We start from the raw sequence: 43,461 nt of genomic DNA on the forward strand, positions 1-43,461 counted from the left end.
AAAGGGGCAAGAGCGCTTGGTTACTTGGCGCTTTTCCAAGTAACTCGCCGTAAGGGCGAAACCAATAGCAGCCGTTACCGCAGAAACGGATATGTACACAGCATCCTCTTCTAAGCGGCGCCCTTTGCAAGGAAGCCCTCGGGTATACTCCCGCGCTTTGTGATGCCCTGCTGGCGTCGCGGCTGAAATGTGAAGCGTCATGCAATGCGCACTTACGATTTGTCAGTGCAACCTGCGTGGTTCTGAACCAGCCTTGCAGGGATGTTTCGGTGATTTTTGGAGTTTTTATGCTCGAACAGGCTCAACGCGTCCTCAAGGACATCTTCGGCTACGACAGTTTCCGTGGCCGTCAGGGTGCAATCATTGAGCGCGTGGCCAGTGGCGGCGACGCCCTGGTGCTGATGCCTACCGGTGGCGGTAAATCCCTGTGCTTCCAGGTGCCGGCGCTGCTGCGCGAAGGGCTGGCGGTGGTGGTGTCGCCGCTGATCGCGCTGATGGACGACCAGGTCGCGACCCTCGAAGAATTGGGCGTCGCTGCCGCTGCGTTGAACTCCACGCTAAGCGCCGAGCAGCAGCGGGATCTCGCCGCGCGAATCAAGCGCGGCGAAGTGAAGATGCTCTACCTCGCGCCGGAACGTCTGGTCCAGCCACGCATGCTGGCCTTCCTGCAAAGCCTTGAAATTGCCCTGTTCGCCATCGACGAAGCCCACTGCGTGTCCCAATGGGGCCACGACTTCCGCCGCGAGTATCTGCAACTGGGCCAGTTGGCGGAACTGTTTCCCAATGTTCCACGCATCGCCCTGACCGCGACGGCGGACAAGCGTACTCGTGAAGAAATCGTCGATCGTTTGCACTTGCAGGATGCCGAGCGCTTCCTTTCCAGTTTCGACCGCCCGAACATTTTTTACCGCATCGTGCCCAAGGAGCAGCCGCGCAAACAGTTGTTGGCGTTCCTCGCCGAGCGGCGCAGCGATGCCGGCATTGTCTATTGCCTGTCACGCAAGAAAGTCGACGAAGTGGCGGTGTTCCTCAGCGAGCAGGGTTTCCCGGCGCTGCCGTACCACGCCGGCCTGCCCAACGAAACACGAGCGCTGCACCAGAAGCGCTTCCTCAACGAGGAAGGCCTGATCATGGTTGCCACCGTGGCGTTCGGCATGGGCATCGACAAACCCAACGTACGTTTTGTTGCTCACCTCGATTTGCCGAAATCCCTTGAGGCTTATTATCAGGAAACCGGTCGCGGCGGCCGTGACGGTCTGCCGGCGGATGCCTGGATGGCTTACGGCCTGCAAGACGTGGTGATGCTCAAGCAGATGTTGCAGAACTCCGAAGGTGACGAGCGCCACAAGCGTCTGGAGCATCACAAGCTCGACGCCATGCTCTCGCTCTGCGAAGAAACCCGCTGCCGTCGTCAAACCTTGCTGGCCTACTTCGACGAAGACATGCCCGAGCCGTGCGGTCACTGCGACAACTGCGTTGACGGCGTGCAGACCTGGGACGCTACCGAACCGGCCCGTCAGGCGCTCTCGGCGATTTATCGAACCGGCCAGCGTTACGGCGTCGGGCATCTGGTGGATGTGTTGCTGGGCAAGGACAACGAAAAGGTCCGCAGCTTCGGCCATCAACACCTGTCGGTATACGGTGTCGGCAAGTCGATGGGCGAGAGTGAGTGGCGCTCGCTGTTTCGCCAATTGGTGGCTCGCGGTCTGGCCGACATCGATCTCGAAGGCTATGGCGGCCTGCGCCTGAGTGACACCTGCCGACCGCTGCTCAAGGGCGAAGTGACCCTGGAACTGCGTCGCGACCTCAAGCCGCAAACCACGGCGAAAAGCAGCAAGAGCCAGGCAAGCCAACTGGTTCGCGGCGAAGAGCGCGAACAGTGGGAAGCCTTGCGCGCCTTGCGCCGCAAGCTCGCCGAGGAACATGGGGTGCCGCCGTACGTCATCTTCCCCGACTCGACCTTGCTGGAAATGCTCCGCAGCCAGCCGACCTCGCTGTCGGAAATGGCCACGGTCAGCGGTGTCGGTGCGCGCAAACTGGAGCGTTACGGCGAGGCCTTCCTCGAAGTTCTCGGCGGTCAGGTCGAGGCACCAAAAGTGGTGGCCGACGTACGCCACGAATTGATAACGCTCGCGCGGGCCGGCATGACGCCGCTGCAAATCGCCGGTCAGCTGCAATGTTCGGAAAAGAATGTCTACACCATGCTCGCCGAGGCCATTGGCAAGCAGCAGTTGTCGCTGGAACAGGCGCTTGATCTGCCCGAAGACTTGATGGGGGAAGTGCAGGACGCGTTCCTCGACGGTGAGGGCGAGTTGCCGCCGGTGGCGGAGATTGCTGCGCTGTTCGCCGGTCGTGTGCCGGAAGGTGTTTTGTACTGCGTACGTGCCGCCCTGCAATCGGAATTCGAGATCTGACGCTCAAATCCTGAAACGGTTGTATTGATGTAACGATTCAGTACAGAGCAAACCTTGCCTCAAGCCAAGGGTCATGCTTAGCTGACTAATAATTAGTTTTTCTCTATTTCAGTCTAACCATGAGTGTTTTATGCCGTTAACCGATCAACACCGCTTTGGCATGCAACTGGCCCAGATGTCGCGCGGCTGGCGTGCCGAACTGGACCGCCGTCTGGCCGGCCTGGGTTTGTCTCAGGCGCGCTGGCTGGTGCTGCTGCACCTCGCGCGTTTTGACGACGCCCCGACCCAGCGTGAATTGGCGCAAAGCGTCGGCGTCGAAGGACCCACCCTGGCACGACTGCTCGACAGCCTGGAAAGCCAGGGCCTGGTTCAGCGCCAGGCAGTGCTCGAAGATCGCCGGGCGAAAAAAATCGTCCTCTGTGCACCGGCCCTTCCCCTGATCGAACAAATTGAAACCATTGCCACTCAACTGCGCCACGAGTTGTTCGACGGCGTCGATGAGGCGGATTTGAAGGTCTGCATGCGAGTCCACGGGCACATTCTGGCCAACCTGGAAAAATCTTGAGGCATAAGCAAGCGCCGACTTTTTGAGATACCCCGTTGGGCAGACTATAAAGAACTACCAGGCAATATCGTGTTCGTAACGGATGTGCGAACACGCACTGGTTGGTTCTGGTTATCTAAGGGATGCTCATGCTCGAGAGTTGGCACGTTGTATTGCGGTGTTGCGCCAGGCTGCTGCTGGCCGGTGGGGTTGTCAGCTACTCGACATTGGCGCCTGCACTGGGCCTGGGTGAGATCACCCTGCATTCGGCGCTCAATCAACCGTTGCGTGCCGACATCGCCCTGGTGGACGCCGCCGGTCTGGAGGAGGGCGAGCTGTCGGTCAGCCTGGCGACGGCAGACGAGTTCAGCCGTGCCGGTGTCGAACGGCTTTTCTTTCTCAATGACCTGAAGTTCACGCCGATCCTGCGGGGCAATCGCAGCCTGATCCGGGTGAGCTCCAACAAAGCGGTCAACGAACCCTTCCTGAATTTTCTCGTGCAACTGAACCAGCCGAACGGCCGTGTGCTGCGCGAGTACACCGTGCTGATCGATCCTCCGGGAACGCCGGGGATTACTCCGGTCACTGACGAACCCGCCGCCAGTTCACCGAACTCTCCATTTCCGAGCGTTACACCTGCCGTTGCGCCCCCACCCGTGGCGAAGAAAACCGCCCAGGCGAAGGTTGAGCCGCCGGCCGCTGTACCGGTGATTGATCCCGCCGCAGAACAACAGCTGGCTGCCAGCGTGCTGCAAAATCAGCAGCTGCAGAAAACCGTCGATGAGTTGAATGCGAAGCTGCAGGCTCAGGACGAACAGATCGCCGGCCAAAAAAAACAGATCACCGAATTGCAAACCCGCCTGGCGGAGGTCCAGCAAGCACCGCCAGTCACGCCGCAAGCCGTGGTGCCCGCCCCGGTCGTGGCACAAGAGCCCGAGGCGTTCAACTGGCCGCTGATTATCGGGTTGCTGGTGCTGCTGGGGCTGGTGCTGGGGCTGATTGTTCGTCGGCAACGACAGCAGATTCAGGCGTTGCCCGAAGATCTCCCGGTTTTACCGTCGCGGCATGAACCGGTGCTTGATCGAACCGTAGCGCCGGTTGTGAAGGCCGCCCCTGTCCATCACGAAGAGACGCCGTCTGGCGATGTGCTGGAGGGTGTGGGCATCTATCTGACGTATGGGCGTTTTTCCGAAGCGGCGGCATTGTTGCGAGAAGCCCTGGTCAAGGAACCACAGCGCACGGATCTGGCGGTGCAACTGCTGGAAGTCCTCGGTAAACAAGGGGATGTGCCAGCCTATGATGCGCAGGAGAGCAGCTTGCGAGAGTCCGGGTTCGATTCCCGACAACTTCAGGAAATCCGTGCCCGCTACCCGAAACTGAACAGTGCGGTGCCCGAGGCGGTGACCACCGTTATCACGACCCCGGTAAAATCCGAAGCAGCGCCGGGCGATGAGTTCCAGTTGAACCTGGAGGACCTGTCGATGGATTCGAGTTGGGACCTGGTCAGTCCATTCGAAAACCCTAAACCCTCGGACGAATCGCCCAAACCCGAAGAACCGACCCTGGGCGAGCCCGAGCTGGAATGGATCGCCGAGCCGGACTCACAGTCTCTGGACGACGATTTTCTCAACGAATTCGCCGATGCAGGTCAGTCGCTTGAGCTTGTACCGCTGAGACCGGAGCCCGGGGAGCCGACCAACACAGGCAAACTGGAACAGGCTCAGACCTGCATCGATGACGGCGATCTGGACAGCGCCATCGAACTGCTGAACGAGTTGCTCAAGGACGGTGATGAGCCACTCAAACAGACTGCGCGGACGTTGTTGGCCGGTATCCGCTGACGCTCTATCATGGCGGTGCCCCTTGGCTCAGGAGTTTCGCCCATCATGACCGCGCATAAACCGGAAATCGTCATCACTTACTGCACGCAATGCCAATGGCTGTTGCGTGCGGCGTGGTTGGCGCAAGAACTGCTCAGTACCTTTGGCGACGATTTGGGCAAGGTGTCGCTGGTGCCGGGCACCGGTGGCGTGTTTCACATTTTCTGTAACGATGTGCAGATCTGGGAGCGCAAGGCTGACGGCGGTTTTCCGGAGGCCAAGGTACTCAAGCAGCGAGTCCGCGATCAGATTGATCCGGACCGCGACCTGGGCCACAACGACCGCACTCAGTGAGACGCGGCTTCGGCAGCGACCGCTTTCTTGCTTGAACCGCCGGAGAGCCTGCTGGACACGACAATCGCGACGATGATCAACGCGCCGCCGATCAGCATGCGCAGCGTCGGGTTTTCATCGAACAGCAACCACGCCATGGTGATGCCGTACACCGGCTCCAGCGCAAATACCACGGCGGCGGTTCGTGCCTTGATCACCGCGAGACTGGCGACGAACAGACTGTGAGCGACGCCGGTACAGAATATTCCCAGCAGGCCGATCCACAGCCAGTCAATAGTGCGCACTTCGCTCAGTTGCGGTGCCGCCACTGGCAGCAAACACAACGCGACCACTACGTTCTGACACAGCGCAGCCTGTACCGGCGGAATTCTCCCGGAACTGGCGCGGTTGGTCAGCGACAGCAACGCGAACAGCAGGCCAGAACCTACCGCCCATAACAGGCCGGTGGTGGCGCCGCTGGCCAGATCGAAGTCTGGCGTGACCAGCACCAGCCCGACACTCACCAGCACCACCAGCAGGATCTCGTTGGCGCGAATCCGCTCGCGGAAGATCAACCCTTCCAGGATCACGGTGAACGCCGGGAAACTGGCGAAACCGAGGGTCGCGATCGCCACGCCCGCCACCTTTACCGCAATGAAGAAACTCACCCAGTGTCCGGCCAGCAACAAACCGCTGAGCAGCAATCGGCGCCAGTCCACGGCGTCGAGTTTTTGCCAGCGAGTATTGCTGGCGAACCGTGCGAAAAGGGCCAGGGCGAGTACGGCAAAGGCCGCACGACCGAAGACGATAACGGCGGGGGAGGCGGCGGCGAGTTTGCCGAACACGCCGGTCAGGCCAAACATCAATGCGCCGATATGCAGTGCGCCCAGGGCGGTACGGGGAGTCATTGCGATCCTTGATAAACACAACCAACAGAGGTGCAGTCTAGAGGGCTGTCGGTATGCCTGTCTGTCGTCAGGCTCGCATCATTTGTCGCCAGCCTCGCGCCGCAATTTGCCGGGAGAGACACCAAACTCCCGCAGCACCGCCGCTGAAAATGCACTTTGAGAGCTGTAGCCGACCCGACTCGCAATCTCGCCAACGGGCAATGCTGAATCGCGCAACATACTCACGGCCATGTGCAAACGACGGCTGCGGATGTAGTCCATCGGCGTCTGCCCGCATTCAGCGACAAATCGCGCATGCAGCCGAGCGCTGGACAGCCCGGCAATGCGCGCCAGATCGGCCACTTGCAGCGGATAGGCCGCGTATTGATCGATGTGCGCATTCAATGCGGCGTACGGCAGGCGCCGACCGCCCACCCCTTCGCTTTTGGCGTTGTTGAGGCTGGCCAGCAACAGCACCGCGCCTTGTTGCGCGATTAGCGGGTCGCTGACCTGACTGCCCGCCAACCAACTGACCAATTGGCTTTGCCCGGCATCCAGCGGCAGGCGCCCGGCGTTGTCGAGCAAGCGGCGGCTGGCATCGGCGTGCTCGCCAAGGGACTGAACCACCCATTGATCGCTCGGCACATCCAGCACCAGGCAGCGGCTGCCATTGGCGCTGCCGCACGCATGATGGAAGCCGGACGGGACGACCACGAAACTCTGCTGAACCACCTGGCTGCCATGCCCGTCGACCTCGAAATCCAGCGCACCCGACAACCCGAACACCAGTTGCGCGTGGTCGTGGCTGTGGACGATCAGGTCGTGAGTGTATTGGCGCAGCGTGAGGATCGGTCTCATCGCAGGTCTCCCGATTAAGGCTGCCAGTCTACACCGAGGGCGTTCATGTGCGTTGTCACAGGACTGACTTGTCCCTGTCATGGGCAATTAACCCGACCGGCGCAAGCTTGCGCAAACAATCGCAGAGGGTTGCCCATGACCAGCGCCGAGCTCGCCAAACCCAGTCGTAAGCAACGTGTGCGGACCTTGTGGATTTCCGATGTGCATCTGGGCACCCGGGATTGCCAGGCCGAGCACTTGTCGCAGTTTCTCAAGGGCTACCACGCGGACAAGATCTACCTGGTCGGCGACATCATCGATGGCTGGAAGCTGCGCGGCGGCATGTACTGGCCTCAGGCGCACACCAACGTGATCCGTCGTTTGTTGACCATGAGCAAGCGCGGCACCGAGGTGATTTATGTCACCGGCAACCATGACGAATTCCTGCGCCGTTACTCGAAGCTGATTCTGGGCAACATCCAGTTGGTGGATGAGGCCGTGCACGTGACCGCCGACGGCCGTCATTTGCTGGTGATCCACGGCGACCAGTTTGACGTGATCACCCGCTATCACCGCTGGCTGGCGTTCCTCGGCGACTCGGCTTACGAATTCACCCTGACCCTCAACCGTTGGCTCAACCATTGGCGTGCCCGGTATGGCTACGGTTACTGGTCACTGTCGGCGTACCTCAAGCACAAAGTGAAAACCGCGGTCAGCTTCATCAGCGACTTCGAAGAAGCCATCGCCCACGAATGCGTCAAACGCGAGTTGCATGGCGTGGTGTGCGGGCACATTCACCATGCCGAGATTCGCAAGGTCGGCGAGGTGGATTACCTCAATTGCGGGGATTGGGTGGAGTCGTGTACGGCGCTGATCGAGCATTGGGATGGCTCGATCGAGTTGTACCGGCTGGCGGATGCCCAGGCGCGGGAGGCGGAGTTGAAGGCCATCAAAGTCGCCGAACCCGCGTAGGCAGGTCAGACGCCTTCGCGGGCAAGCCTCGCTCCTACAGGGCCAGCGCAAGCCTGTAGGAGCGAGGCTTGCCCGCGATGAGGCCAGTCCTGACACCGCAAATCTGTCAGGCCGGCGCGTGTTCTTGCATCGCCGCCCTGTAAATCGAGTTCTTCGGATGAGCAAACAACCGCTCCATCATCGGCTCGAAGAAGCTCAGCGGTAACGTTTCATACTCGGGATCAAACGCCGCCGCATCATACTTCGCGCAAAACTCGATGGTCGCCTGATACTGCGGATGCCCGCTGAATTGCTCGCGTAAATGCCGGTCCATCCCCAAGTGATGGAAAAAGTAGTACCCCTGGAAAATCCCGTGTTTCTCCACCATCCACACATTCTCGGCGCTGACAAATGGCTTGAGGATCGCCGCCGCGATGTCCGGGTGGTTGTAGGAGCCCAACGTGTCACCGATGTCGTGAAGCAGGGCGCACACCACGTACTCCTCGTCGCGGCCATCGCGCCAGGCGCGGCTGGCGGTTTGCAGGGAGTGGGTCAGACGATCCACCGGGAACCCGCCAAAATCACCCTCCAGCAGTTTCAGGTGCGCCATGATCCGTTGTGGTAATTGCCTCGCGTAGGCACTGAAGTCGGCGGCGATGATCGCCCAGTCTTCCTGCGTGCCGTCCTGCATGTGGGTGAAGCGGGCATTGGCATTCATCGGCTAGTCTCTCTTTGCTTTTCTATAGCGGCTGCGCCTAGAACGGTACGCGGCCCAGAATCATGTCGCGAAACATCACAAAATCGCCGAGCAGGCTGTAAAACGGATGTTGAAAGGTTGCAGGACGATTCTTTTCAAAGAAGAAATGCCCGACCCAGGCGAAGCTGTAGCCCGCCAGCGGAATGGCCAGCAGCATCGACCAGGCACCTTTGCCGATGGTCAGCGCCAGAATGCAAATAACCAGCGTCGTGCCAATAAAGTGCAATCGTCGGCAGGTACTGTTGCTGTGTTCGCTGAGGTAATACGGGTAAAACTCAGCGAAGCTGTTGAAACGTCTGATGTTTTCCACGACTGCGATCTCTGTGGTTATTGTTCTGACTGCAAGTTGTTCTGCGGGTAGCTTATTTGAGTCTAGAGTGATCATTGGCATCAGCCAGTGACAATGGGCGCCACTTTAGTATCCTTCGGAAATTGGCCGTAGCATGCGGCTCACCATGTAAGTAAACGCCATGAGTGAACGAACGACTTCTGCAAGCTGGGCGATGGGGATTGTCAAAGCACTGGAGATGGACGGCCTGGATTGCCGGGTTCTGTTCAAGCAGCTGGGGCTCGACTACGCGTCACTGGACGATCCGGATGCGCGCTTCCCGCAAGATTCCATGACACGCCTGTGGCAGCGCGCGGTCGAGCTGTCCGGTAACCCGGCGATTGGCCTGAACATGGGCAAGGTCGTGCGACCGGCGTCATTCCATGTGGCTGGGTACGCCTTGATGTCCAGTCAGACCCTGGCCGAAGGCTTTCAGCGCCTGGTGCGTTATCAGCGGATCATCGCCGAAAGTGCCGACCTGAGTTTCCGTCTGCTGGATGAGGGGTATGCCCTGATTCTGACGGTCCACGGCGACCATCTGCCGCCGACCCGACAAAGTGCCGAAGCCTCGCTGGCCTGCGCGCTGGCGCTGTGCGGCTGGCTGACCGGGCGCACCCTGCAACCGCGCAAGGTGTTGGTGCAGGGCGAACAGCCCGTCGATCTCGAACCGTATAAACAAGCCTTCCATGCGCCGCTGGTGTTCAACGCACCTTATGACGCGCTGATTTTCGAGCGCGCCGACATGGAAGCACCGCTGCCAACCGCCAATGAGGCCATGGCGCTGCTGCATGACCGATTTGCCGGGGAATACCTGGCGCGGTTTTCCGAGAGCCGCGTGACCCACAAGGCGCGTCAGGTGTTGTGCCGTTTACTGCCCCAGGGCGAACCCAAGCGCGATACCGTGGCGCAGACGCTGCACTTGTCGCAACGCACGTTGCAGCGACGCTTGCAGGAAGAGGGCACGAGTTTTCAGACGCTGCTCGATGACACCCGGCGCGAACTGGCCGAGCAGTATCTGGCGCAACCGAGCATGACCCTGCTGGAAATTGCCTACCTGTTGGGGTTCGCCGATCCGAGCAATTTCTTCCGCGCCTTCCGACGCTGGTTCGATGCCACCCCCGGCGAGTACCGGGTGCGGCTGATGGATGCGCCGAACCAGGTCAGTGACGCCAGAACGCCGGAATACACAGAACAAACACCGTAATGATCTCCAGTCGGCCGAGCAGCATGCCGAACGACAGAATCCACTTGGCGGCATCCGGAAGGGTGGCGAAGTTGCCCGCCGGGCCAATGGTTTCGCCCAGTCCCGGGCCGACCCCGGAAACGGTGCTGGCGGCGCCGGTCAGCGCGGTCATCCAGTCGACGCCGAGCAGCGACAACAGCAGGGCGATCACACAGATGGTAATGGTGAAGAAGAACGAAAAGGTCAGGATCGAACGCACGATCTCTTCGTCAAGGCGATGGCCGTTGTACTTCTGCTTGATCACCGCGCGCGGGTGAATCAACTGGTTAAGGTTGGCCTTGAGCAGAATGTAGGCGACCTGGAAACGGAAAATCTTGATCCCGCCTGCAGTCGATCCCGAGCAACCGCCGACAAAGCCCAGATAAAAGAACAGCATCAGCGAGAAATTACCCCACAGGCTGTAGTCCCCGAGTGCGAAACCGGTGGTGGTCACCACCGACGTCACGTTCAGCGCCACATGCCGTAGCGCGTCCAGCCAATGCAACTGAGTGGTCCACCAGTACCAGGTGGTGAGCACCAGCCACGTCACCAGCAACATGCCGAGCAAACCTTGAACCTGTTCATCCTTGATCAGCGCCTTGCGGTTGCCACGCAACGTCGCCACGTACAGGGTGAACGGCAAGCTGCCGAGAATCATGATGACAATCGCCACCCAGTGCACCGCCGGTTGCGTCCACTTGGCCAGTGACTGGTCGGACGTGGAGAAACCGCCGGTGGAAATCGCCGACATCGCGTGATTGATCGCATCGAACGGACTCATCCCGGCCCACCAGAACGCCAGGCTGCCGAAAATGGTGATGCCGACGTAGGCTGCTACGATCAAACGCGCCACCATGTGCGAACGGGGCATGACTTTTTCGGAACGGTCCGACGACTCGGTCTGAAACAGCCGCATGCCACCGATACGCAGCAACGGCAGAATCGCGACGGCCATGCCGATAAAGCCGATGCCACCGATCCAGTGCAGCAACGAGCGCCACATCAGGATGCCGGGGGACATGTCGTCGAGGTGATTGAGCACCGTTGAGCCGGTGGCCGTAATCCCGGACATGCTTTCGAAGAATGAGTCGGTGTAGCTGATGTGCTGGGTCAACAGGAATGGCAGCGCCGCGAAGATGCACACCACCAGCCAACTGCTGACGGTCAGCAGGTACATGTCCCGCGGGCGCAAGTGCACGTGCTCGGGGCGGCCGGGGATCACCAGCGCCAGGCCGGCGACAAAGGTGATCATGCTGGCCCAGAGGAACGACGGCAGATCGCCGGTGCGATCGAAAATCAACAGGGTGGCCATGGGCACGACCATGGCGATCGCCAGCGTGATCAGGAAGAGGCCGATGATGAAACCAATGAGACGTAAGGTCGGCAACGCCATGAAGTCCGCTCGGGCTGAAAGTAGGAAGGGCGCCATTCTACCCGTGGGGCAGGGCATGTAAACCGGCATCCCCGTGGCACTTGCAGCTAGAATAGCCGTACATTTTTTTCAGGAGGTGGCCGATGCAGGCTCTCGACGCTTTGCTCAACCGTGTTTCCGTTCCACGACTGGTCGACCCGGCCCCTACCGCCGAGCAGCGCGAAGTGCTGTTTAACGCCGCGATGCGTGCGCCGGATCACGGCCACTTGCAGCCTTGGCGCTTCCTGACAGTCGAAGGCACAGCGCGCGAGCAAATGGGCGAGTTGCTGGCCGAAGCCGCGAAACTTCAGGACAGCGAAGCGTCCGAAGCGGTGCTGGACAAGGCCCGCAATGGTCCGCTGCGCGCACCGTTGGTGGTCGTGGTGATCGCGCGGTTGCAGGATCACGTCAAGTATCCGAAGTCCGAGCAGTTGCTGGCGGCCGGCTGTGCGGCGCACGGGATTCTGCTGGCAGCCTATGCGCAAGGGATCGGCGCGGTCTGGCGCACCGGTGAGCTGGCGTATTCGGCGCATGTGGCCAAGGGCTTGGGGTTGGCTGAAGGGGAAGAGGTGATTGCTTTCCTGTACCTGGGAACGCCGCTGAAAGAACCGCGCGTTGCAGATAAAGTCGATCTGGCTGAATTCGTCAGCGCCTGGCCTTCCAAACCCTAAGATCAAATGCTTCGCGGGCAAGCCTCGCTCCTACAGGGTTAGGTGTCGTGCCACAGCATTGTGACTGACATAAACCTGTAGGAGCGAGGCTTGCCCGCGAAGCTTTTAGGGTTGGACGACAGCCCCGGGTACTAAAGGTAATTCCAGACTGGCAATGAACCCGCCATCCGGATGATTGGCCAACACCAGACTCCCGCCATGCCGTTCCGCCGCCCGGCGTGCAATCGCCAATCCCAAACCATGCCCCGCTGCCGTCTGCCCCGGCGCCCGATAAAACGGCTCACCCAACTGGCTCAGATGCTCGGCGTCGACACCCGGCCCATGGTCACGCACGCTCACCACAATCCGCTCACCCTGACGCACTGCCTGCATTTCAATCGATTGCCCCACCGGGTTGAAGCGCTGGGCGTTGCGCAGCAGGTTGTCCACGGCGCGCTCGATCATTGTCGGCCAGCCTTTGAGATTCAGTTGCGGTTCTGCGTCGAGACGAACGTTCTGCTCCGGCGAACCCAGTTGCGCATCCTTTTGCAGCGAGTTGAGCAGCGCATTCAGATCAACGTCTTCTGCGCTGGCGTTGTCGGCATCGACCCGTGCCAGTACCAAGATCTCGCTGATCAGCGCTTCGAGGCGGTCGCACTCGCGGGTCAGGCGTGGCCAGAGTTTTTCCCGTTCCTCAGGGTTGGCCCGTTCGGCCAGTGCCAGCGCAATGCGCAACCGGGCAAGCGGTGAGCGCAACTCGTGGGACACATCGCGCAGCAATTGGCGCTGACTGCCGATCAGGCTTTGCAGGCGTGAGCCCATGCGGTTGAAATCGTTGGCGAGCACGCCGAACTCATCGCGGCGGTTGGCCAGTTTCACCAGGCTGTTCTGCTGATAGGTGGTTTGCCCCAGATCATGCACCGCGCCGCGCAAGCGGCTTAGCGGTCGGGTGATGGACAGGGTCACGAACAGGCTGAACAGGGTCAGCACCACGAGCGCGATGCCCAGCGCACTCAGGGGCCAGAGCAGGCTTTCGCGGTGCCATGAGTCCAGCTCCGGGTGCGGAATACGATAAATCAGCAGGTAGGTGTCGCCGGTTTTTTCACTGGTGTACTCGGCGGTCAGACGCCGCCATGGCAGGCGTCGGTCATCGTTGTTCTGCCGTGCTTCGAAGGCGGCGGCGCGGCGCGGAAAGGTACCGCGAACGAGCGGGTCGCCGCTTTCGTTGAGCACCTGAACGTCGATGTGATACTGGCGTTTGCGCTGTTCGAGAATGTCCTGGGCGGCTTCTTCGCCCTGGGCTTCGTAGGTTTGCGTCCATTCTTCGGGCAAGGTGTTGAGGCCCGGGTGGCGACTGAGAATCCACGCGTCCTGGTTGAGCATGTGCCCGAGCAGAATGGACAGCCCTGCCACCAGAGCGATGGCCAGCCAGAAGCTGGCCAGGATACGCCAGAACAATGAGCGCACAGAAAATCCTCAAAAAACACAAATCCAAATGTAGGAGCGAGCCTGCTCGCGAAAAACGCATGGACGACGCGGGGTGCCTGATGCCCAGCATTATCGTTGACGTCAATCGCGAGCAGGCTCGCTCCTACATTAGATTGAATGGAGTCAGACCCAACGGGGTTAGCCGTTGGGTCCGGGGTCAGCGCATTATTGCGCTTTTTGCGGTTGTTGCGCTTTCCAGGCCTTGAACTCGGCCCATTCGGCGCGGCGCTCAGCCTGTTTTTTCTGGATCTCGTCGAATTGCTTCTGTTGATCCGGTTTCAGCAGGGCGCGCACATCGGCCTCGGCTTTCTTGTGGTTGGCGGCCATTTCATCTTTCATGGCTTTCTGGTCCGCCGGCGAGAGTTTTTCCAGGTACTTGTCGACCACTTGCTTACGCTCGTGCATCTGCTCGCCCATGATCTTGCGGATCTGCTCGCGCTGTTCGCGGCTCAGGTCCAGTTGGCTGTACGGGCCTTTGCCGTGCATGCCGTGCATCTGACCGCCGTGGCGCGAGCCGTCCATCGAACCACCCATCGGGCCGGCGCCTTCAGGCATGGCCATGGCAACGGTTGGCAGGGCGGCAGCGAACATCAGAGCTATAAGAGTCTTGCGCATGGTGAATCTCCTTGTCTCGTTCCCGGTACGTTCCGGATGAGTACAGATTACGCAGATCAAGGTCAGCGGCGGTCAGCGGAGCGTAAAGCTTGGGTAAAGACGATTTGGCATCCACCTGACAAACCCCGGCGCCGTGTTGACCTGACACCACACCGACCCTGTAGGAGCCGGCTTGCTGGCGATGGCGGTGGATCAGGCGGAGACTATGCTGACTGACACTCCGCTATCGCCAGCAAGCCGGCTCCTACAGGGGAATGCGAGGTTTCAGAGGCTGTAGTAATAGCCACGGCTGCGCAGGGCGACGATGCGCGGGCGGCCGTCGGGGTGGGGGCCGATCTTTTTGCGCAGGTTGCTGACGTGCATGTCCAGGCTGCGGTCGTACAGGGTGAGCTTGCGACCGAGGGCGATCTGCGCCAGTTCCTGTTTGTCCAGCGGTTCGCCCGGCTGCTTGAGCAAGGCTTCGAGCAAGCGACTTTCGGAGACGGTGAGGGTGAATTCCTGTTCATCGATGCTGACCACGCCGCGCACCGGGCTGAAACACAGGTCGCCCAGTTCAAGCTGGCTGGACACCGCCGCCGGATGACTGCGGCGCAAGACGGCACGCAGGCGGGCGGTCAGTTCCCGTGGATCGCACGGTTTGGCCAGGTAATCGTCGGCGCCGAGTTCCAGGCCCAGGATGCGGTCCAGAGGCTCGCCGCGGGCCGAGAGCATCAGCACCGGCAATTCCGGATGGTCGCTGCGCAATTGCTTGAGCAGTTCCAGGCCGCTGCCGTCCGGCAGCATCACATCCAGCACCACCGCCGCCGGGGACGTTTCGGCCAGCGCACGACGAGCACTCTGACCGTCGTGGCAAGCCCGGACATGAAAGCCTTCCTGGCTCAGCCAACTGACCAGAAGCTCACACAGCTCCTGATCGTCATCAATTAATAACAGCTCGCTCATGACTCACTCAATTTAGCCATTGTCGACGTTTTCGACTTGCACCACTGGCGAAGATACCGCAGAGCAGGGCCAATAGCGCAACTCCTGCGCCGATCACGAACCATTGCTGCTGGTCTGTCAAAAAGCGCGGAAGCGGACTGCTGGCCTGGGCTTCCTTGAGTTGCAGCTTCAGACGCTGATTCTCCTGGCGCAACCGGCTCAGCTGAGCGCTTTCGCGTTCGGCATCTGCACTTTGCAGTTGTTTGCTCAATTCTTCTCGTTGCTGTTCGCTCACCTTCAAGCGTTGCTGCAACTCGCTGATCTGGCTCCCGGCGCTCAAGGACAGAGGCGTCGAACTACCACCGGCGGCACTTTCTTCACCGTGGGCGGGCGCCACGATCGACAACGTGACCAACATCAGACACAACGGACCTTTGCGCATCGGAGCTCCTGAATCCAATCGATTATTGGGCAGGTTATCGGCAGGCAAACGAGAATAATGAGCGATTGAGAGCGCGATGAACCGGGAAGGTTCATCGCACGGGGGGATTTTACGGCAGGACTTGCTTGAACGGCTTGACCAAAACGTTGGCGTAGACGCTTGCAGCGATGTACGGGTCGGCGTCGGCCCAGGCCTGGGCGGCGCTCAGGGAATCGAATTCGGCGACGATCAGGCTGCCGGTGAAACCCGCAGCGCCCGGGTCATTGCTGTCGACTGCCGGGTGCGGACCGGCCAATACGATACGACCTTCACCTTTGAGCACTTGCAGGCGCTCAAGGTGTGCAGGCCGTGCGGCCAGGCGGGCTTCCAGGGAGTTGGCGACGTCTGTGGCAATGATTGCGTAAAGCATGTCAGTCCTCGGTTTTTGGCGTAGTGGTATCGGCGTCGTGCAGGTGGCGGGACAGGTAAATACCCTGAGCGACCAGGAACAACAGCGTCATGCCCAGGCTGCCGAAGACTTTGAAGTCGACCCAGTATTCCTGAAACGTGAACGCGACAAACAGGTTGGCGGCACCGCAGAACAGGAAAAATGCGATCCAGGCGATGTTCAGGCGAGTCCAGACCAGGTCCGGCAGGGTCAGTGCGTGGCCTATGATGCGCTTGATCAGCAACTGGTCACCGATGAAGTGGCTGCCGATGAACGCCAGGGCAAACAGCCAGTTGACCACCGGGGCTTTCCATTTCAGGAAGGTCTCGCTGTGGAACGCCAGTGTCAGGCTACCGAAGACCAGGCACGCGATGAGCGTCAGCCATTGGCTTTTTTCCAGCTTGCGCTGCTTGATGAAGAGCGTGCCGTACACCACCAGGGAACTGATGATCAGCATTGCCGTGGCGCTGTAAATACCGCCTACAGTCACTGGATGACCGGCGATGTCGACGACCCGTGGATCGATTTTGAATACGATGAAAAACAGCAGGAGCGGGATGAAATCGATGAATTGTTTCACAGTGGCAGCCAGAAGCAGGATGTGGCGGCATAATAACAAACATATGGGCGCGCGATAGCGCCGGCTGATTTGAGGTTACACATCCCTGTGAATGTTGATTTGCACTGCCATAGCACGGCCTCCGATGGCGCCCTGGCGCCTGCGGTTCTGGTTGCGCGTGCGTTCGAGAAAGGCGTGCGAGTCCTGGCCTTGACCGATCACGACACCCTTGAAGGCCTCGATGAGGCCCGTAGCGCCGCAACGGCGTTGGGGATGCAGCTGGTCAACGGCGTCGAGTTGTCCTGCACCTGGGGCGGCGCAACCATTCATGTGCTGGGCTACGGATTTGATGTCAATGCAGCGCCGTTGGTCGATGCCATCGCCAAGTTGCACGATGGCCGTTGGCTACGTTCCGAAGAAATAAGCCGCAAACTGGCGTTGAAGGGTATGCCGGGTGCGCTGGAGGGCGCCCGGGCGATTCAACAGGAACTGGGCGACAGCGGCAACGCGCCGGCTCGCCCGCACTTCGCTGACTGGATGGTGCGTGAAGGTTTCGTCAAGGATCGCGCCGAAGCGTTCCGCAAATGGCTGGGCGCCGGCAAACTGGGGGACGTCAAGCAACACTGGCCGACCCTGGAAGAAACCGTCGAAACCCTGCGCGCCGCAAAAGCCTGGGTGAGCCTGGCGCATCCCTGGCACTACGATTTCACTCGCAGCAAGCGTCGCCGCCTGATTTCTGACTATATTCAAGCTGGGGGCCACGCTATCGAAGTGGTCAATGGCCATCAGCCCGCCGAGCAAGTGGGCAGCCTGGCGATTCTCGCCCGTGAGTTCGGTCTGCTGGTCAGCGCTGGCAGTGATTTTCATGGCCCTGGAGGCTGGTCCGAGATCGGTGAATACCGCCCGCTCCCGGAGGATCTGCCACCACTGTGGTGTCGATTCAAACATGACCCAATTATTGCCGCCGTCTGAACAGGTAGAGAATGTGAGTCAATTTTTCCAGATACATCCGGAAAACCCGCAAGCGCGCCTGATCAAACAGGCTGTCGAGATCATCCGCAACGGCGGGGTGGTGATTTATCCCACAGACTCTTCCTACGCCATTGGTTGCCAGATCGGCGACAAGAATGCTGTGGAACGCGTGCGCCGGTTGCGTCAACTGGACGAGAAGCACAACTTCGCGCTGATTTGCAGCGACCTGTCGCAACTCGGGCTGTTCGCCAAGATCGACACCGGCACCTTCCGCGTGCTCAAGGCGCACCTGCCGGGGCCTTACACCTTCATTCTCAACGCCACCCGTGAAGTCCCGCGGCTGTTGTTGCACCCGAAAAAGCGCACCATCGGCCTGCGTGTGCCAAGCCATCCGATTGCCCTGGCGCTGCTGGAAGAACTGGGCGAGCCGCTGATGAGCGTGACGCTGATCATGCCGGGCGACACCGACCCGATGAGCGATCCTTACGAAATGCGCCAATTGCTCGAGCATCAAGTGGACCTGATCATCGACGGCGGTTTCGGCGGGATCAAGGCGTCCACGGTGATCAACCTCGCCGATGGCGAGCCGGAAGTGATCCGCGTCGGTTGCGGCGACCCGACGCCGTTCATGGCCGAGGCGTAAATGTCTGCAGTAGAACCCGTTATCGACAGTCAGGCCGGCGCCCAGCAAGAACTGCCTTTCGCTATGGTCTATGGCCAGGCGGTGCTGGAAATGCCGCTGGACCTGTACATTCCGCCGGATGCGCTCGAGGTTTTTCTCGAAGCCTTCGAAGGCCCCCTCGACCTGCTGCTGTACCTGATCCGCAAACAGAACATCAACATCCTCGACATCCCGGTGGCGGAAATCACCCGCCAGTACATGGGTTACGTCGAGTTGATGCAGTCGGTGCGCCTGGAGCTGGCCGCCGAGTACCTGGTGATGGCCGCGATGCTGGCCGAAATCAAATCGCGGATGCTGTTGCCGCGCGCCGAAACCATCGAAGACGAAGAAGACGACCCGCGCGCCGAACTGATCCGTCGCTTGCAGGAATACGAGCGCTTCAAGGCAGCCGCCGAAGGCATCGATGGCCTGAGTCGCGTCGGTCGTGATGTGGTGGTGCCCAAGCTGGATGCCCCGGAAGCACGGGCGCGCAAGCTGTTGCCGGATGTGAGTCTGTCGGAGTTGTTGATGTCCATGGCCGAGGTGCTGCGCCGTGGCGACATGTTCGAAAGCCACCAGGTCAGCCGCGAGGCGCTGTCCACGCGCGAACGCATGAGCGACGTGCTGGAGCGGCTCAAGGGGGGAGGTTTCGTGCCCTTTGTCGAGCTGTTCACCGCTGAAGAAGGACGCCTGGGGGTGGTGGTGACCTTTATGGCGATCCTCGAACTGGTCAAGGAATCCTTGGTCGAGCTGGTGCAGAATGAGCCGTTCGCGGCGATCCACGTGCGAGCCCGAGCCGAATAACGAGTTGAATCATGAACCTGACTGAACCCCGCGAGCTGGCGCCACTGCTTGAAGCCTTTCTGTTGGCCTCGGGAAAACCGCAATCGCTTGAACGCCTGTTCGAACTCTTTGAGGAGGGCGAGCGGCCGGAACCGCCGGTCTTCAAGAAAGCCCTGGCGATCCTGGCCAAGTCCTGCGACGGCCGTGCGTTCGAGCTGAAGGAAGTCGCCTCCGGCTATCGCCTGCAGATCCGCGAAAAATTCTCGCCGTGGGTCGGGCGTTTGTGGGAAGAGCGCCCGCAGCGTTATTCCCGCGCCATGCTCGAAACCATGGCCCTGATTGCCTATCGCCAGCCGATCACCCGGGGCGAGATCGAAGACGTGCGGGGCGTGGCGGTCAACAGTCACATCGTCAAGACGTTGCTGGAACGGGAGTGGATTCGCATCGTCGGTTATCGCGACGTGCCCGGCAAACCGGCGATGTTTGCGACGACGAAGGCGTTTCTCGATCATTTCAACCTGAAGAATCTTGACGATCTGCCGCCGCTCGCAGAACTGCGCGAGCTGGAGCCTGACCCGGTGCTCGACTTCGACGATGCGCCCGTGCCAGCCGGTTTGCAGGAACTGGCGGACGCCAGCGCCGAGCCGGAAGAGCCGAAGGAAGAAACCAGTTTCCATACGTTGTTGCTGGAGCTGGACACCATGGAGGAGGGGCTCAAGACCGACTTCGATGACATTTTGCGCGATGGCGAGATGAGCGTGACCGAAGAGGTTTTGGCGCAGCCGGAAGCGGTCATTGAGGCTGAGCTTCAAGTCGAACCAGAAGCCACCGTCGAAGAAGAACGGGAAGATGATGTGCTCGGTGTGGCCGAGGCGCGCGAAAAACTCCTGGCCGCCGTCGCCGCGCTCGAACAGCCGAAACCCGAGCCCGAACCCGAGTTGTCCGATGAAGAAGCCGAAGCCCGGGCCCTCGCCGAAGCCATCGAAGCCGAACGCCGCGAGTTCGAAGACTGACCCAAATCTCGTAGACGATGAGACCCTTGTAGGAGCCGGCTTGCTGGCGATAGCGGTGGGTCAGCCGCTAAACATGTCGACTGACCCACCGCCATCGCCAGCAAGCCGGCTCCTACAAGGTTGCGTTGGAAAGCCCCCAGCATCAGCGTCTGCCCAATCCTCACCGAAGCGGCGCTGCGTCTGATCAAACACGATACCACCGGTCGGCGGAAATCCAGGTAACTGGCCATTCATCAGCTAGTCTCTGATGCGCAAACGCCGACATGAGCGTATGATTCGCGACCCTTCGGCGATCCCTTCGCCCGAGTACAAGCTTTCAACTCTTCAGGACGCTCAATTCAGAGCCGCCTGAACAGACCACACCGGGAGGTGCCCAGATGAGTATCAACGACCAGAAAGACGACCAGGAAATCGGCCCAGCAGGCGAGAAACTGCAGAAAGTCCTCGCCCGTATCGGCGTCGGCTCGCGCCGTGACGTAGAAGCCTGGATCAGCCACGGCCGCATCAAGGTCAACGGCAAAGACGCCACCCTCGGGCAGCGCGTCGACATGCATGACGCCATCACCATCGATGGCAAGGTGATCAAGCGCGAAGAAGCCGCCGAGTCGGTACGCCGCGTGATCATGTACAACAAGCCCGATGGTGAAATCTGCACCCGCCTTGACCCGGAAGGCCGTCCGACCGTGTTCGACAAGATGCCGCGTCCGAAAGAAGGTCGCTGGATCAACATCGGCCGTCTGGACATCAACACCACCGGCCTGCTGATGTTCACCACCGACGGTGAACTGGCCAACCGCCTGATGCACCCTTCCTACGAAATGGACCGTGAATACGCGGTACGTGTGCGTGGCGAAGTCGATGACGAGATGATCGAGCGTCTGAAGGCAGGCGTCGTCCTTGAAGACGGCCCGGCCAAGTTCACCGACATCAAGCAAGCGCCAGGTGGCGAAGGTTTCAACCACTGGTACCACTGCGTGGTGATGGAAGGTCGCAACCGTGAAGTTCGTCGTCTGTGGGAATCCCAGGGCTTGGTGGTCAGCCGTCTGAAGCGCGTGCGTTTCGGTCCGGTGTTCCTCAACTCCGACCTGCCGATGGGTCGCTGGCGCGAAATGAGCCAGTACGAAGTCGACATTCTGAGTGCGGAAGTGGGTCTGACGCCTGTGGCCATGCCGCAGATGAACGCCAAGAGCAAAGACAAGCTCGACCGTATGCAGCGTAAATCGTCGCGTCCGATGGGCAAGACCGAGCGCGTGCGTTCGTTGCGTCCTGCCATCGGTAACCAGTCCGCTGCTACACCGCGCGATACCCGTGAGCCGCATATCGAAGGCGAGCGTCCAGCCCGCAAGCCAGCAGCGCCCCGCGCCGACGGCGAGCGTGGTCCACGCACGCCGCGTCCGGCCAACGGTCGCACTGAACGTGGCGAAGGCCGCGGTGCCCCCGCGGGTCGTGGAGAGTCTGGTCGCGGTACGCCAGTGGCGGATCGTCCATCGGACACCAAGCGCCCGGCCAAGCCAGCGCCAAAACGTCCGGGGATCAAGCTGGTCGAGGGTGACAAACCATCGGGCAAGCGCCGCGGCGCGCCAGCCGGTTCGGGCCAGCGTCCGGGCTTCGGTCGTCGCAAGCCTGAGTAAGGGCTGAGCGGCAGATGAAAAACGCCAACCTTCGGGTTGGCGTTTTTTTTTTGCGCTGACTTAAGTGGTGAGTTGTCTGTGAATCCGTCTTCGCGGGCAAGCCTCGCTCCTACAGGTTCGGTGCCGTTGTAGGAGCGAGGCTTGCCCGCGAAGGCGTCAGTGGGAGCACTGCCACAGTCAGGGTGGAAAATAGGTGTTACGCCTCGTAAAGAAAACCTGACGATTTCTGCCGATTGGCCTCGAGAAAGCCCCCTTCGGCGATAACCGTAAGAAATTTCTTCCGCTCTATGAGCCTTTAGACCTTTTTCAGCTCTCTGGCCCGCTTGTTTCAGCGGCTCCAGAAGGGTGTCATGCGCCCCATGCCTGTCGTGCAGGTGCATAACAAAAAGGAGGCGCAATGTACGCCGTGACTCATCTCCACCTCTCCCCGTGGGGCGGTTTTCCTATCGCTCACGCCGACGACCCGCAAAGGTCTGACTCTCTTTTTGCAGCCGCCCGAAACCCTCGGGGCGGACACAGGCAATCCCGGCAACCGACGCGCTGATCCAGCGGTGTCTGGCAGCAGGGGGTTAGCGGTGTACAATGCGCCGCGTTTTACCTGTGACCTCCTGCGCACCTGCGCAAACCTCAAGGCTATCCGCCTTGTTCACTCCGCCGCGTCACGAGCGTGTCGGGTTCGATTTCGTCACAGATAAAAACAAACAGGTGACGCATGACCGTTGTAAATACGCTGAACTCCTGGTGCCTGCGCTGGGGTTTGATCGGCGCTGCTTAAAGTCGCAACCGAGCAGCAACGTCTATTGAACATCATCAAACCTTGCGTGAGACCCTTTTCATGAGTGGACAAAACTCGCATTCAGGCGAGCTGAAACGCGGCCTGAAGAATCGTCATATTCAACTGATCGCCCTTGGTGGCGCGATTGGTACCGGCCTGTTCCTCGGCTCGGCCGGCGTACTGAAATCCGCTGGCCCGTCGATGATCCTCGGCTACGCCATCTGCGGCTTCATTGCCTTCATGATCATGCGCCAGCTCGGCGAAATGATCGTCGAAGAGCCGGTGGCCGGTTCCTTCAGCCACTTCGCGCACAAATACTGGGGCGGTTTCGCCGGTTTCCTGTCGGGCTGGAACTGCTGGATCCTGTACATTCTGGTGGGCATGTCGGAGCTGACCGCCGTCGGCAAATACATCCACTACTGGGCCCCGGACATCCCGACCTGGGTCTCGGCAGCCGGGTTTTTCGTGCTGATCAACCTCATTAACCTGGCCAACGTCAAAGTCTTCGGCGAGGCGGAGTTCTGGTTCGCGATCATCAAGGTCGTCGCGATCGTCGGCATGATTGCCCTGGGCAGCTATCTGCTGGTCAGCGGGCACGGCGGACCGGAAGCGTCGGTGGCCAACCTGTGGTCCCACGGTGGTTTCTTCCCGAACGGCGTCAGTGGTCTGGTGATGGCCATGGCGATCATCATGTTCAGCTTCGGCGGCCTGGAAATGCTCGGCTTCACCGCAGCAGAAGCGGACAAACCGAAAACCGTGATCCCGAAAGCGATCAACCAGGTGATCTACCGGATCCTGATTTTCTACATCGGCGCACTGGTCATCCTGCTGTCGCTGACGCCATGGGACAGCCTGCTGGCGACCCTGAACGCCTCCGGCGATTCCTACAGCGGCAGCCCGTTCGTGCAAGTGTTCTCGATGCTCGGCAGCAACACAGCCGCGCACATCCTCAACTTCGTGGTGCTGACCGCGGCGTTGTCGGTGTACAACAGCGGCACCTACTGCAACAGCCGCATGCTGTTGGGCATGGCCGAGCAGGGCGATGCGCCGAAAGCCCTGGCGAAGATCGACAAGCGCGGCGTGCCGGTGCGTTCGATCCTCGCTTCGGCGGCGGTGACGCTGATCGCGGTGCTGTTGAACTACCTGATCCCGCAAAACGCGCTGGAACTGTTGATGTCGCTGGTGGTGGCCACGTTGGTGATCAACTGGGCGATGATCAGCTATTCGCACTTCAAGTTCCGCCAGCACATGAACAAGACCAAGCAGTCGCCGCTGTTCAAGGCCCTGTGGTATCCGTACGGAAACTACATCTGCCTGGCGTTCGTGGTGTTCATCCTTGGCGTGATGCTGTTGATCCCGGGCATTCAGGTTTCGGTGTACGCGATTCCGGTGTGGGTCGTGTTCATGTGGATTTGCTACGGCATCAAGAACAAGCGCAGTGCTCAACAGGCGTTGCACGCGGCGAGCGCGAAGTAAGCGCAGCCTGCAGAAACAACAAACCCGGCCATGTGCCGGGTTTGTTGTTTCAAGGACTCACACAAAACCCTGTGGGAGCGGGCTTGCTCGCGAAGGCGGTGTGTCAGTCGACATCGACATCGCCTGAAACACCGCTTTCGCGAGCAAGCCCGCTCCCACATTGGATCTTCAGCATTACCGATATCTCATTCGCGGTATCCTGCGCACTCTGAATACGGACGCTTTTCCATGCTGGTGATTTCCAACAACGTGCATCTGCCGGATGCCGAGATCGAATTGACGGCCATCCGCGCCCAGGGCGCCGGTGGGCAGAACGTCAACAAGGTCTCCAGTGCCGTGCACCTGCGCTTCGACATTCCGGCCTCGTCTTTGCCCGAGTTCTACAAGGAGCGGCTGCTGGCGCTGCGTGACAGTCGCATCACCAGCGACGGTGTGTTGATCATCAAGGCCCAGCAATACCGCACGCAGGAGGCCAATCGCGCCGATGCGCTGGAGCGGCTGACCGAGTTGATCCTCAGCGCCACCAAGGTCGAAAAGAAACGCCGTCCGACCAAGCCGACCCTCGGCTCGAAGAAGCGTCGGCTCGAATCCAAGACCAAGCGCGGCAGCATCAAGGCCGGGCGCGGCAAGGTCGATTTCTAGCGGGCGTCTCGCTCTTCACGATACTTGGGCGCTTGCCTGTACAGGTAAATGCTCAGTGCCAAACCGCTCAAAGCGGCGATTGCGGCGAACAGGAAGATCGAAGCAAAACCAAATCCGGCGGCAATCGCGCCCGCCAACGGTCCGGTAATCCCCAGCGACAAATCGATGAACAGCGAATACGCGCCAACCGCAGCGCCACGGCTGGACGCTGGCACCAGATTGACCGCTTCCACGCCCAGTGCCGGGAACACCAGGGAAAAACCGAAACCGCTCAGCGCCGCGCCGGCCAAGGCCCAATGAGCATCCGGTGCCAGCCACAGCAGCAACAGCCCCAGGGTTTCCACCGACAGACAGGCAATCGCCACGCGAAAACCACCGAGACGGTTGATCAGGTTGCCGAACAACAGCCGCGCGCCGATGAAGCTTGCGCCAAACAGGCTCAGGCACAACACCGCGTTGTCCCAGTGTTGCGTGGCGTAATACAGGGTGATGAAGGTGGCGATGGTGCCGAAGCCGATCGAACCCAGCGCCAGGCCGCAACCGTGCGGCAGCACTCGACCGAGCACATGCATGAACGGCAATCGTTCCCCGGCCACGATGGGCGCAGCGGTTTTCGGCCAGGCCAGCGCCAGGCCCAGCACGGCCAGCAACACGATGCTCACGCCCATGCTCCACAAGCCCAACTGACTGACCAGCAACACGCCAAGCGGTGCGCCGACGGCCAGTGCGCCATAACTGGCGATGCCGTTCCATGAGATCACTTTGGCGGTATTCGCCGCGCCGACCCGGCCGATGCCCCAGCCGATCGAGCCCGAGCCCACCAGGCTTTCCGCGCTGCCGAGCACCAGGCGGCCGATCAGCAGGCTGATCAGGCTCAGCATCGGCAGGCTTTGGGTCAAGGCCGAAATCAGCATGAATACGCCGCTCAGGCCGCAACCGGCGAGGCCATACATGACCGCCAGTTTGCTGCCCTTGTTATCAATGATTTTCCCGGCGTATGGACGGCTGAGCAGGGTGGCCAGGTATTGCACGCTGATCACCAGGCCGGCGACTACGGCACCGAAACCCAGATCGCTGTGGACGTAGCCGGGCAATACGGCCAGGGGAATGCCGATGTTGAGGTAGCCGATAAAAGTGAACAGGACGATGGAAACGACTTGCAGCGTGACCGCCAGGGGGCGCTGGTTTTCAGACATGGGTAAAGGTCCACGGGAAAGCAGGATAGATAGGCTGCTTATGATAGCGGCGTGAGAGGCCGCGGGCGTGGAAAAGTAAAACTATTTGCCGGGTGGGGGCGAATCAGGGTTTGGCGGGGGCGACCAGTTGCGTCGTGACCAGAGCGGCCAGGGCATTTTCTTCGCTGCCGAAACGGGCGAGCAATGCGGCTTGTTTCTCGGGGGAGAGGCGATTCCAGATCTCGATCATCTTCTCGGCGGTGCCGATCAGAACGCTGGCCTGGGTCTCGCTAAAGTCATCGGTCATGGATAAGTGGCTCGGTTTCAGGCGGTGTGGAAAGCGCATGTTAGCGCTTTCCACACGGTCTGGTATTGCAGGTGTTTCAGTCTTCGCTGTCGGCCTGGCGGCGTTCAGTGGCTTCTTTCGGCTCGGGCTGTTGGGCGCCGGCTTGCTGCGTGGGTGTCTGCTCAGTTTCGTGCAGGCTTGGGAAGGGGAGATTAGGGATCTCGTGCATGTTTCGCGCTCCTCGCAAAGTCTGTTGATAGATCTGGTAGATCCGCGCTTTTACAAAGCCTGGGCAGGATACAGCAGGAGAAATGACAATCAGACTTTTATATCCAATTGTTACGACGGATGGGCTTGTCTAGACAGGTGTGTGTAGGAGCGAGCTTGCTCGCGATGGAGTATCAGTCGACACCCATGTGTCTGACACACCATCGCGAGCAGGCTCGCTTCTACAGGGGGGAATTACTTGCAGACTTTCGCGATGGCTTCGGCCAGCAGATCAAGACGCGTCGCATCAATCCCCGCCACGTTCGCCCGGCCGGTACCGACCATGTAAACGCTGTGATGATCACGCAACTGTTTAACCTGGTCAGGCGTCAATCCGGTGTAGGAAAACATCCCGCGTTGCACACCAATGTGCGCAAAGCGCTCGCGCAAACCATGGGGCTCCAGCGCCTCGACCAGGCCGCTGCGCAGTTGGGCGATATGCAAACGCATGGCCTCCACTTCGTCGGCCCAGAGGCTTTTCAGCTCCGGGTCGCCGAGGATCGTTGCCACGACGGCGGCGCCGTGATCCGGTGGCGTCGACCACAGGTTACGGGCGATATTGGCCAGTTGGCTGCGGATATCCACCAGTTTGTCAGCCGTCTTCGCGCAGACAATCAGCGCACCCGTGCGGTCGCGGTACAGGCCGAAGTTCTTCGAGCAGGAGCTGGTGATCAACACTTCCGGCAGTTCGGCAGCGAACAACCGGGTTGACCACGCATCCTGCTCCAGCCCGTCGCCGAAACCCTGATAGGCGAAGTCGATCAGCGGTACCAGATTGCGACTGCGCGCCACTTCCAGCACCCGGCGCCAGTCGTCATGGGACAGATCGAAACCGGTCGGGTTGTGGCAGCAAGCGTGCAGCAAAACCACATCGCCCTCAGGGGCTTCGTTGAGTGCTGCCAGCATCGCTTCAACATCGAGGCGGTTGTCGCTGCCGACATAAGGGTAGTGATTAACCTTGACCCCGGCCGTGGCGAAAATGGTTTCGTGAATCGGCCAGGTCGGGTTGCTCAGCAACACGCCACGGCCCGGCAGGCACTGGGCGATGAAGTCCGCGCTCAAGCGCAACGCACCGGTGCCGCCCGGCGTCTGGGTGGCACCGGCCCGTTGTTCGGCGATCAGCGCAGAATCGGCACCGAGCACCAACTCGTTGATGGCTTTGCCGAACGCCGGTTCGCCGTGACCGCCGATGTAGGTCTTGGTGGTCTGGCGATCCACCAGGCGCTGCTCCGCAATCTTCACGGCCTGGGGAATCGGCGTCAGGCCAAAGGCGTCTTTATAGACGCCCACGCCAAGGTCGAATTTGCGCGGGTTGGGGTCCTGCGCATAGGCCTCCATCAGGCCGAGAATCGGGTCGCCGGGTACTCGACCTATGGCGTCGAAATGCATTATTTGCGGCCCTCGGCGTCCTTGGCCACTTCGTCAGTGCGCGCGGCCATGATGAAATCGTTGCGGTGCAGGCCTTTGATGGAGTGGCTCCACCAGGTCACGGTGACTTTGCCCCATTCGGTCAGCAGGCCCGGGTGGTGACCTTCGGCCTCGGAGATTTCCCCGACAGCGTTGGTGAACGCCAGCGCGTGCTTGAAGTTCTTGAACAGGAAAACCTTTTCCAGCTGCATGACGCTGTCGCGGACTTCGATGTTCCAGTCCGGGATTTGCTTGATCAGTACCGGCAGCTCTTCGTCGCTGACCTGAGGGGCGTCGGCGCGGCAGGCTTCGCAATGGGCTTGGTTCAATGTGGACATGATGTGTTCCTGAATTCGAATGATTGGAAATCGGCCGTCAGTGCAACCACGCTAAACCAAAGCGTCGATTCCTGACAGGCTCACTTGATTCTAAAAGCTGCGGATCACGCGGCTTTCGGCGGAAATTTCGGTGCGTGCAAGCCCAGCTGCATGCCTTGCTTGACCATGCCCATGATGTCTTCGTGGGCGAGGTCGAACAGACGCTTGAGGTTCGGCAAGACGAAATACAACGGTTGCAGGATGTCGATGCGGTAAGGCGTGCGCATGCATTCCAGTGGGTCGAAGGCCTGATGCTCAGGTTCGCTTGACAGGCTGTAAACGGTTTCTTTCGGCGAGGAGAGAATACCGCCGCCGTAAATGCGCTGGCCTTCGGGGGTATCGACCAGGCCGAACTCGATGGTCATCCAGTACAAGCGCGCCAGGTACACGCGTTCTTCCTTGGAGGCCTTCAGGCCGAGTTTGCCGTAGGTGTGGGTGAATTCGGCGAACCAAGGGTTGGTCAGCAGCGGGCAGTGACCAAAGATCTCGTGGAAAATGTCCGGCTCTTGCAGGTAATCCAGCTCTTCGCGGGTACGAATAAACGTCGCCACCGGAAACTGCTTGTTGGCCAGTAATTCAAAGAAGGTCTGGAAAGGAATCAGTGCGGGTACTCGGGCAACCTGCCAGCCGGTGGTTTCACCGAGGACTTTGTTGATTTCGCCGAGTTGCGGAATGCGGTCGTGGGGCAGACCGAGTTTTTCGATACCGTCCAGGTATTCCTGGCACGCACGCCCTTCGATCACTTTCAGTTGGCGAGTGATCAGCGTGTTCCACACCGCGTGTTCTTCGGCGGGGTAGTCGATAAAACCTTGCGCATTGGGCTCGCGAGCCACGTACTGCGTCTGCTTCATGCTGCTCTCCTGCTAGGGGATTTCGTTCTTGTTATGTCCTGCTATGGACTTAGAAATACCTCAGGAATTGCGATGTTGCAGCACGTGTAAGCCGTCGCATGTAGGAAAATTCGTTGGTTTTCGTAAACTTTTCGTTACGGATTGGCGGCTGTGGCGCTGCGCATGAGTTTTTCGGGTTTGAAATGGCTTGCAGGTGTCACATAATCTTGACGACTATCTGAGGGCACCCAGAGAAAATTTCCCCTGTGGCCCTCGATTGATTGGTAAACCGCTGTAGGTAGGAGCCGGCTTGCCGGCGATAGCGTTCTCAAGGACGCCATCGCCGGCAAGCCGGCTCCTACAGGGAGCGATCCATCGCCTTAATTTACCTTTGGGCCTTATATGCGTATCAAAGTCCACTGCCAGAACCGCATCGGCATCCTGCGCGACATTCTCAATTTGCTGGTCGAGTACGGGATCAACGTCGCTCGCGGTGAAGTGGGTGGCGAGCATGGCAACGCGATCTACCTGCATTGCCCGAACCTGATCAATATTCAGTTCCAGGCGTTGCGTCCGAAATTCGAGTCAATTGCCGGGGTCTTTGGCGTCAAGCGTGTAGGCCTGATGCCGAGCGAGCGTCGGCACATGGAACTCAATGCTTTGCTCGGCGCCCTGGAATTTCCGGTGTTGTCGATCGACATGGGCGGCTCGATTGTCGCGGCTAACCGCGCGGCGGCGCAGTTGCTCGGCGTGCGTGTCGATGAGGTGCCGGGGATTCCCTTGTCGCGTTACGCCGAGGATTTCGATTTGCCGGAACTGGTGCGCGCCAACAAGTCGCGGATCAACGGGCTGCGAGTCAAGGTCAAGGGCGACGTGTTTCTGGCCGACATCGCGCCGCTGCAATCGGAGCATGACGACAGCGAGGCCATGGCCGGCGCGGTGCTGACGTTGCACCGTGCCGACCGGGTAGGGGAGCGCATTTACAACGTGCGCAAACAGGAACTGCGCGGGTTCGACAGCATCTTCCAAAGCTCGAAAGTGATGGCGGCGGTGGTGCGTGAAGCCCGGCGCATGGCGCCGCTGGATGCGCCGCTATTGATAGAAGGCGAAACCGGCACCGGCAAGGAACTGCTGGCACGCGCCTGCCACCTGGCGAGCCCTCGGGGGCAGTCGCCGCTGATGGCGCTCAATTGCGCCGGCCTGCCGGAGTCCATGGCCGAGACTGAACTGTTCGGCTACGGCCCCGGCGCGTTCGAAGGCGCCCGTGCCGAAGGCAAGCTCGGGCTGTTGGAGCTGACGGCGGGCGGTACGCTGTTTCTCGATGGCGTGGGGGAAATGAGCCCGCGCTTGCAGGTGAAATTACTCAGATTCCTGCAGGACGGATGCTTCCGTCGTGTAGGCAGTGATGAAGAGGTTTACCTCGATGTGCGAGTGATCTGTGCAACGCAGGTCGACCTGTCGGAATTGTGCGCTCGTGGCGAGTTTCGCCAGGATTTGTATCACCGTTTGAACGTGCTTTCGCTGCATATCCCGCCACTGCGCGAATGCCTGGATGGTTTGACGCCGCTGGTGGAGCACTTCCTTGATCAGGCCAGTCGGCAGATCGGTTGTGCGCTGCCGAAACTGGCGCCGGCGGCCATGGAGCGGCTCAGTCACTACCATTGGCCGGGCAACGTCCGGCAGTTGGAAAACGTGCTGTTCCAGGCGGTTTCGTTATGCGAGGGCGGGACGGTCAAGGCTGAACATATTCGCCTGCCGGATTATGGCGTGCGTCAGCCGCTTGGCGATTTTTCGCTTGAGGGTGGGCTGGATGAGATTGTCGGGCGTTTTGAAAAAGCCGTGCTTGAGCGTTTGTATTCGGAGCATCCGAGCAGTCGGCAACTGGGCAAGCGGTTGGGGGTTTCGCATACCACCATTGCCAATAAGTTGCGTGAGTATGAAGTCGGCAAGACTGAGTCCTAGCTGGCGTTTGCTGTGTTTGTTTTGGCCCCATCGCGAGCAGGGCTCGCTCCTACAGGGGATTGCATTCCAAATGTAGGAGCGAGCCCTGCTCGCGATAGCGGTATCCTGTTCAGCCTCAAGGTCAAGCCTTGCCACTTACCGGCATAACACCGCCGGTTTTTCGTCTTTGACACATTCCCCCATTTCCCCCTGAACGCCCCAAGTCCTTTGTTTGCCGGGCTCCGCGCCGCCAGAAAAAAGTTGGTCTGCAAATTGCTTATCGCTCAGCAGTACAGCGGTGGGCGGCAAACGTCCGGCATGCAGAGGAAAGAGTGTGGACAAGTACCTTTATGTGGCAATGACCGGCGCCAGCCAGAATGCACTGGCGCAGAAGGCTCATGCGAACAACCTGGCGAACATCTCCACCAACGGCTTCCAGAAAGACCTGGAGCAGGCGCGTTCGATGCCGGTGTTCGGTGACAGCTTTCCGGCGCGTGCGTTCGCGATGTCCGAACGTCCGGCCACCGACTTCTCCGCGGGCTCTCTGGTACAAACCGGTCGCGACCTCGACGTCGCGGTGCAGGGCAACGGCTGGATCGCGGTGCAGAACCCCGACGGCGGTGAAAGCTACGTGCGCACCGGCAGCCTGAACGTTGACGCTCTGGGCGTGTTGCGGGCCGGCAACGGCATGCCGGTGATGGGCAATGGCGGGCCGATTTCCGTGCCGCCCGAGCAGCAAATCGAAGTGGGTGAAGACGGCACCGTCAGCATTCGTGCGATGGGCGAAGGCCCTCGCGTGATGGCCGAAGTCGACCGCATCAAGCTGGTCAACCCGGACTTCAAGAACATGACCAAAGGCCTGGACGGTTCGATCCACACCAAGGATGGCAAGCCGGCGCAAGCCGATGCCAACGTCAAACTGGTGTCCGGGTTCCTGGAGTCGAGCAACGTCAATGCCGTGGAAGAGATGACTTCGGTACTGGCGCTGGCCAAGCAGTTCGAGCTGCACATCAAGATGATGAACACCGCCAAAGATGACGACCAGGCCATGGCTCGGGTCTTGCAGATCAGCTAATTATCAGAACGTCGCGCCGTAAAACAGGCGCACGAGGAGAATCGAATGCTTCCGGCTCTATGGGTTGCCAAAACAGGTCTGTCCGCCCAGGACACCAACCTGACGACCATTTCCAACAACCTGGCGAACGTGTCGACCACGGGTTTCAAACGTGACCGCGCCGAGTTCCAGGACCTGCTGTACCAGATCAAGCGCCAGCCAGGCGCCCAGTCGACCCAGGACAGCGAACTGCCGTCGGGTCTGCAATTGGGTACTGGTGTGCGCATTGTCGGCACCCAGAAAAACTTCAACGCCGGTAGCCTGCAAACTACCGAACAGCCGTTGGACATGGCCATCGACGGTCGCGGTTTCTTCCAGATCCTGCAACCGGACGGCACCACGTCCTACACCCGTGACGGTACGTTCCACCTCGACTCCAACGGTCAGATCGTCAACGCCAGCGGCTTCGCCCTGGAGCCGGCCATTGTCATTCCGAACGACGCGCAGACCTTCACGGTCGGTCGCGACGGCACCGTGTCCATCACCGTTGCCGGCAACCCGGCATCCCAGGTGATCGGCAACCTGCAAACCGCCGACTTCATCAACCCGGCCGGCCTGCAAGCGGTGGGTAACAACCTGTTCCTGGAAACCGCTGCCAGCGGTGCGCCGCAAGTCGGCACGCCAGGCCTGGCCGGTTTCGGCACCACGCTGCAGAACACCCTTGAAACTTCCAACGTCAGCACCGTTGAAGAGATGGTCAACATGATCACCACTCAGCGCGCCTACGAGATGAACTCCAAGGTGATCTCCACCGCCGACCAGATGCTCTCGTTCGTAACGCAGAATCTGTAATCAAGTCTATGAGGCGGTCATGAGGCCGCCTGCAACACCGTGAGGTAGGGTCATGAATCGCTTTGTATCTGTCCTGGCACTGAGTGGCGTCGCCGCGCTGGCGGGTTGCGTCGGTCCGACGCCCAAGCCCAATGACCCTTACTACGCCCCGGTGTTGCCGCGTACGCCATTGCCGGCTGCCGCGAACAACGGCTCGATCTACCAGGCCGGTTTCGAACAGAACCTGTACAGCGACCGCAAGGCGTTCCGGGTTGGTGACATCATCACCATCACCCTGAACGAAAAAACCCAGGCCAGTAAAAATGCCAACTCGCAAGTGGCCAAGAACAGCAAGGCCGGCATCGGCCTGACGTCGCTGTTCGGTGTGGTGCCCAACACTAACAGCCCATTCAGTGACAATGATCTGACACTGAATGCGAGTTACAGCGGCGACCGCGCGACCAAGGGCGACAGCAAGGCCGGGCAGGGCAACAGCCTGACCGGTTCGATCACCGTGACCGTCGCCGACGTCTTGCCCAACGGCATCATTGCCGTGCGCGGCGAGAAGTGGATGACGCTCAATACCGGTGATGAGCTGGTACGGATTGCCGGCCTGGTCCGGGCCGATGACATCGCGACCGACAACACGGTTTCGTCGACACGCATCGCCGATGCGCGCATCACCTATTCGGGCACCGGTTCGTTTGCCGATGCGAGTCAGCCAGGCTGGTTCGACCGTTTCTTCCTCAGCCCGCTGTTCCCTTTCTAGGTGGTCACGTTGAATTTCAAACACCTGATGGTGGCTGCGTTCCTGATGTCCGCAGCCTTTGGTGCTCAGGCCGAGCGGCTGAAGGATATCGCCAGTATTTCCGGCGTACGTTCCAACCAATTGATCGGCTACGGCCTGGTGGTCGGGCTTAACGGTACCGGCGACCAGACGACGCAGACGCCGTTCACCCTGCAAACCTTCAATAACATGCTCTCGCAGTTCGGCATCAAGGTGCCGGCGGGTTCCGGCAACGTGCAGTTGAAGAACGTCGCGGCGGTATCGATCAGTGCCGACTTGCCGGCCTTCGCCAAACCGGGTCAGCAGGTGGACATTACCGTGTCCTCCATCGGTAACTCCAAGAGCCTGCGTGGCGGCACCTTGCTGCTGACGCCGCTCAAGGGTATCGACGGCAACGTTTACGCGGTCGCCCAGGGCAACCTGGTCGTCGGCGGTTTTGATGCTGAAGGTCGCGACGGTTCGAAGATCACCGTCAACGTTCCGTCGGCTGGTCGCATCCCCGGTGGTGCGTCGGTCGAACGTTCGGTGCCGAGCGGTTTCAACCAGGGCAACAGCCTGACGTTGAATCTCAACCGTTCCGACTTCACTACCGCCAAGCGCATCGTCGACAAGATCAACGACATGCTCGGCCCTGGCGTTGCCCAGGCCATCGACGGCGGTTCGATTCGCGTCAGTGCGCCGCTGGATCCGAGCCAGCGCGTCGACTATCTGTCGATCATCGAGAACCTTGAAGTCGATCCGGGTCAGGCGGTGGCGAAAGTCATCATTAACTCCCGCACCGGCACCATCGTGATCGGCCAGAACGTCAAGGTGTCCCCGGCCGCCGTGACTCACGGCAGCCTGACCGTGACCATCACCGAAGACCCGATCGTCAGCCAGCCCGGCCCTCTGTCCAATGGTCAGACCGCTGTTGTGCCGCGCTCGCGGGTCAACGCCCAGCAGGAAGCCAAGCCGATGTTCAAGTTCGGCCCGGGCACCACCCTCGACGAGATCGTGCGTGCGGTGAACCAGGTCGGCGCGGCGCCAGGTGACTTGATGGCAATCCTTGAAGCACTGAAACAGGCCGGCGCATTGCAAGCCGACCTGATCGTGATCTGAGGCCGGCGACCATGGATATGCACAAGAGTGGTCTGGTCAGCAGCGCCGATTCGGGGTCCTATTCGGACCTCAATCGCCTGAACCAGCTCAAGGTCGGCGACAAGAACAGTGACGAAAACCTGCGCAAAGTGGCGCAGGAATTCGAGTCGCTGTTCCTCGGTGAAATGCTCAAGTCCATGCGCAAGGCGACCGACACGCTGGCTGAGGGCAATCCGCTCAACACGCCGGCGGCCAAACAGTACCAGGAAATGTACGACCAGCAGTTGGCCGTTTCCATGTCCCGCGAGGGCGGTGGTATTGGTCTGGCGGACGTGCTGATGCGCCAGATGTCGAAGAACAAACCATTGGCTCCGGGCGAAGCGGCAACGCTGTCGGCGGCCAAGCAGGAAGCGGCAAAAGCGGCGGCACAGACGCCGGTGGCGGCGGGCACGGTCGGGACTAACGGGCCGCTGTCGCGAGTCAATGGCCAGCGTCCGTTGTGGGCTTCGCGCTCGATCAGCGCTCCACAGGCGGCAGGCGAGGGCGCACATCGCAACGACATGGCGCTGATCAATCAGCGACTCCTGGCGTTGCCACCGAAACTGGCTGACCGCTTGCTGGCGGGCCTGGTGCCTTCGGCGACGACGACCGCCGCGACGCTCAATAACACTCGATTGGCAGAGCGCAACACGTCGACCGGTTCGGGGCCTTTGTTCAACGGTGACTGGCTGGCGACTGCGCAAGCGTCATCGAGCACGGGTTTGCAGATTCATGGTCGTGCCATCGCTCAGATACCGTTGGCACCGGCGAAAAAAGCCTTCAGTTCTGCCGACCAGTTCGTCAACACCATGTTGCCGATGGCCAAGGAAGCCGCCGAGCGCATCGGTGTCGATCCGCGTTACCTGGTGGCCCAAGCAGCGCTGGAAACCGGCTGGGGCAAATCGGTCATGCGCGCACAGGATGGCAGCAGCAGCCACAACCTGTTCGGCATCAAGGCCAGCAGCAGCTGGAAGGGCGATTCGGCGCGCGCGATCACCAGCGAATTCAGAAATGGCGCGATGGTCAAGGAGACGGCCGAGTTCCGTTCCTATGACTCTTACAAGGACAGCTTCCATGACCTTGTGACTTTGTTGCAAACCAACAATCGCTATCAAGATGTCGTGAAGTCGGCCGATAACCCAGAACAGTTTGTACGCGAGTTGCAAAAGGCCGGTTACGCAACCGACCCGGACTACGCGAGCAAGATTTCGCAGATAGCCAAGCAGATGACGAGTTACCAGAACTACGCTGCGGCGGGCGTTTCCACCACGCCTTTATAGGCACAAGGATTAAGGTCGAACCATGAGTTTGCTCAATATCGGGATGTCGGGTCTGGCCGCTGGCCAATCCTCGTTGATGACCACCGGCAACAACATTGCCAACGTCGACACCGCCGGGTACTCGCGCCAGCAAACAGTGCAGGGCACCAAGGCCTCGCAGCAGTTCGGCAATGTCTACATCGGCACCGGCACGACCCTGGCCGATGTGCGTCGCGTGTACAACAGCTACCTCGATGCGCAGTTGCAGACCACCACCTCGCTCAACAGCGATTCGGCCGCCTACCTGAATCAGGTCACGCCGCTGGACAAATTGCTCTCCGACACCAGTACCGGCCTGAACGGCGCACTGACCAAGTTTTTTGCCTCGGTGCAGAACGTCAACGCCAAGCCGGGTGACGACGCGTCCCGCCAGTTGCTGCTCAGCGATTCTCAGGCCTTGAGCAACCGTTTCAACTCGATCTCCGCGCAGTTGACCCAGCAGAATGCCAATATCAACGGCAACCTGACGAACATGGCAGATCAGGTCAACAAGCTGGCCGCTACTGTGGCGCAGTTGAACCAGAAGATCTCCGAGGTTTCCAGCACCGGCGGCATGCCGAACGATCTGCTCGATGCCCGTAACGAAACCGTGCGCCAACTGTCGACCTTCACCGGTGCGCAAGTGGTGGAGCGTGAAGGCAGCCTCGACATTTACCTGGGCAGCGGTCAGCCGCTGGTCATTGGCAACACGTCCAGCAAACTTGAGGCGGTGCCAAGCAAAGAAGATCCGGGCCGTCTGGCGCTGCAGCTCAATCGCGGTTCGAGCACCATCGACATCACGTCGATCATGACCGGCGGCGAAATCGGCGGCCTGCTGCGTTATCGCAGCACCGTGCTGGACCCGGCCATGAATGAGCTGGGCCGTGTGGCGCTTGTTGTTGCCGATCAGATGAACAGCCTTCAGGCCCAGGGCATCGACAAGAACGGTGCCTTCGGTTCGAACCTGTTCACCAACATCAATTCGGCCAAGCTGGTCTCGGAGCGCAGCGTCGCCAGCACGAGCAACTTGGGCGCCGGCAACTTCGATGTGAGCATCAAGGACACTGGCAAGCTGACCATCAATGATTACAAGGTCACGTTTACCACCGCTACCGATTACACCGTTCAGCGCCTGCCGGACAACACGTCCATGGGCAGCTTCAGCACTGCACCGCCGGTAACCGCTCCGGTCTTTGACGGTATTGAGCTGAAGTTCAACGCGGCTTCTGCCACGGCGGGCGACACCTTCAGGATCACCCCGACCCGCGATGCTGCGGCGAACATCAAGACCGAGATGACCGACTCCAAGCGTCTGGCCATCGCGGCACCGCTGGGCGCGGCTATTGCGGCGAGCGGCAGTGGCAGCGGCACCCTGACGATCCCGGCCAGCGGTCAACCGACCCTGACCACCAAGTTCGACATCTACGACGCGGCGACCGCCACCGCGATGCAGAACGGCTTGAAAAACTCCACGCCGACCAAGGTGGTATTTGGTGCGGTGTCCGCCGACGGCACGAGCCAGACCTACCAGTTCCTGGACGCCAATGGCGGTTTGATCAGCGGCGGCACCATCAAGCCAGGTGAGAGCAACACCCTGAACCTGAGCATTCCGCTCAAGGATGCGACGGGTGCGCCGATCCCGCCAGCGCCTGCCACTCAGTACACCGCGACCTTCAGCATGACCTTCGCCGGCGCCCCGAGCAACGGCGCGGCAATCAACGTTTCGCTCACTCAGCCGGGCAGCCTGGACAACCGTAATGGCACCGCTCTGGCTGGCTTGCAGACCGCGCAAACCGTGGACACCGGTTCGGCCAGCAAAGGCATTTCCCTGAACGACGCTTACGGCAAACTGGTCGAGGGCGTGGGTTCCAAGGCTGCACAGGGCAAGCTCGACAACGCGGCGACCGGCGCCATCCTGGCGAATGCCAAGGGTGCACGCGACTCGCTCTCGGGTGTCGACCTCGATGAGGAAACCGGCAACCTGGTCAAGTATCAGCAGTACTACACCGCGTCTTCGCAGATCATCAAGGCTGCGCAGGCTATCTTCAGCACACTGATCAACAGTCTTTAAGGAGTCGTAGCCCATGCGCATTTCTACCGCCCAGTTTTACGAGTCCTCGGCTGCCAACTATCAGAAAAACTTCGCCAACGTGGTCAAGAGCAGCGAAGAGGCGAGCAGCCTGGTTCGCGTCAACACCGCCGCGGATGATCCGGTCGGTGCCTCGCGCCTGCTGCAATTGGGTCAGCAGGCTTCGATGCTCGATCAGTTCTCGAACAACATGACGACGATCAAAGCCACGCTTGGCCAGACTGAAGCCGTCATGACCAGTATCGGCAACGTGCTGCAGCGCGCCAAGGAACTGGCCCTGGGTGCCGGCAACGCCGGTTATACCGATGCCGACCGCCAGGCCAACGCTTCGGAACTCAGCCAGATCGAAGAACAGCTGTTGAGCCTGATGAACACCAAGGACGAAAACGGCAAATACATTTTTGCCGGTTCCAAGGGCGATACCGTTCCGTTCACGCGCAATTCCGACGGCACCTACAGCTATAACGGCGATCAGGTCACGCTGGACCTGCCGATTGGCGATACCCAGTCGATGGCTACCAACAGCACCGGTTGGGCTGTGTTCCAGCAAGCCATCAATACCAGTCGCACACAGTCCACCATGACCTCGCCGACGGCAGCCGTTGATGGTGGTCGTGTGGTGCTTTCCAATGGTCAGGTAGGTTCCGATGTGACCTACAACGCCAAGTTCCGCGCTGGCGAGCCTTACACCGTGAATTTCCTCAGCCCTACGCAACTGGAAATCCGGGATTCACTGGGTAATGACGTCACGTCCGAAGCCTCTGGCAATGGCGTGTTCAGCGCCACTGGCGGTGCGGCCACGCAGACGATCAATTTCCGTGGCGTTGACCTGAAGTTGAACATCAACATGAAGTCCGGTGATGTTCCTGCGACCGTGTTTCCGGCGCCTCCGTCCCCCAATGCCTACAGCTTCACCCTGGCGGCCAAGCCGGACAGCTTCAATGCGACCCGTGCTCCGGGCAACGTGTCTAGCGAAGTGATCACCAATACGAGTATCACCAACAGTGCCGCCTACCACGCCAGCTTTCCGGAAGGCGAGGCTGTTCTCAAGTTCACCAGCCCAACGGCTTTCGACTTGTATGCCGCACCTCTGACCGCTAACAGCAAGCCGGTTTCCAGTGGCGTTCTGGCGGGCAACGTCGCCACCGCATCGGGTGTCGCTTTTACGCTGAGCGGCGCACCGGCGCCATCGATGCTTGCCGGCGATCAGTTCTCTGTCACCGTCAACACCCATCAGACGCAGAACATTCTGGATACCGTCAGCCAGCTGAAAACTGCGCTGTCGACGCCAACCAACAACGATCCGCTGGCCATTCAGAAGCTCAACGCGGCCATTGGTTCGGGCATCGGCAACCTGGCCAGTGGCATGGACCAGTTGACCTCCGGCATCAGTTCCGTGGGTGGGCGCGGTGCGTCGCTGACGACTCAGACCGATATCAACCAGAGCCTGGTGCTGGCCAACACGCAGACCCAGGGGGCGATCCGTGATTCGGACCCGGCCACGGTGATGACCCGCCTGACCTTGCAGCAAACCATGCTGCAGGCGTCGCAACTGGCGTTCAGCAAAATCGCTCAGTTGGGGCTGTTCAACAAAGTCTGAGTCAAGGCCTTCGCGCTGTTGGCGCGCAGGTTGAGGCACCGAGTGCAAACCGTCTTTTTTCAGCGGTTCAGGGCTGCTCCACTCGTTCCAGAGTGAGCGCCCGCCGCTCGCGAGTTCCCCCGCCGTGAAACCAGCTCCTCTTGTCAGTATTGCCATTCCCGCCTACAACCCGCTGTACTTTCAGGCTGCGCTGCAAAGTGCTCTGAATCAGACCTATGCGTCGCTTGAAGTGATCGTGTGTGACGACAGCGACAGCGACGAAATCCATGAGCTGGTCCAGGCCTGCACGGTGCCGCAAACAGTAACATTGCGCTATGTGCGCAATGAGCAACGCCTGGGGTTTCAGGGGAATCTGATGGCCTGCGCCGAGCTGGCAACCGGGGAGTACCTCAAGCTTCTCTGTGATGACGATCAGTTGCTGCCTGAGAGTATTGCCCGTCAGGTGCAGGGCTTCATTGACCATGACGACGTGAATCTGGTGGTTGCTCAGCGTCAGTATTGCGACGGCGATTACCTGCTGCTTCCGGAGCGTCTGGAGAACTCCAGCTTTGCCTCCGGAGATACGCTGTTCAAGGGTGAAGACTTGCTGGATGTGCTGGAAAGCACGGCCGTCAACTTTCTCAGCAATCTGAGTGGCGCACTGATGCGTACTCATCAGGTGCTGGAGTATCTGCCCGCATTGACCCAGATCGGCGAAGGGTTTGTCGCCCGTCTCGATTTCGCCTTGTTCGTCTGCCTGTTGCGTCGTGGCAATCTGGCGGTCATGGGGCAGGTGCTCAGCTTTGAACGCTTGCACCCGGCGCGCTTGAGCAATCAATTGGAGGTCCAGCAAGCCGTGGCGGTCGAGCTTGGCTGGCTGACTCAGATGCTGGCGGTGCGCAGTGGCGAGCCGGCCCCTGCGCCGGGGCATGTTCGCTATATCGATCTGGCCAGCGCCGCCCTTGGTGAGCCGTATGCCTGGGATGAAATGGCGCTGAGCCGTTCTCTGGGCTTTTCCGCGACCTTGATACGTTCGCGGGTGGGTGAAAACTGCGACAGCTTCGCTGATGTGTACCAGCAATGGCTGGCCTGTCGCACCTTGAACCCGGCCCAGCAGCGCCTGTTGCCCACGCGCCTTGCGTCGTGGGCATGGCAGCCGCGAATTGTGCCGGTGGTGATTGATGCCGACGCGGATGAAGCGGCACTCGGTGTCACACTGGAGAGCATCGAAGGGCAGGTCTATGCCGCCGAAACGGTGTTGGTGCTCTCCGGTGAAAATCGTGCCGGCGCCCTTGCTGGCAACGTGATTCGTGTGACCTTGCAAGGTGACGGGCTTGAGCAGCTCAATGGCCTGCTGATGCAGGCGGACAGTGCGGACTGGTTCTATCTTCTGCGGGCCGGTGATCGCCTGAATGAACTGGCCTTGCTGCTATTGGCCGAGCGGATGGTCGAGAGTGCCGACGCGCTGTGTATCTATACCGATGAAGGCGGTTTGCGCAATGACCTGTCGGTCGAGCCGATCTTCAAGTCCGATTTCAATCTGGACCTGTTGCGCAGTTATCCCTATATCGGTCGGTCACTGGCCATTCAGCGTCAGGGCTTTGTGGCCGCTGGCGGTTTCAACCCGGACTTCGCTGAACTCGGTCCTCATGACCTGGTCTGGCGTCTCGTCGAAAACCACGGCGCACATGTTGTGGAGCATGTCGCCCAAGTGCTGGTCGAGTCCTCGTTCGGCTTGTCGCAATGGCTCGCTCTGCCGCAGGTTATCGAACAAAACTCCCGCGTGCTGACCGCGCACCTTGATCGCATCGGCGTTGCACACGAAGTTCGCGAAGGCAGCGTGCCGCTGATCAATCGAATTGACTACCACCATGGCGTTCAGCCGCTGGTGTCCATTGTTGTGGTGATGCGGGACCGGCTCGGCCCGCTTCAGCGCTGCATCGAGAGTGTGCTGGAGCATACGGCGTATGCTCACTACGAATTGTTGATCGTGGACAACGCAAGCACCTCGAGCGAGGCGCAGGACTGGCTGGCCGCCATGTCACAAATGGGTGGCGAAAAATTGCGCGTGCTGCACTGCGATTACGCCGATAACCCGGCTGCGGCGCAGAACTTCGCTGTTGCTCAGGTTCGCGGCGAGTATGTGCTGTTGCTCAGTCCCGACAGCCTGATCGTCAACCGCGACTGGCTTGACGAACTGCTGAATCAAGGCTTGCGTCCGGAAGTGGGCGTCGTGGGTGGCCGAATGGTCAGCCCCAAGGGGCGCATTGAAGGTTCGGCCCTGGTGCTGGGGATGCGCGGCCCTGTCGGCGTGCCTTGGCGCGGGGAAGTGATGACTGCCTCGGGGTATATGCAGCGCCAGCAGGCGGTGCAGAATTTGAGCGCTGTGAGCACCGAGTGCATGCTGGTCCGCAAGCAGGTGTTCGATGAGCTTCAGGGGTTTGACGAGCAAGTCTTTTCCCACAGGCTCGGCGGCCCTGACTTCTGTCTGCGTGTCAGGCAGAAGGGGTATCTGGTTGTCTGGACGCCGTATGCCGAGTCGGTCCACGTGGCGGCCGAGACGGAGAGCGGGCCCGTGGTGTCAACGCTGGTGGCTGAGCACAAGGCGTTTTATCAGCGCTGGCTGCCGATCATCGCCAGAGATCCGGCGTACAACGTCAACCTGAGCCTCAACACCAATAATTTCAGTCTTGAGCCTGGTTTCAAGAACGATTGGAATCCGTTCGCCCGTCACATGCTGCCACGGGTTCTGGCAATCCCGATCAACGAGACCGCTGTCGGGCATTACCGTGTCACCCAGCCATTTCTCGAGCTGGAGGCTGCGGGGCAAGTGCTCGGTAATCTTTCGTTCCATACGCCTTCGGACATTGAGCTGGAACGTCAGTCGCCCGACGTCATCATTCTGCAAGGGCGCTACAGCGAAAGCGCGGTGAATGAAGTGGAGCGGGTCAGGAACAGTTCGCGAGCCTTCCGGATCTTCGAGCTTGATGACTATGTCATCGATGTGCCGAAGAAAAATGCTCACGTGCGCAAGGCCATCGTTGGCGTTGAACAGATCGTGCGGCGTGCGATCGGGTTGTGTGATCGTGTGGTGGTGTCGACTCAGCCGCTGGCCGATGCTCTCAAAGGCATGCATGACGATATTCGTGTGGTGCCGAACATGCTCGCTCCGCATCTGTGGACCGGCCTGAGCAGTCAGCGACGTACGTCACGCAAACCGAGGGTAGGCTGGGGTGGTGGGACCAGTCACGATGGGGATCTGGCGATCATTGCCGAGGTCGTTCGTCTGCTGGCGGATGAAGTGGAATGGGTGTTCTTCGGCATGTGCCCGCCGGCACTCAAGCCTTTCGTGCATGAATTCCATCCCGCCGTTGGGCTGCAGGCTTACCCCGCGAAACTCGCGAGCCTGAACCTTGATCTGGCATTGGCGCCGTTGGAATTTCACATCTTCAACGACTGCAAGAGCAACTTGCGCCTGCTGGAATATGGCGCGTGCGGGTACCCGGTGATCTGCACCGACACTGAGGCTTATCGGGGTTATCTGCCTTGTACCAAGGTGGTGAGCAACAGTACCGAGGAATGGCTTGAGGCGATTCGTATGCACCTCGATGACCCGGACGCGAGTTACCGCATGGGTGACGCGTTGCGCGAGGAAGTGCTGCGCGACTATATGCTGCGGGGCAACAACCTGAATTACTGGGCCGAGGGTTGGTTGCCGAACTGACCTTTGTGATTGGGGGCATATCCGTTATTGGGGTAATGGCGGCTATTGGTTTCGCCCTTACGGCGAGTCACTTGGAAAAGCGCCAAGTAACCAAGCGCTTTTGCCCCTTTCGTTCGGTGCCTCGCTCCGGTCCTGCTCCGT

At 60.2% G+C, this 43,461-nt stretch carries 40 protein-coding genes; 23 read left to right on the forward strand and 17 right to left on the reverse strand.

What is annotated here, in order from left to right; genetic code table 11:
• The first annotated feature begins 287 nt into the window (after window positions 1–287).
• The 4 genes from recQ to PMI32_RS12385 all read left to right on the forward strand — a co-directional run bounded on the left by recQ (window position 288) and on the right by PMI32_RS12385 (window position 5,132).
• Window positions 288–2,414, forward strand: coding sequence for a DNA helicase RecQ (recQ, locus tag PMI32_RS12400; protein WP_008030420.1), 2,127 nt, complete (start codon window positions 288–290; stop codon window positions 2,412–2,414).
• Window positions 2,415–2,544: 130 nt separating this feature from the next.
• The gene (locus PMI32_RS12395) at window positions 2,545–2,979 is read left to right on the forward strand and encodes a MarR family transcriptional regulator (protein ID WP_008030423.1); all 435 of its coding nucleotides are present in this window, start codon (window positions 2,545–2,547) and stop codon (window positions 2,977–2,979) included.
• Between the two features lie 128 nt (window positions 2,980–3,107).
• The gene (locus PMI32_RS12390) at window positions 3,108–4,799 is read left to right on the forward strand and encodes a motility hub landmark protein FimV (RefSeq protein ID WP_008030426.1); all 1,692 of its coding nucleotides are present in this window, start codon (window positions 3,108–3,110) and stop codon (window positions 4,797–4,799) included.
• 45 nt (window positions 4,800–4,844) lie between these two features.
• Window positions 4,845–5,132 carry an Rdx family protein gene (locus PMI32_RS12385; protein ID WP_008030428.1) on the forward strand — a complete coding sequence of 96 codons (288 nt, stop codon included), beginning with the start codon at window positions 4,845–4,847 and terminating at the stop codon, window positions 5,130–5,132.
• Here PMI32_RS12385 and PMI32_RS12380 read toward each other — a convergent pair.
• Both PMI32_RS12380 and PMI32_RS12375 read right to left on the reverse strand, forming a co-directional pair.
• On the reverse strand, window positions 5,126–6,019 hold the full coding sequence (locus tag PMI32_RS12380) for a DMT family transporter (RefSeq protein WP_008030430.1): 894 nt from the start codon (window positions 6,017–6,019) through the stop codon (window positions 5,126–5,128). The genes PMI32_RS12385 and PMI32_RS12380 overlap by 7 nt on opposite strands.
• 78 nt (window positions 6,020–6,097) lie before the next feature.
• Window positions 6,098–6,856, reverse strand: coding sequence for a helix-turn-helix transcriptional regulator (locus PMI32_RS12375; protein ID WP_008030432.1), 759 nt, complete (start codon window positions 6,854–6,856; stop codon window positions 6,098–6,100).
• A gap of 135 nt (window positions 6,857–6,991) precedes the next feature.
• Here PMI32_RS12375 and PMI32_RS12370 point away from each other — a divergent pair, with 135 nt between their 5' ends.
• Window positions 6,992–7,807, forward strand: coding sequence for a UDP-2,3-diacylglucosamine diphosphatase (locus PMI32_RS12370; RefSeq protein ID WP_008030433.1), 816 nt, complete (start codon window positions 6,992–6,994; stop codon window positions 7,805–7,807).
• A gap of 106 nt (window positions 7,808–7,913) precedes the next feature.
• On the opposite strand, the gene PMI32_RS12365 is transcribed toward PMI32_RS12370, so the two are convergent.
• Window positions 7,914–8,504: an HD domain-containing protein gene (locus PMI32_RS12365; RefSeq protein ID WP_008030435.1), complete on the reverse strand. Its 591-nt coding sequence runs from the start codon at window positions 8,502–8,504 to the stop codon at window positions 7,914–7,916.
• Between the two features lie 37 nt (window positions 8,505–8,541).
• The gene (locus PMI32_RS12360; protein ID WP_008030437.1) at window positions 8,542–8,853 is read right to left on the reverse strand and encodes an Mpo1-like protein; all 312 of its coding nucleotides are present in this window, start codon (window positions 8,851–8,853) and stop codon (window positions 8,542–8,544) included.
• 160 nt (window positions 8,854–9,013) lie between these two features.
• Between PMI32_RS12360 and PMI32_RS12355 the strand changes: the two genes are divergently transcribed.
• Window positions 9,014–10,075, forward strand: a complete 1,062-nt coding sequence (locus PMI32_RS12355; protein ID WP_202949139.1) for an AraC family transcriptional regulator — start codon at window positions 9,014–9,016, stop codon at window positions 10,073–10,075.
• Here the strand turns inward: PMI32_RS12355 and PMI32_RS12350 are convergent.
• Window positions 10,032–11,486: a TrkH family potassium uptake protein gene (locus PMI32_RS12350; protein WP_008030441.1), complete on the reverse strand. Its 1,455-nt coding sequence runs from the start codon at window positions 11,484–11,486 to the stop codon at window positions 10,032–10,034. The genes PMI32_RS12355 and PMI32_RS12350 overlap by 44 nt on opposite strands.
• Before the next feature lie 122 nt (window positions 11,487–11,608).
• Here PMI32_RS12350 and PMI32_RS12345 point away from each other — a divergent pair, with 122 nt between their 5' ends.
• Window positions 11,609–12,175, forward strand: coding sequence for an NAD(P)H nitroreductase (locus tag PMI32_RS12345; RefSeq protein ID WP_008030443.1), 567 nt, complete (start codon window positions 11,609–11,611; stop codon window positions 12,173–12,175).
• Window positions 12,176–12,280: 105 nt separating this feature from the next.
• Here the strand turns inward: PMI32_RS12345 and PMI32_RS12340 are convergent, their stop codons facing one another.
• From PMI32_RS12340 to PMI32_RS12315, 6 genes are all read right to left on the reverse strand, one after another.
• Window positions 12,281–13,621 (reverse strand): sensor histidine kinase, encoded by a 1,341-nt coding sequence (locus PMI32_RS12340; RefSeq protein WP_008030447.1) that lies wholly within the window; start codon window positions 13,619–13,621, stop codon window positions 12,281–12,283.
• A 186-nt stretch (window positions 13,622–13,807) separates the two neighbouring features.
• The gene (locus PMI32_RS12335; RefSeq protein ID WP_008030449.1) at window positions 13,808–14,257 is read right to left on the reverse strand and encodes a hypothetical protein; all 450 of its coding nucleotides are present in this window, start codon (window positions 14,255–14,257) and stop codon (window positions 13,808–13,810) included.
• A gap of 264 nt (window positions 14,258–14,521) precedes the next feature.
• Window positions 14,522–15,199: a response regulator transcription factor gene (locus PMI32_RS12330; protein WP_008030451.1), complete on the reverse strand. Its 678-nt coding sequence runs from the start codon at window positions 15,197–15,199 to the stop codon at window positions 14,522–14,524.
• Between the two features lie 7 nt (window positions 15,200–15,206).
• A complete protein-coding gene (locus PMI32_RS12325) occupies window positions 15,207–15,620 on the reverse strand; it encodes an SH3 domain-containing protein (protein WP_008030452.1) in 414 nt (137 codons plus the stop codon).
• A gap of 109 nt (window positions 15,621–15,729) precedes the next feature.
• Window positions 15,730–16,029: a YciI family protein gene (locus tag PMI32_RS12320; protein WP_008030454.1), complete on the reverse strand. Its 300-nt coding sequence runs from the start codon at window positions 16,027–16,029 to the stop codon at window positions 15,730–15,732.
• A gap of 1 nt (window position 16,030) precedes the next feature.
• Window positions 16,031–16,627 (reverse strand): septation protein A, encoded by a 597-nt coding sequence (locus PMI32_RS12315; RefSeq protein ID WP_008030456.1) that lies wholly within the window; start codon window positions 16,625–16,627, stop codon window positions 16,031–16,033.
• A gap of 87 nt (window positions 16,628–16,714) precedes the next feature.
• Here PMI32_RS12315 and PMI32_RS12310 point away from each other — a divergent pair, with 87 nt between their 5' ends.
• From PMI32_RS12310 to arfB, 7 genes are all read left to right on the forward strand, one after another.
• Entirely contained in the window at window positions 16,715–17,578 is an 864-nt protein-coding gene (locus tag PMI32_RS12310; protein ID WP_008030458.1) for a PHP domain-containing protein, read from the forward strand.
• A gap of 13 nt (window positions 17,579–17,591) precedes the next feature.
• A complete protein-coding gene (locus PMI32_RS12305) occupies window positions 17,592–18,221 on the forward strand; it encodes an L-threonylcarbamoyladenylate synthase (RefSeq protein WP_032828809.1) in 630 nt (209 codons plus the stop codon).
• The gene (locus tag PMI32_RS12300) at window positions 18,222–19,043 is read left to right on the forward strand and encodes a segregation and condensation protein A (RefSeq protein ID WP_008030461.1); all 822 of its coding nucleotides are present in this window, start codon (window positions 18,222–18,224) and stop codon (window positions 19,041–19,043) included.
• 11 nt (window positions 19,044–19,054) lie between these two features.
• Window positions 19,055–20,035 (forward strand): SMC-Scp complex subunit ScpB, encoded by a 981-nt coding sequence (scpB, locus tag PMI32_RS12295; RefSeq protein ID WP_008030463.1) that lies wholly within the window; start codon window positions 19,055–19,057, stop codon window positions 20,033–20,035.
• A 377-nt stretch (window positions 20,036–20,412) separates the two neighbouring features.
• Window positions 20,413–21,666 (forward strand): 23S rRNA pseudouridine(2605) synthase RluB, encoded by a 1,254-nt coding sequence (gene rluB, locus PMI32_RS12290; protein WP_008030465.1) that lies wholly within the window; start codon window positions 20,413–20,415, stop codon window positions 21,664–21,666.
• Window positions 21,667–22,501: 835 nt separating this feature from the next.
• Window positions 22,502–23,917 carry an amino acid permease gene (locus PMI32_RS12285; RefSeq protein ID WP_008030467.1) on the forward strand — a complete coding sequence of 472 codons (1,416 nt, stop codon included), beginning with the start codon at window positions 22,502–22,504 and terminating at the stop codon, window positions 23,915–23,917.
• 228 nt (window positions 23,918–24,145) lie between these two features.
• Window positions 24,146–24,559, forward strand: coding sequence for an alternative ribosome rescue aminoacyl-tRNA hydrolase ArfB (arfB, locus tag PMI32_RS12280; protein ID WP_003222786.1), 414 nt, complete (start codon window positions 24,146–24,148; stop codon window positions 24,557–24,559).
• On the opposite strand, the gene PMI32_RS12275 is transcribed toward arfB, so the two are convergent.
• The 6 genes from PMI32_RS12275 to phhA form a co-directional block, all read right to left on the reverse strand.
• Window positions 24,556–25,755, reverse strand: a complete 1,200-nt coding sequence (locus PMI32_RS12275; RefSeq protein WP_008030470.1) for an MFS transporter — start codon at window positions 25,753–25,755, stop codon at window positions 24,556–24,558. The genes arfB and PMI32_RS12275 overlap by 4 nt on opposite strands.
• 103 nt (window positions 25,756–25,858) lie before the next feature.
• Window positions 25,859–26,041 carry a hypothetical protein gene (locus PMI32_RS12270; protein ID WP_008030471.1) on the reverse strand — a complete coding sequence of 61 codons (183 nt, stop codon included), beginning with the start codon at window positions 26,039–26,041 and terminating at the stop codon, window positions 25,859–25,861.
• Between the two features lie 76 nt (window positions 26,042–26,117).
• Entirely contained in the window at window positions 26,118–26,249 is a 132-nt protein-coding gene (locus PMI32_RS30885) for a hypothetical protein (RefSeq protein ID WP_008030474.1), read from the reverse strand.
• A 233-nt stretch (window positions 26,250–26,482) separates the two neighbouring features.
• Complete coding sequence (locus PMI32_RS12265) at window positions 26,483–27,676, reverse strand: amino acid aminotransferase (RefSeq protein WP_008030476.1); 1,194 nt, start codon at window positions 27,674–27,676, stop codon at window positions 26,483–26,485.
• Entirely contained in the window at window positions 27,676–28,032 is a 357-nt protein-coding gene (locus PMI32_RS12260) for a 4a-hydroxytetrahydrobiopterin dehydratase (RefSeq protein WP_008030478.1), read from the reverse strand. Before PMI32_RS12260 ends, PMI32_RS12265 begins: the two co-directional genes overlap by 1 nt.
• A gap of 104 nt (window positions 28,033–28,136) precedes the next feature.
• The gene (gene phhA / locus PMI32_RS12255) at window positions 28,137–28,922 is read right to left on the reverse strand and encodes a phenylalanine 4-monooxygenase (protein WP_008030480.1); all 786 of its coding nucleotides are present in this window, start codon (window positions 28,920–28,922) and stop codon (window positions 28,137–28,139) included.
• A gap of 381 nt (window positions 28,923–29,303) precedes the next feature.
• On the opposite strand from phhA, the gene PMI32_RS12250 reads away from it, so the two are divergent.
• The 9 genes from PMI32_RS12250 (at window position 29,304) to PMI32_RS12210 (ending at window position 43,320) form a co-directional block, all read left to right on the forward strand.
• The gene (locus PMI32_RS12250; RefSeq protein WP_008030481.1) at window positions 29,304–30,863 is read left to right on the forward strand and encodes a sigma-54-dependent phenylalanine hydroxylase transcriptional regulator PhhR; all 1,560 of its coding nucleotides are present in this window, start codon (window positions 29,304–29,306) and stop codon (window positions 30,861–30,863) included.
• A gap of 313 nt (window positions 30,864–31,176) precedes the next feature.
• Complete coding sequence (locus PMI32_RS12245; protein WP_008030482.1) at window positions 31,177–31,917, forward strand: flagellar basal body rod protein FlgF; 741 nt, start codon at window positions 31,177–31,179, stop codon at window positions 31,915–31,917.
• 45 nt (window positions 31,918–31,962) lie between these two features.
• On the forward strand, window positions 31,963–32,748 hold the full coding sequence (gene flgG, locus PMI32_RS12240; RefSeq protein ID WP_008030483.1) for a flagellar basal-body rod protein FlgG: 786 nt from the start codon (window positions 31,963–31,965) through the stop codon (window positions 32,746–32,748).
• Between the two features lie 52 nt (window positions 32,749–32,800).
• On the forward strand, window positions 32,801–33,496 hold the full coding sequence (flgH, locus tag PMI32_RS12235) for a flagellar basal body L-ring protein FlgH (protein WP_008030484.1): 696 nt from the start codon (window positions 32,801–32,803) through the stop codon (window positions 33,494–33,496).
• Between the two features lie 27 nt (window positions 33,497–33,523).
• Window positions 33,524–34,612 carry a flagellar basal body P-ring protein FlgI gene (locus tag PMI32_RS12230; RefSeq protein WP_050550358.1) on the forward strand — a complete coding sequence of 363 codons (1,089 nt, stop codon included), beginning with the start codon at window positions 33,524–33,526 and terminating at the stop codon, window positions 34,610–34,612.
• An 11-nt stretch (window positions 34,613–34,623) separates the two neighbouring features.
• A complete protein-coding gene (gene flgJ / locus PMI32_RS12225; RefSeq protein ID WP_008030486.1) occupies window positions 34,624–35,910 on the forward strand; it encodes a flagellar assembly peptidoglycan hydrolase FlgJ in 1,287 nt (428 codons plus the stop codon).
• Between the two features lie 22 nt (window positions 35,911–35,932).
• A complete protein-coding gene (gene flgK / locus PMI32_RS12220; protein ID WP_008030487.1) occupies window positions 35,933–37,999 on the forward strand; it encodes a flagellar hook-associated protein FlgK in 2,067 nt (688 codons plus the stop codon).
• Between the two features lie 13 nt (window positions 38,000–38,012).
• Complete coding sequence (locus tag PMI32_RS12215) at window positions 38,013–39,617, forward strand: flagellar hook-associated protein 3 (RefSeq protein WP_008030488.1); 1,605 nt, start codon at window positions 38,013–38,015, stop codon at window positions 39,615–39,617.
• 124 nt (window positions 39,618–39,741) lie between these two features.
• On the forward strand, window positions 39,742–43,320 hold the full coding sequence (locus tag PMI32_RS12210; RefSeq protein WP_008030489.1) for a glycosyltransferase: 3,579 nt from the start codon (window positions 39,742–39,744) through the stop codon (window positions 43,318–43,320).
• The last annotated feature ends 141 nt before the right edge of the window (window positions 43,321–43,461 follow it).

Origin of the sequence: Pseudomonas sp. GM60 (genome assembly GCF_000282415.1) — a bacterium.
Taxonomy (GTDB): Bacteria; Pseudomonadota; Gammaproteobacteria; order Pseudomonadales; family Pseudomonadaceae; genus Aquipseudomonas; species Aquipseudomonas migulae.

Bases quoted from the DNA above. Each gene is read 5' to 3' on its own strand.
- PMI32_RS12350 (WP_008030441.1), bottom strand. From the start codon at position 11,486: ATGGCGTTGCCGACCTTACGTCTCATTGGTTTCATCATCGGCCTCTTC.
- PMI32_RS12330 (WP_008030451.1), bottom strand. From the start codon at position 15,199: ATGAGCGAGCTGTTATTAATTGATGACGATCAGGAGCTGTGTGAGCTT.
- flgH (WP_008030484.1), top strand. From the start codon at position 32,801: ATGAATCGCTTTGTATCTGTCCTGGCACTGAGTGGCGTCGCCGCGCTG.
- flgK (WP_008030487.1), top strand. From the start codon at position 35,933: ATGAGTTTGCTCAATATCGGGATGTCGGGTCTGGCCGCTGGCCAATCC.
- scpB (WP_008030463.1), top strand. From the start codon at position 19,055: ATGAACCTGACTGAACCCCGCGAGCTGGCGCCACTGCTTGAAGCCTTT.
- PMI32_RS12395 (WP_008030423.1), top strand. From the start codon at position 2,545: ATGCCGTTAACCGATCAACACCGCTTTGGCATGCAACTGGCCCAGATG.
- phhA (WP_008030480.1), bottom strand. From the start codon at position 28,922: ATGAAGCAGACGCAGTACGTGGCTCGCGAGCCCAATGCGCAAGGTTTT.
- PMI32_RS12370 (WP_008030433.1), top strand. From the start codon at position 6,992: ATGACCAGCGCCGAGCTCGCCAAACCCAGTCGTAAGCAACGTGTGCGG.
- PMI32_RS12390 (WP_008030426.1), top strand. From the start codon at position 3,108: ATGCTCGAGAGTTGGCACGTTGTATTGCGGTGTTGCGCCAGGCTGCTG.
- PMI32_RS30885 (WP_008030474.1), bottom strand. From the start codon at position 26,249: ATGCACGAGATCCCTAATCTCCCCTTCCCAAGCCTGCACGAAACTGAG.
- PMI32_RS12275 (WP_008030470.1), bottom strand. From the start codon at position 25,755: ATGTCTGAAAACCAGCGCCCCCTGGCGGTCACGCTGCAAGTCGTTTCC.
- PMI32_RS12285 (WP_008030467.1), top strand. From the start codon at position 22,502: ATGAGTGGACAAAACTCGCATTCAGGCGAGCTGAAACGCGGCCTGAAG.
- flgG (WP_008030483.1), top strand. From the start codon at position 31,963: ATGCTTCCGGCTCTATGGGTTGCCAAAACAGGTCTGTCCGCCCAGGAC.
- PMI32_RS12385 (WP_008030428.1), top strand. From the start codon at position 4,845: ATGACCGCGCATAAACCGGAAATCGTCATCACTTACTGCACGCAATGC.
- recQ (WP_008030420.1), top strand. From the start codon at position 288: ATGCTCGAACAGGCTCAACGCGTCCTCAAGGACATCTTCGGCTACGAC.
- arfB (WP_003222786.1), top strand. From the start codon at position 24,146: ATGCTGGTGATTTCCAACAACGTGCATCTGCCGGATGCCGAGATCGAA.
- PMI32_RS12230 (WP_050550358.1), top strand. From the start codon at position 33,524: ATGGTGGCTGCGTTCCTGATGTCCGCAGCCTTTGGTGCTCAGGCCGAG.
- PMI32_RS12215 (WP_008030488.1), top strand. From the start codon at position 38,013: ATGCGCATTTCTACCGCCCAGTTTTACGAGTCCTCGGCTGCCAACTAT.
- PMI32_RS12355 (WP_202949139.1), top strand. From the start codon at position 9,014: ATGAGTGAACGAACGACTTCTGCAAGCTGGGCGATGGGGATTGTCAAA.
- PMI32_RS12345 (WP_008030443.1), top strand. From the start codon at position 11,609: ATGCAGGCTCTCGACGCTTTGCTCAACCGTGTTTCCGTTCCACGACTG.
- PMI32_RS12375 (WP_008030432.1), bottom strand. From the start codon at position 6,856: ATGAGACCGATCCTCACGCTGCGCCAATACACTCACGACCTGATCGTC.
- PMI32_RS12270 (WP_008030471.1), bottom strand. From the start codon at position 26,041: ATGACCGATGACTTTAGCGAGACCCAGGCCAGCGTTCTGATCGGCACC.
- PMI32_RS12380 (WP_008030430.1), bottom strand. From the start codon at position 6,019: ATGACTCCCCGTACCGCCCTGGGCGCACTGCATATCGGCGCATTGATG.
- PMI32_RS12300 (WP_008030461.1), top strand. From the start codon at position 18,222: ATGTCTGCAGTAGAACCCGTTATCGACAGTCAGGCCGGCGCCCAGCAA.
- PMI32_RS12320 (WP_008030454.1), bottom strand. From the start codon at position 16,029: ATGCTTTACGCAATCATTGCCACAGACGTCGCCAACTCCCTGGAAGCC.
- PMI32_RS12335 (WP_008030449.1), bottom strand. From the start codon at position 14,257: ATGCGCAAGACTCTTATAGCTCTGATGTTCGCTGCCGCCCTGCCAACC.
- PMI32_RS12260 (WP_008030478.1), bottom strand. From the start codon at position 28,032: ATGTCCACATTGAACCAAGCCCATTGCGAAGCCTGCCGCGCCGACGCC.
- PMI32_RS12365 (WP_008030435.1), bottom strand. From the start codon at position 8,504: ATGAATGCCAATGCCCGCTTCACCCACATGCAGGACGGCACGCAGGAA.
- PMI32_RS12265 (WP_008030476.1), bottom strand. From the start codon at position 27,676: ATGCATTTCGACGCCATAGGTCGAGTACCCGGCGACCCGATTCTCGGC.
- PMI32_RS12250 (WP_008030481.1), top strand. From the start codon at position 29,304: ATGCGTATCAAAGTCCACTGCCAGAACCGCATCGGCATCCTGCGCGAC.
- rluB (WP_008030465.1), top strand. From the start codon at position 20,413: ATGAGTATCAACGACCAGAAAGACGACCAGGAAATCGGCCCAGCAGGC.
- PMI32_RS12325 (WP_008030452.1), bottom strand. From the start codon at position 15,620: ATGCGCAAAGGTCCGTTGTGTCTGATGTTGGTCACGTTGTCGATCGTG.
- flgJ (WP_008030486.1), top strand. From the start codon at position 34,624: ATGGATATGCACAAGAGTGGTCTGGTCAGCAGCGCCGATTCGGGGTCC.